At 35.4% G+C, this 57,671-nt stretch carries 48 protein-coding genes and 11 pseudogenes (2 of these 59 running past the window's edge); 43 read left to right on the top strand and 16 right to left on the bottom strand.

The window, feature by feature from the left end; translation table 11 throughout:
- From THEWI_RS12010 to THEWI_RS15310, 6 genes are all read left to right on the top strand, one after another.
- A protein-coding gene (locus THEWI_RS12010) for a CpaE/TadZ family protein (protein ID WP_014063562.1) crosses the window boundary here: on the top strand, positions 1-727 show its 3' portion. It extends 101 nt beyond the left edge of the window; only the last 727 of its 828 coding nucleotides appear in the window; its start codon lies off the left edge, out of view; it ends in the stop codon at positions 725-727.
- 23 nt (positions 728-750) lie between these two features.
- Entirely contained in the window at positions 751-1,338 is a 588-nt protein-coding gene (locus THEWI_RS12005; protein WP_014063561.1) for a hypothetical protein, read from the top strand.
- Between the two features lie 201 nt (positions 1,339-1,539).
- Positions 1,540-2,367 (top strand): hypothetical protein, encoded by an 828-nt coding sequence (locus THEWI_RS12000; RefSeq protein WP_014063560.1) that lies wholly within the window; start codon positions 1,540-1,542, stop codon positions 2,365-2,367.
- 55 nt (positions 2,368-2,422) lie between these two features.
- A complete protein-coding gene (locus THEWI_RS11995; RefSeq protein WP_014063559.1) occupies positions 2,423-3,709 on the top strand; it encodes a hypothetical protein in 1,287 nt (428 codons plus the stop codon).
- Positions 3,709-4,101 (top strand): prepilin peptidase, encoded by a 393-nt coding sequence (locus THEWI_RS11990; RefSeq protein ID WP_014063558.1) that lies wholly within the window; start codon positions 3,709-3,711, stop codon positions 4,099-4,101. Before THEWI_RS11995 ends, THEWI_RS11990 begins: the two co-directional genes overlap by 1 nt.
- A 27-nt stretch (positions 4,102-4,128) precedes the next feature.
- A complete protein-coding gene (locus THEWI_RS15310) occupies positions 4,129-4,254 on the top strand; it encodes a hypothetical protein (protein ID WP_014063557.1) in 126 nt (41 codons plus the stop codon).
- 753 nt (positions 4,255-5,007) lie between these two features.
- On the opposite strand, the pseudogene THEWI_RS11985 reads toward THEWI_RS15310, so the two are convergent.
- Positions 5,008-5,802 (bottom strand): annotated as a pseudogene (locus THEWI_RS11985) (ISL3 family transposase); the annotation flags it as partial.
- On the opposite strand from THEWI_RS11985, the pseudogene THEWI_RS14040 reads away from it, so the two are divergent.
- The 22 genes and pseudogenes from THEWI_RS14040 to THEWI_RS14295 all read left to right on the top strand — a co-directional run.
- Positions 5,777-6,244: pseudogene (locus THEWI_RS14040) on the top strand (UPF0236 family transposase-like protein); the annotation flags it as partial. The pseudogenes THEWI_RS11985 and THEWI_RS14040 sit on opposite strands and share 26 nt — an antisense overlap.
- Positions 6,245-6,387: 143 nt before the next feature.
- Positions 6,388-6,968 (top strand): annotated as a pseudogene (locus THEWI_RS11975) (DUF6431 domain-containing protein).
- 135 nt (positions 6,969-7,103) lie between these two features.
- Positions 7,104-8,416, top strand: a pseudogene (locus THEWI_RS11970) (DDE-type integrase/transposase/recombinase).
- Between the two features lie 17 nt (positions 8,417-8,433).
- Positions 8,434-9,234 carry an ExeA family protein gene (locus THEWI_RS11965; RefSeq protein ID WP_014062504.1) on the top strand — a complete coding sequence of 267 codons (801 nt, stop codon included), beginning with the start codon at positions 8,434-8,436 and terminating at the stop codon, positions 9,232-9,234.
- Between the two features lie 212 nt (positions 9,235-9,446).
- A pseudogene (locus THEWI_RS14035) lies at positions 9,447-10,352 on the top strand (ISLre2 family transposase); the annotation flags it as partial.
- 252 nt (positions 10,353-10,604) lie between these two features.
- The gene (locus tag THEWI_RS11950; protein WP_014063556.1) at positions 10,605-11,822 is read left to right on the top strand and encodes an IS256-like element ISTwi1 family transposase; all 1,218 of its coding nucleotides are present in this window, start codon (positions 10,605-10,607) and stop codon (positions 11,820-11,822) included.
- 730 nt (positions 11,823-12,552) lie between these two features.
- A complete protein-coding gene (locus tag THEWI_RS11945; protein WP_014063555.1) occupies positions 12,553-13,287 on the top strand; it encodes an STAS domain-containing protein in 735 nt (244 codons plus the stop codon).
- A complete protein-coding gene (locus THEWI_RS11940; RefSeq protein WP_041589257.1) occupies positions 13,277-13,636 on the top strand; it encodes an STAS domain-containing protein in 360 nt (119 codons plus the stop codon). Before THEWI_RS11945 ends, THEWI_RS11940 begins: the two co-directional genes overlap by 11 nt.
- Before the next feature lie 42 nt (positions 13,637-13,678).
- Positions 13,679-14,113, top strand: coding sequence for an anti-sigma regulatory factor (locus THEWI_RS11935; protein WP_014063553.1), 435 nt, complete (start codon positions 13,679-13,681; stop codon positions 14,111-14,113).
- Complete coding sequence (locus THEWI_RS11930; protein WP_014063552.1) at positions 14,110-15,078, top strand: PP2C family protein-serine/threonine phosphatase; 969 nt, start codon at positions 14,110-14,112, stop codon at positions 15,076-15,078. The genes THEWI_RS11935 and THEWI_RS11930 overlap by 4 nt, the downstream gene beginning before the upstream one ends.
- A complete protein-coding gene (locus tag THEWI_RS11925) occupies positions 15,078-15,884 on the top strand; it encodes a GGDEF domain-containing protein (RefSeq protein ID WP_014063551.1) in 807 nt (268 codons plus the stop codon). Before THEWI_RS11930 ends, THEWI_RS11925 begins: the two co-directional genes overlap by 1 nt.
- Before the next feature lie 14 nt (positions 15,885-15,898).
- The gene (locus tag THEWI_RS15105) at positions 15,899-16,546 is read left to right on the top strand and encodes a DUF294 nucleotidyltransferase-like/CBS domain-containing protein (RefSeq protein ID WP_014063550.1); all 648 of its coding nucleotides are present in this window, start codon (positions 15,899-15,901) and stop codon (positions 16,544-16,546) included.
- A 137-nt stretch (positions 16,547-16,683) separates the two neighbouring features.
- Positions 16,684-17,247, top strand: coding sequence for an HD domain-containing protein (locus tag THEWI_RS15100; RefSeq protein WP_244262239.1), 564 nt, complete (start codon positions 16,684-16,686; stop codon positions 17,245-17,247).
- Positions 17,248-17,774: 527 nt separating this feature from the next.
- Positions 17,775-19,277, top strand: a complete 1,503-nt coding sequence (locus tag THEWI_RS11915; protein WP_014063548.1) for a GGDEF domain-containing response regulator — start codon at positions 17,775-17,777, stop codon at positions 19,275-19,277.
- A gap of 10 nt (positions 19,278-19,287) precedes the next feature.
- Positions 19,288-20,427, top strand: a complete 1,140-nt coding sequence (locus THEWI_RS11910; RefSeq protein ID WP_014063547.1) for a HEAT repeat domain-containing protein — start codon at positions 19,288-19,290, stop codon at positions 20,425-20,427.
- A gap of 141 nt (positions 20,428-20,568) precedes the next feature.
- Positions 20,569-21,867, top strand: a complete 1,299-nt coding sequence (locus THEWI_RS11905) for a glycosyltransferase family 2 protein (RefSeq protein ID WP_244262238.1) — start codon at positions 20,569-20,571, stop codon at positions 21,865-21,867.
- Positions 21,868-21,968: 101 nt separating this feature from the next.
- Positions 21,969-22,718: an IS21-like element helper ATPase IstB gene (gene istB / locus THEWI_RS11900; protein ID WP_041589255.1), complete on the top strand. Its 750-nt coding sequence runs from the start codon at positions 21,969-21,971 to the stop codon at positions 22,716-22,718.
- A 328-nt stretch (positions 22,719-23,046) separates the two neighbouring features.
- On the top strand, positions 23,047-23,196 hold the full coding sequence (locus tag THEWI_RS15095) for a type II toxin-antitoxin system HicA family toxin (protein ID WP_425274185.1): 150 nt from the start codon (positions 23,047-23,049) through the stop codon (positions 23,194-23,196).
- Position 23,197: 1 nt separating this feature from the next.
- Positions 23,198-23,614, top strand: a complete 417-nt coding sequence (locus THEWI_RS11890) for a type II toxin-antitoxin system HicB family antitoxin (RefSeq protein WP_014063544.1) — start codon at positions 23,198-23,200, stop codon at positions 23,612-23,614.
- Between the two features lie 33 nt (positions 23,615-23,647).
- On the top strand, positions 23,648-23,866 hold the full coding sequence (locus THEWI_RS11885; protein ID WP_014063543.1) for a DUF4160 domain-containing protein: 219 nt from the start codon (positions 23,648-23,650) through the stop codon (positions 23,864-23,866).
- 18 nt (positions 23,867-23,884) lie between these two features.
- Positions 23,885-24,121, top strand: coding sequence for a DUF2442 domain-containing protein (locus tag THEWI_RS11880; protein ID WP_014063542.1), 237 nt, complete (start codon positions 23,885-23,887; stop codon positions 24,119-24,121).
- Between the two features lie 332 nt (positions 24,122-24,453).
- Entirely contained in the window at positions 24,454-24,591 is a 138-nt protein-coding gene (locus THEWI_RS14295) for a hypothetical protein (protein WP_244262236.1), read from the top strand.
- A gap of 181 nt (positions 24,592-24,772) precedes the next feature.
- On the opposite strand, the gene THEWI_RS11875 is transcribed toward THEWI_RS14295, so the two are convergent.
- A complete protein-coding gene (locus THEWI_RS11875; RefSeq protein WP_014063541.1) occupies positions 24,773-26,050 on the bottom strand; it encodes a transposase in 1,278 nt (425 codons plus the stop codon).
- Between the two features lie 152 nt (positions 26,051-26,202).
- On the opposite strand from THEWI_RS11875, the gene THEWI_RS11870 reads away from it, so the two are divergent.
- From THEWI_RS11870 to THEWI_RS15080, 5 genes and pseudogenes are all read left to right on the top strand, one after another.
- Complete coding sequence (locus THEWI_RS11870) at positions 26,203-26,445, top strand: nucleotidyltransferase domain-containing protein (protein WP_244262235.1); 243 nt, start codon at positions 26,203-26,205, stop codon at positions 26,443-26,445.
- Positions 26,420-26,533 (top strand): annotated as a pseudogene (locus THEWI_RS15470) (HEPN domain-containing protein); the annotation flags it as partial. The gene THEWI_RS11870 and the pseudogene THEWI_RS15470, both read left to right, overlap by 26 nt.
- A 77-nt stretch (positions 26,534-26,610) precedes the next feature.
- Positions 26,611-27,540, top strand: a pseudogene (locus THEWI_RS15305) (glycoside hydrolase family 66 protein); the annotation flags it as partial.
- Positions 27,520-28,731, top strand: a complete 1,212-nt coding sequence (locus THEWI_RS15300) for a CBM35 domain-containing protein (RefSeq protein ID WP_279625647.1) — start codon at positions 27,520-27,522, stop codon at positions 28,729-28,731. The pseudogene THEWI_RS15305 and the gene THEWI_RS15300, both read left to right, overlap by 21 nt.
- A 258-nt stretch (positions 28,732-28,989) precedes the next feature.
- The gene (locus THEWI_RS15080) at positions 28,990-30,006 is read left to right on the top strand and encodes a glycoside hydrolase family 15 protein (protein ID WP_244262234.1); all 1,017 of its coding nucleotides are present in this window, start codon (positions 28,990-28,992) and stop codon (positions 30,004-30,006) included.
- Between the two features lie 1,085 nt (positions 30,007-31,091).
- Here THEWI_RS15080 and THEWI_RS11850 read toward each other — a convergent pair.
- Positions 31,092-32,093, bottom strand: a pseudogene (locus THEWI_RS11850) (IS256 family transposase); the annotation flags it as partial.
- 147 nt (positions 32,094-32,240) lie between these two features.
- Here THEWI_RS11850 and THEWI_RS15075 point away from each other — a divergent pair.
- From THEWI_RS15075 to THEWI_RS11830, 4 genes and pseudogenes are all read left to right on the top strand, one after another.
- Positions 32,241-32,804, top strand: a pseudogene (locus THEWI_RS15075) (Rpn family recombination-promoting nuclease/putative transposase); the annotation flags it as partial.
- 156 nt (positions 32,805-32,960) lie between these two features.
- Positions 32,961-33,185, top strand: coding sequence for a DUF3006 domain-containing protein (locus tag THEWI_RS11840; RefSeq protein WP_014063538.1), 225 nt, complete (start codon positions 32,961-32,963; stop codon positions 33,183-33,185).
- An 86-nt stretch (positions 33,186-33,271) separates the two neighbouring features.
- The gene (locus tag THEWI_RS11835; RefSeq protein ID WP_014063537.1) at positions 33,272-33,934 is read left to right on the top strand and encodes an SdpI family protein; all 663 of its coding nucleotides are present in this window, start codon (positions 33,272-33,274) and stop codon (positions 33,932-33,934) included.
- A gap of 13 nt (positions 33,935-33,947) precedes the next feature.
- Complete coding sequence (locus THEWI_RS11830) at positions 33,948-34,139, top strand: hypothetical protein (RefSeq protein ID WP_004398746.1); 192 nt, start codon at positions 33,948-33,950, stop codon at positions 34,137-34,139.
- On the opposite strand, the gene THEWI_RS11825 is transcribed toward THEWI_RS11830, so the two are convergent.
- The 4 genes from THEWI_RS11825 to THEWI_RS11815 form a co-directional block, all read right to left on the bottom strand.
- Complete coding sequence (locus THEWI_RS11825; RefSeq protein WP_009052228.1) at positions 34,125-34,361, bottom strand: methyl-accepting chemotaxis protein; 237 nt, start codon at positions 34,359-34,361, stop codon at positions 34,125-34,127. The genes THEWI_RS11830 and THEWI_RS11825 overlap by 15 nt on opposite strands.
- 120 nt (positions 34,362-34,481) lie before the next feature.
- Entirely contained in the window at positions 34,482-34,628 is a 147-nt protein-coding gene (locus tag THEWI_RS14385; protein WP_003870412.1) for a hypothetical protein, read from the bottom strand.
- On the bottom strand, positions 34,625-35,908 hold the full coding sequence (locus THEWI_RS11820) for a putative bifunctional diguanylate cyclase/phosphodiesterase (protein WP_244262233.1): 1,284 nt from the start codon (positions 35,906-35,908) through the stop codon (positions 34,625-34,627). Before THEWI_RS11820 ends, THEWI_RS14385 begins: the two co-directional genes overlap by 4 nt.
- A 129-nt stretch (positions 35,909-36,037) precedes the next feature.
- Complete coding sequence (locus THEWI_RS11815; RefSeq protein WP_244262369.1) at positions 36,038-37,453, bottom strand: FapA family protein; 1,416 nt, start codon at positions 37,451-37,453, stop codon at positions 36,038-36,040.
- A 1,400-nt stretch (positions 37,454-38,853) separates the two neighbouring features.
- On the opposite strand from THEWI_RS11815, the pseudogene THEWI_RS11805 reads away from it, so the two are divergent.
- Both THEWI_RS11805 and THEWI_RS11800 read left to right on the top strand, forming a co-directional pair.
- Positions 38,854-40,886 (top strand): annotated as a pseudogene (locus tag THEWI_RS11805) (GGDEF domain-containing response regulator).
- 478 nt (positions 40,887-41,364) lie between these two features.
- The gene (locus tag THEWI_RS11800; protein ID WP_244262232.1) at positions 41,365-41,667 is read left to right on the top strand and encodes a DUF302 domain-containing protein; all 303 of its coding nucleotides are present in this window, start codon (positions 41,365-41,367) and stop codon (positions 41,665-41,667) included.
- A gap of 325 nt (positions 41,668-41,992) precedes the next feature.
- Here the strand turns inward: THEWI_RS11800 and THEWI_RS11795 are convergent, their stop codons facing one another.
- The 6 genes from THEWI_RS11795 to THEWI_RS11770 form a co-directional block, all read right to left on the bottom strand.
- On the bottom strand, positions 41,993-43,192 hold the full coding sequence (locus tag THEWI_RS11795; protein ID WP_014063532.1) for a dihydrolipoamide acetyltransferase family protein: 1,200 nt from the start codon (positions 43,190-43,192) through the stop codon (positions 41,993-41,995).
- 34 nt (positions 43,193-43,226) lie between these two features.
- Positions 43,227-44,246 carry an alpha-ketoacid dehydrogenase subunit beta gene (locus THEWI_RS11790; protein ID WP_014063531.1) on the bottom strand — a complete coding sequence of 340 codons (1,020 nt, stop codon included), beginning with the start codon at positions 44,244-44,246 and terminating at the stop codon, positions 43,227-43,229.
- Positions 44,247-44,293: 47 nt separating this feature from the next.
- Positions 44,294-45,283: a thiamine pyrophosphate-dependent dehydrogenase E1 component subunit alpha gene (locus THEWI_RS11785; RefSeq protein ID WP_014063530.1), complete on the bottom strand. Its 990-nt coding sequence runs from the start codon at positions 45,281-45,283 to the stop codon at positions 44,294-44,296.
- Positions 45,284-45,498: 215 nt separating this feature from the next.
- Positions 45,499-47,523, bottom strand: a complete 2,025-nt coding sequence (locus THEWI_RS11780; protein WP_014063529.1) for a sigma-54-dependent Fis family transcriptional regulator — start codon at positions 47,521-47,523, stop codon at positions 45,499-45,501.
- Between the two features lie 222 nt (positions 47,524-47,745).
- On the bottom strand, positions 47,746-48,135 hold the full coding sequence (locus tag THEWI_RS11775; protein ID WP_244262231.1) for a SecC motif-containing protein: 390 nt from the start codon (positions 48,133-48,135) through the stop codon (positions 47,746-47,748).
- 157 nt (positions 48,136-48,292) lie between these two features.
- Positions 48,293-48,646, bottom strand: coding sequence for a metal-sulfur cluster assembly factor (locus tag THEWI_RS11770; protein ID WP_004401004.1), 354 nt, complete (start codon positions 48,644-48,646; stop codon positions 48,293-48,295).
- Between the two features lie 839 nt (positions 48,647-49,485).
- Here THEWI_RS11770 and THEWI_RS11765 point away from each other — a divergent pair.
- The 3 genes and pseudogenes from THEWI_RS11765 to THEWI_RS11755 all read left to right on the top strand — a co-directional run bounded on the left by THEWI_RS11765 (position 49,486) and on the right by THEWI_RS11755 (position 52,652).
- A pseudogene (locus tag THEWI_RS11765) lies at positions 49,486-50,144 on the top strand (N-acetylmuramoyl-L-alanine amidase family protein).
- Positions 50,145-50,480 (top strand): phage holin, encoded by a 336-nt coding sequence (locus tag THEWI_RS11760; protein WP_003870991.1) that lies wholly within the window; start codon positions 50,145-50,147, stop codon positions 50,478-50,480. It abuts the pseudogene before it with no gap.
- Positions 50,481-50,750: 270 nt separating this feature from the next.
- Positions 50,751-52,652: a DUF4914 family protein gene (locus THEWI_RS11755; protein WP_014063527.1), complete on the top strand. Its 1,902-nt coding sequence runs from the start codon at positions 50,751-50,753 to the stop codon at positions 52,650-52,652.
- A 107-nt stretch (positions 52,653-52,759) separates the two neighbouring features.
- Here THEWI_RS11755 and THEWI_RS11750 read toward each other — a convergent pair whose 3' ends face one another.
- From THEWI_RS11750 to tdh, 3 genes are all read right to left on the bottom strand, one after another.
- Entirely contained in the window at positions 52,760-54,037 is a 1,278-nt protein-coding gene (locus THEWI_RS11750; protein ID WP_014063526.1) for a solute carrier family 23 protein, read from the bottom strand.
- Between the two features lie 239 nt (positions 54,038-54,276).
- Complete coding sequence (locus tag THEWI_RS11745; RefSeq protein ID WP_014063525.1) at positions 54,277-55,512, bottom strand: aminotransferase class I/II-fold pyridoxal phosphate-dependent enzyme; 1,236 nt, start codon at positions 55,510-55,512, stop codon at positions 54,277-54,279.
- 19 nt (positions 55,513-55,531) lie between these two features.
- Complete coding sequence (gene tdh / locus THEWI_RS11740; protein WP_004400992.1) at positions 55,532-56,575, bottom strand: L-threonine 3-dehydrogenase; 1,044 nt, start codon at positions 56,573-56,575, stop codon at positions 55,532-55,534.
- A 261-nt stretch (positions 56,576-56,836) separates the two neighbouring features.
- Here tdh and nifJ point away from each other — a divergent pair, with 261 nt between their 5' ends.
- Positions 56,837-57,671 carry the 5' portion of a pyruvate:ferredoxin (flavodoxin) oxidoreductase gene (gene nifJ, locus THEWI_RS11735; RefSeq protein ID WP_014063524.1) on the top strand. Its footprint extends 2,678 nt past the window's final position, so only the first 835 of its 3,513 coding nucleotides appear in the window; it begins with the start codon at positions 56,837-56,839; its stop codon lies off the right edge, out of view.

Raw genomic sequence — 57,671 nt, 5'->3', positions numbered from 1 at the left:
TATGCTGAGTAAGAAAAAGTACGATTTTATTGTTAGCGATTTAGTAAAAGACAGCTTAGGCGGATGTGCAGTAAAGAAGCTGGAAGAAGAACAAGTGAAAAAAGAAACACGGCCTTTAAAGCAGGAAGTTATCGCAGTATACTCCTTCAAGGGTGGTGTTGGGAAAACCACACTTGTTAAAGCTCTCTTTGAAAGTTTGGATAAAAATATAAAAGTGCTTGTGGTGGATTTAAACTTCCACGATGGAGGTTCAGATTTAAGCTTTATGCTGGACCTTCCTGTTCTTCCACACATTGGAATGTGGCTTAAGGAAAGAACAAGAGAAAACTTTTTTGAAAACTTAGTTGAGTACAGCTCAAATGTATCTATACTTCAGGCTCCTCCTAAAGCAAGCCTTGTGAGAGATATTAAAGAAAACGATGTTGATGCGGTTGTTAAGTTTGCAAGAAGTAAGTTTGATGTGATAATTTTTGACCTTCCAAATGAGTTTAATGAAGTTGTTAAAGCTGCGCTTGATAATGCCGCAAAAATATTAGTGCTGTCAAAAGGAACAGAGGGAGAATTTTCAAGAATGAAGGAGTTTCCCTATGAGTTTTTAACGGTATTTGTGAGGCCGGCAAGAGATTTTAAAAAATATGCAAAAGAACTGAACCTTCAGTACAAAGTGGTTGAGAGCATTAAAAATGAAATAGACAAAATATGTAACTTTGTTTTTGAAAGAAAATAAATTTTTGAGGAGGTAGATAAGATATGAAGAAGATTTTGATTTCTGTTTTAGTCCTGTTTCTTACCTTTTCCCTAGCGGCTGGCTGCAGTGATGTAAAAAAAGATACAGGCAAAGCCGAAAATACTGTAAAAGAAGCTGTTCAAAATGAAAAAGTAAATCCTCAAAAAGAGGTTACTGCAGGAACTGTGGTAAGTTATGAGAATAACGAAATAGTTTTAGAAAGCAGTGGAGAAAAAGTTAAGTATGATTTCACAGATGAAAAAAGTGTATTTGTAGAAGGTATGCCTAAAGATATTAAGGAAGGAGTGTTTGTGAAGATTGTAAGAAAAAATGGTGAAAATTATATTTATGTCGTTACACAGGGCAAAAAAGAAGCTCTTGAAGATAGAAGCACAAGCATACTGGGCATTTTGAAAGAAGCGAATGATAATTATGTTGTATTAGACATAAATGGAAAGGAAGAAAAGTACACTACCTCGGATAAGACCGTTATGCAGAAATTTTCTGACTCGGATAAAGCTGTGAGGTATAATAAAGATGAGCTTAAAAAAGGAAGTTGGGTAATGGTACTTGTCGATAAAAATAATGAGGTAGTAGATATCGTGTATTAATTTACCGCCCTCCGGCACAAAAAATTTTATAAATGCGTCGGGCTTCCGGTCAAGGTGCCTTCGAGCATATCCTCCCTCGCCTGCGCTCGGTCCGGTATCCCTCGACTCCACCTTGACCTCCAGCCTCCGCATTCCTATCCATTTTAACTGACCGGAGGGCGGCAGCAGGTTTTTGAAAAATTTAACTGGAGGTGAGCTTTCATGAAGAAAATAATAGCTTTAGTGATAATTACAGCACTTATTGCAGCAGGGTATCAGGTTTATAAAGACGACAGCAAAAGAATGGCTCTGGAGGAAAAGGTAAAAGGTGTGTTGTATAGTATTGGTGATTCAGGGACTACTATAATACACAAAGGTCCTAGTCCCTACTTCCAATATGAAAGAAAAGATTTAAGTCCTTTGTTGGAAGATTTTAAAAATAGATATTTTAAAGATGGAGTTCAGTTTGTATTACTTGATAATAGTTGTTTAAAAATTGTTCTTGAAAATCTAAAAGTATATGATTATAAAGAAAATGCACCTTATGGGAAACCTGGAGATTTAAGAGTATATGCTAATCCTAAAATACAGTTATTAAACTCTAATATAATTCCAAAAGAAGCAGAAAAATATATTTTAAAGACACGTACTTATTATCTAATCGATTTAAAGTTACTCAATGACAAACTTATAATTCCTCAAGAAGAAATGGAAAGGTACTTTATAATAGAAGGCAAATTAAATTATCCTTTAATAAATACTGTACTTTTTAACACTCTTCTCCTTGATGAAGCTTTAAAATATGCTTCGATTAATGATAATTCGATAAAATTTTTATATGCAAATGATATTAACTACGATAAAAGTAGTATTGAAAATGAACCAAATAATCGTGGAAAAATAACAGTGACTGTTTTTGTCAATAATAAGTTGCCTAATAAAGTAATCTATATTAAATCAGTTTTTCAATACAAAGACGGCAAATTTTACGAAATCAAGCGTGAAAGCAATGTAAAAGAATATGTTGAATGGGCTAAAAAGAATTTATAGGCAGGTCTAACCTGCTTTTTTATTTTGCCTAAATTCAAGGGAGGTGCTTTTAAAAATGAATAAGCTAAAGGCTCTTTTTTTATTTGCTTTAATTTTTATTTTCGCTGCCAGCAGTCCTGCTTACGCTGGAGACTGGGTAAAGCTCGACTCAAACGGCACAAAAGTATGGGTAGACACTTCACACTGGGAGACAAAGCAGAGGTGGGTTACAAGCGGGTACTGGACAGCACAGCAGGTCTGGGTGCCTGAACAGGGACACTGGGAAAAATATTGGGTAGACACTTCACGCTGGGAGACAAGGCAGGCATGGGTTACAAGCGGGTACTGGGATACCAAACAGGTGTGGGTAGACACCTCGCACTATGAAACGAAAAAAGTCTGGGTAGATACGTCACACTGGGAGACAAGAAAAGTATGGGTAGATACATCACACTGGGAATACAGAAAAGTATGGGTAGAGAGTGGCTACTGGAAAACTGAAAAAGTGTGGGTACCAGAAAAAGGGCATTGGGAACCTCCCGTTTCACCATATGGTTTTGTAGATTGGAAGACAAGACATTGGGTTGTAGATGTCCCTGCACACTGGGAATACAGGCGGGTATGGGTAGACACCTCGCACTGGGAAGTGCAAAAAATCTGGGTAAAAGATGGCTACTGGAAAACAGAAAAAGTTTGGGTTCAGAGCGGTTACTGGAAAGAAGAAAAAGTGTGGGTCACAAGCGGGTACTGGACAGCACAGAAAGTATGGGTAGACACGTCACACTGGGAGACGCAGAGAGTATGGGTGCAGGACGGATACTGGGCTCAGAAGTGGGTAGTTGATGTTCCCGGCCACTACGAAACAAGACAGGTATGGGTCGACACTTCTCACTGGGAGACATACAAAGAGTGGGTCAAAAGCGGATATTGGGATGAAGTGCACGGCACTATCTCTGTTTCTAAAACACCTCAGTTTGTATTTACAAACAAGCACACACTACCCGACGGCTCTGTCTGTGATATGACTTTGAATGTTTCGTATGCACTGAACAAAAAAGTTACTAACATTAGAGCAATACATGTTGTGAACAGGTATCAGAACAAAGGTGTGCTCTATGTGGAGCCTTACTCAGTCACGAAAAATGTCGGAGGCACTTCAGGAAGTGCTGTGCTGAAGTTCCAGTATGAAAAGCCGGGCGATGAAAGCTCAACCCTGTATGTTTACTTCGATTTAGAAGGCGGAGGCTCATTCGAAATCTATATGAACATACCCATAAACGGTATTTACGCAGATTCGAAATTTAACATTCCTGACCCTGTCTTCAAAAAATCAATTAAAGACTCAGAGGTGATAAAATTTTGATGATTAAGATTGTGATTTTGATTATTCTCTTTTTCGCTGCTGCAGAAGACATAAAAAAGATGGAGGTGGGATATATCTACCCTACCTCCATCTTAATTCTTTCTTTTGTTAACTTCTTTTTGAAACCTTATATGAGCCTAAAATTTTATTTATTCAACTCTCTTCTGGTGTTTGCAGTTCTCTTCCTTTTCTGGCTTCTAGGAGGAATAGGTGGTGGGGACGTGAAAGTTTTAACTACTTTGTCTTTTTACGCTGGTTTCAAAATATGGGTTATTCTCTTATTTTCATCTATAATTTTTCTAGTGTATTCTCTTATCCTACGCAAGTTCAAGACAAGGCTTCCTTTTATACCTGCTGTTGCCATAGGAACACTAGTTTCTTTATTTTTCTAAAAAAATAACTATGGAAGGAACATTTTTATGAAGGTCTACGAGCTGATTTCAACTTATAACCCGGAAGAAATTTTAAGAGAAATTTTAAAAGAATATGGGGGAGATTTTCCTTATTTTGTGTTTTACACCATCGATGAAAACTTCCATTTTTAAACTCAGTACGGATTTTTCATTTTTGCTCCGCTCAAATCAAAAATCCGATTAAAGTAATGCACCTCTTAAAGCAAACGTGCTTTTTTGTTTGCCCCCGCGAAAAAGATTATACGCCTGCGGGTCTTGCGGTCAAGGTGCCTTCGAGCATAAACGGCCTCCTCCCCAAAGGGTCCCCTCCATTTATCCCTCGACTCCACCTTGACCTCCTGCCTGCAGGCTGTTTTGTTTTAACTGCCTGGGGCAAACAAGAAGCAAATAAAAAATGAGGAGGTGTAGGCGCATGGCGTAAGAAAGTGAACTATAGTGCCAGGCTGTCAGATACGAGCGAGTAAAAAATTTTAGGGGTGGAAATTTGAAATGACTACAAAGCAAAAAGATGATTCCCAAATTACCTCTTCAGATTTTAAGAATTTTGTGATATAATTACCTTGCACTTATTCTGATGCCTCCTTTTTAGATTGTTTTTCCACTTCTATTATAGCAGGCATTCAGAATAAGTGCTCTGTTTTTTTAGATTCTTTTTTACTCACCCCAACATTTATTATAGAACCAATTTTGGCTCTTTGTCAATAGTTGGGGTGGGTATTTTTTCTGAATGCCCACCTATAAATTTTATTACAAGAAATATTTGTTAAATTATGTTAGTTATGATAAGAGATATAGCTAGAAGTATGGGTGGATATTTATTTATGTCTTTTCATCAAAGCTCTATAATATCATTGAATATCCTTTATCACTAAAAATAGCATTGCATCAAGCATTGCAATACAATATCCTTTTTCTGAATCGATAAAAATTTCTGTAACCATATGCTATCCTTTTTAGCACCTTAATTTTATTGTTATAACCTTCTATTACAGAATTAGTATAAGGGATATCAAAGGCATTTGTTATTTCTTCAAACCAACGGTTAAATACTTGCACACATCTTTTAAATTCATCAATTTTGCTTTCTTTAGCTAACTGTATCCATCTTTTTAATTCTATTTTTGCTTCCTTTGAATTCTTGCATTTTAATACTTTATCATTAAATTCTTCTTTTAAAAGGTATGCTATCCTTAAGTCGCCACTGTACCAGAACATTACTTCCAATTCTTCTTTTTGTTCTGTTGTTAAAGTATCATATTTTGCAAGAAGTAGCTTACGGCTTCTTTTGAAATATTTTCTTTTATTGTCTGGCAGTTCTTTTTGTATTCTTTTTCTTACATTTTCTATTGCCCAATATATGTACCTTGTAAAATGAAATTTGTCTATTGCTATTTTAGCTCCTTTGAAATATGTTTTTACTGTATCTGAAAAAGGCCTCCACATGTATATAATAACCCACTTTACTTTATTCCTGTCTTTAAATCTTTTGAAATATTCACTTAAATTCTCCTGTTTTCTGTCTTTTAAAATATCTAATATTTTTCTCTCTTTTGGGTCTACAACAATGCAATGATATTTCCTGCCTCCAGAGTTACCTTTGAATTCGTCTATACTGATAACTTCCGGTAATGTTTTATAATCAGGCTCTACTCCTATTGTGTCTAAAAGTCTCATCATAGTGATAGAAATTTTTAGTGATTTATTAAACGAAGGAATGGATATTACAAGACTTGTAGCAAGAATAAAGGAAATCACGGACAAACTAGGTAGTGAAGTAATAGAAGCAATTATTGAAGAGTTAGATAGGATAATAAAAGAAGACAAGAGAAGGAAAGAAAAATGGATAGTAGAAAGAAAAGATAAAAAGAGGTTAACGACAATTCTTGGAGATATTGAATATGAGAGGACATATTACAAATCTAGGCAGGATGGGAGATATACATATTTGGTGGATGATGCATTAGAGATAGGGCGGCACGATAGGATAGAAAAGGGAGTAAAGATAAAGTTAGTAGAAAACGCGATAGAAGAATCATATGAAAGAAGTAGTAAAAAAGCATGTCCAGAGGAGCTAAGTAAACAGACGGTATTAAACGCAATAAGGGAAATAGGAGAAGTAGAATGTCATTTCTCAAATTAATTCAGCCCAAAACCGATAAAATTTTTCAGATTAAATAATCTTGTGATAAAATTAATGCTAAAGGAATGTGAAAAAAATTCATCACATTCTTTTAGCATTAATTTTTTAATTGGAGATGTTGTTTTATGCAAATAATTTTTCATGTTGATAACATTGAAGAATATTTGCAAAGAAGTAAAGATTACAATTTTCCTGACCCACCAGACAGATGCCCTCATTCTGACTGCAAGTGCAGAGTAAAACTAAAAAGCACGGTTTTTACTACCGTTACTATTTAGATGGACCTAACTGTGTAAAAATAGCCATAAGAAGGTATATATGCCCTGTGTGCAAAAGGACTCTTTCCTACCTCCCTGATTTCTGTATTCCTCATTTTCAGTATTCTTTCAATATGATTGTAAAGTCTTTAAAAGAGACACTTACAAGAGAAAAAACTCTCAGTTCTTTCATAAATGACTTAAAAAGAAACTTCCCTACCATACTATTTTCAAGACAGCATATATATTTTTACACCAAAAGGATAATGAATAATTTAAGTTTTATCATATATGGATTAAGGCAAATAGACCCTTACATAAAGTTATTCGAGGTTAGTTCTCAAAGAGAGAGGGCCAGAGAGATTTTGGACATAATAAACATTGTACCACTCTTTTCCCAACGGTTTTATGCCCATTGCCAAAAATCATTTCTGGCCCCTCTCACATAATTTTAGCATTAAACATGAAAGATTTAAATAAAAATTTTGATTTTTTCTTAGCAACATAGCTTTTTCCTTTAATGTCCCCCAGATATGAGCTAAAATTACGATTAGAAATCAAAAAAGTGAAGGGGGAACATATAAATGCTTGATGAAAAAGCGAGAGAAGCTATAGCATTAAAGAGATTTTCACTGATAAGTCCGGTGTTAAACGGACAGGTAAAAAATCAGAAAGAATATTTTGATGCTCTTTCCGATAAACCTATTGAGATACCTTATCTTGGAATGAGAAGATATACTCCTAAGACACTTAGAGGGTGGCTGTATCAGTATTTAAGAGGTGGTATAGAAGCGTTAAAGCCGGGTTATCGAAGTGACAGAGGCAAATACAGAAAGATAGACTTTGAACTTTCAGAGAGAATAAAGCAAAAGAAGCTTGAACATCCTGAAATGCCCAACAAACTTCTTTATGAGACATTGATAGGAGAAGGAATAATATCACCGGATAAAGTATTCCTTTCGACATTCTATAGGTTTTTGAAAAACATTCCTGTAAAATCTCTAGATAAAGAAAAAGAGGGTAAAACAAAGAGGTTTTCCCATGAATACATCAATGAACTGTGGCAAACTGATGTCATGTATGGGCCATATATTAAAGAAGGTAAAACAAAAAGACAAACGTACCTTATTGCATATATAGATGATGCTTCAAGGCTTTGTACCTATGCTCGCTTTTACTATACCCAGAATTTTTTAGCTTTAAGAGACTCATTTAAAGAGGCGGTGCAAAGAAGGGGGATACCCAAAATGCTTTACACTGACAACGGAAAGATATATAGAAGCAGTCAATTGGAATATATCTGTGCTTCACTAGGCACATCTCTTATTCACGCTGAGCCTTTTTCACCTCATTCAAAAGGAAAAATAGAAAGATTCTTTCATACGGTGAGAATGAGATTCTTAAGCACAATAGATCCTACCTCCGTAAAGAGTATAGATGAACTCAACATGATGTTTTTAAATGGCTGGAGGAAGATTACAACAGAAAAGAACACAGCAGTATTGGCATGAGTCCTTTAGATTTTTTCATGTCACAAATATCAAGAATAAATATGTGTAACATAGATATGTTGAATGAATGTTTTCTCATAAGAGTAAATCGTAAGGTAAATAAGGATGCTACACTTAAAGTGGAAAATATACTTTATGAAACAGAAGAAAAGTTTAAAAATATGCACTTAGAAGTCAGATATGACCCTGAGTGGCTTTAGGATAATACACCGCTTCTACTTTATTATGAGGGCAAAAAAGTGGGGGAAGCGTATAAAGTGAACTTTCATGAGAATGCTAAAATTCCTGCTGCGTATATAAAAGGCAAAAATGACGTAAACGAAAATGAAGAAATAAGTGATTTTACCAAGCATAAAGTAATCTCTTTTAACGATATCATTGATTGAAAGAGAGGTGCCTTAAAGTGTTTACCCAATATTTTGGAATGAAATTTAATCCATTTTCTAAAGAGATAAGTGTAAACGACCTTTACATAAGTGAAGACATTGCTGAATTAAATGCCAGGTTAAAATATTTACAAGAAACAAGGGGTATAGGACTTATCGTTGGGGAGGCCGGTTCAGGTAAATCTACTGCATTAAGAAGATATGCTGAAAGCCTCAACCGTTCTACATTTAAACCATGTTATTTCGCTTTATCTACACTTACAGTGAGAGAATTCTATCAAGCATTGGCTATGATTTTAGGCGAAACACCCTCATACAAAAAAGTAACGCTCTTTTACCAGATACAAAGAGCGATAACAGAACTTTACTATAGCCAGAAAATAACTCCTGTCATAATATTAGATGAAATACAACTGGTTTCTAATGATGTTCTTGAAGATTTGAGAATAATATTTAACTTTAATATGGATTCTCAAAACCCGTATATATTGATACTTTCAGGACAACCACACATAAGAAACAAACTAGCTCTCAATGTAAACAGTGCACTAAGGCAAAGAATTTCTATAAAGTATGTGATGCAAGGGCTAAAAAAAGAAGAAATTCAAGATTATATAAAAACAAGAATGAAAATAGCCGGAATGATGGATGATATATTTACACCATCAGCATATGAAGCAATATATTCCCTAACAAAAGGGCTCCCAAGGATAATAAATAACCTGGTAACAGCTTCTTTACTCTATGCGTATTCTAAAAGGCTAAGAGAAATAGACGAAGAAGTAATATACCAGGCACAAAATGAAATCAGTTTATGAGAGTAGCACTTTTTGTGTTACTCTCAATTTTATTATATATTAATTAAATAAAATTTCAATAACAGATATTAACATATTTTGGCGGTAATGCTCTTGGAAAGTGAAAAAAATTTTTAATCAGGCTGTAATAATTTGAGAAAAAATACTTTTATGCACTTAAAAAATGCCATTATAATTTGAAAATCTTTGGAGATTTAATTTGAGAATTGACAGTAGAAGTAAAGAGAGAAATAAAAGAGAAGAAAGAAGTAAAGGTATTATACATAGAGGCAGATGAAGACCATGTACCTTTACAAGAGGGTGGAGATGAAACACCTCGATTGGTGTACATACATGAAGGGAGGGAAGAGAGAAACGGAAGAAACGTACTGAAAAATGTGTATTACAAGGCATACGTAGGAGAGAAAGCTGAAGACATATGGATAGATGTAGCAAATTACATAGAAGAAAATTACAAGGAAGAGAAGATAGAGAAGATATACATAGCAGGAGATGGAGCGCCGTGGATAAAAGAGGGATTAGAGTGGATAGTAAAATCAAGGTTTGTGTTAGACAGATATCATTTAAACAAATACGTATTAAAAGCTACATCGAAAGAGCCAAAATACAGGGGATAAGATATGGAGAGCAATAAATGAAGGAGATAAAGAAGAACTAAAGAAGGTATTTAATGAACTAATAAAGGTAACAAAGGAAGAGAGAGAAAAGAGAAGGTAAAAGAGGCGAAGAGGTACATACTAAATAATTGGGAAGGAGTAGAGATATACAGTAAAGACAAAGATGTAATAGGGTGCAGTGCAGAAGGGCATATAAGTCATGTATTTTCTTCTAGATTAAGTAGGAATCCATTAGGATGGAGTAGAGAAGGATTAAAGTTAATGGCGAAATTAAGAGTATTCAGCAAGAATGGAGGAGATTTGAGAGAAATAGAATGGGGTAAGAAAGAGAATATAAATGAAGGGAGCTACAAATTAACGAAGAAGCAAATAAAAGAGGCGGTAAGGAGAGTTAAAACGTCTACAAATGAAAAAATAAATAATATTACGGTTTTGAATATAGGGAAAGTAACACCAATATATAAGGTTTTAAGAGCAATAAAATATGCGCAAGTTATATAAAATGCATGATAAGTTGAAGGCGGAAATTAACTAAGTTTCAGGGGTTGTCTTAAAAAAATCCTACAGTATCTTGACACTATCCATAGCTACTTAAGTGTTTAAAAGAACGCTTTTTTGTGGTACAATTATTATGAACCATAGTGAAAATCCTCCTTGTATGAGAGACTGTAAAAAATTTTGTGTAAACTGATTAAAAACCTCTTTCTTGGTAAGAATTAGAATATATACAAAACCAAGAAGGAGGTTTTAAAAATGTCACTATTGACAAAAGAGCAATTAAGAAATTTCATTAGTGAAAACAATATTCAATCTGTTCCAGACCTTTATACATCATTAAAAAATCTCTTTAAAAATACTATTCAAGAAATGCTTGAAGCAGAACTTTCAGCAGAACTTGGCTATGAAAGATATGACAAGAAAGACAAAGATACTCAAAATTCAAGAAATGGCTATACTCAAAAGACAGTAAAAACGCAATTTGGTGAGATGGGAATTGATATTCCAAGAGACAGACAAGGAGAATTTGAACCCAAAATAGTTCCAAAATACAAAAGAGACATATCAGGAATTGAAGAAAAAGTAATAGCTCTATATGCAAGAGGAATGTCAACAAGAGATATTCATGACCAGATAAAAGACCTGTATGGAATAGAACTATTTGCAGAAATGGTAAGTAAAATAACCGAAAGAATAGTACCAGAAATAAAAGAATGGCAATCAAGACCATTAGAAAAGATATACACTTTCATATTTATGGATGCCATCCATTACAAAGTAAGAACAGATGGCCATATTATCAATAGAGCAGCTTATGTAGTATTAGGGGTAACGATAGAGGGCATAAAAGATATATTAGGGATTTGGATTGGAGAAAATGAGAGTTCAAGATTCTGGCTTGGAGTATTAAATGAGCTAAAGAACAGAGGAGTAGAAGATGTTTTAGTATTTTCTGTAGATGGATTAACAGGGATAAAAGAAGCAATACAAGCAGCATTTCCAAAATCAGAGATACAAAGATGTATAATACATCAATTAAGGAACTGTTTCAAATATGTGTCATATAAACACCTTAAAGAATTCAGTAAAGACTTTAAAGCAGTATATCAAGCAGCTAATGAAGAAATAGCAAGAGATGAATTTGAGAAATTAAAAAACAAATGGCAGAATCTATATCCTTATGCCATAAAGAGTTGGGAGAATAACTGGGATGTATTAAGTCCATTTTACAAATTCCCTGAAGAAGTAAGGAAAATAATGTATACAACAAACATAATTGAAGGATTCCATAGGCAGTTAAGAAAAGTTACAAAATCAAAAATAATATTTCCATCTGATGAAGCATTAGAAAAAATGCTATACTTAGTAACAATGAATGTATTAAAGAAATGGACAGTGAGGTATAAAAACTGGGATATAGTATTAAACCAATTAATCATAATGTATCCTGGAAGACTTGAAAAATACTTATAGGGGGCGAAGCCCGAAAAAATTTTTTCTCTAGAACCTTTGAATCCCTAGGTCTTCAAAGGTTCTAGAGAAAAGCTTACAGTATCCCTAATTAAATATTTTAACCAAAATTATTCACTTTCATGCATAAGATGTAGAAAAAAGGTCATACTAAAGATAGAACAGATAAAAATGTTAACTGATTCTTACTGAGAAAGAGGATATAATTAATCTAAATACACAAAATATTTTTCACTCCCTTTTAAGAGCAATAAAATATGCACAAGTTATATAAAATGCATGATAAGTTGAAGGCGGAAATTAACTAAGTTTCAGGGGTTGTCTTAAAAAAATCCTACAGCATCTTGACACTATCCTTATTTTGAAACCCCCTTTTCTTTTTTAAGACTATGTGTTAAACTCATATTACAGAGATTTTACTTTCTGATAAGTTTTTTAACACTTAAATTTTAACAGAAAAATATATATTTTGTAAAAAATTTTTCGCTCAATTTAGCTATCAATTAGCACTATTTAGACATTTTGATATTTTACTTGCCGAATCTAAGTTTACATAAGTTTATATTGTTTGTTATAAAAAGTCAATAATGAAGAATTCAAATAAAGGGAACATTGACGGAGTGTTAAGAAAAACCATAGAGATTGGTTCTGTTAGAATAAACATAATAAAAAAGATTGTTTAAGAGGTATTAATTGGAATAAATAGAAGTAAAATAACAAAGGAGTGGGCACTATGAAAGAAACTATTATTTATAATTTAAAAACGCTTGTAGAAGAAATAACAGAATCAGATAATACTAAAAAAGAATGGGAGGATTTTTTGGTTAGCCTTGCAGATGCCTTAGGTAGTGAGGATATGAAAGGAAGGATAAAAGAGCCTCTCAAAAATTTGCTGAATTTTATTGATGTAGGTGCCCTGGTAAAAGGGATGGAGCTTTTGAATGCCAGAATTGAAGGGTTTCCCCTTGCAGAAATGTTAAAGGTTGTAATCGAAGTATTAGACGAGATAAAAAATGATAAGGAGATGCGCATAAAAGAACTGGGGAACATACTTGCCGAACTCGCAACCCCTATAATAAGGATATGGCGTGATGTACTTCTTGTACCTCTTATTGGTACGCTTGATAGTCACAGAGCACAGAGTATGGCCGAAAAGCTTCTTGAAAGAACAGCAAGTACTAGGGCAAAGATAGTTATTGTGGATGTGACAGGAGTGCCGATGATCGATACGATTGTTGGAGGATTTTTAATAGAAATGTTTAACGCAATAAAATTGCTTGGCAGTGACGTAATTCTGACGGGTATAAAGCCGGAGATAGCTCATACTCTTGTAAAGCTGGGCGTTGATTTCAACATGGTAATTATAAAGAGAGACTTGGAAAGTGCCCTTAAGCATGCAATTGATATGACATCTGATAACAGAGAGGAAAGACATGGACAAAAAAGAGGGAGCAACTATGAAGAATAAAGTAGTGCCAACCATCAAGCTTTATGATTATTTACTTGTTCCAATACAAATTGAACTTGATGACAATACAGTTGAGAGACTGCAGATGCAGATACTCCATGAGATACATGAGAATAATGTTCGGGGAATAATAATCGATGTTAGTATGGTTGATGTAATTGATAGCTATATATCTTTTGTTCTTTCGGAAACGGCTGGTATGGCTAAGGCTATGGGATGCTATGTTGTTATATGTGGAATTCAGCCTCAGGTAGCACTTACACTGTCTCAGATGGGTATCAAACTGAAAGACATAATCACTGCCCAGAGCCTTGAGGATGCTATAAATATTCTTGATGAATTAGATTAAGGTATACTTTTTAATGCTTTTGCTTTGAAGGAGTGATACCGGGTGATAGAAGTGAATCCCCAGGATTGCGATATAGCACTGAAGATAAAAGATGAAAGCGATATTGCGGTATCAAGGCAGATGGCGAAAAATTTTGCCCAGAAAATGGATTTCTCTCTAGCGGATGTTACCAAAATAGCTACAGCGGTGTCGGAACTGGCAAGAAATATATACAGATACGCAAAAGAAGGATATATTTACATCAGGAAAAAGGAAGCGGGTTCAGAAAAAGCGCCTGCCATAGAGATTTTGGCGTGCGACAGGGGACCTGGGATAGAAAATGTGGAACTAGCCATAAGCGGAGGATATACTACTTCGGAAAGAAGCCTGGGGTTGGGCCTTGCTGGAATTAGAAGACTTATGGACAGCTTTCATATTCAATCTGAAGTTGGAAAGGGAACGGTTGTTATCGTTGAAAAAAGGAGGCGCGCGTTTTGACAGAAAAGCTGGAGGTTGATATTGCTGTTGAAGCTGATCTTTTTATTCTCGAATACCGTCTCAAGAAATTTATGGAAAAATCCAATATAGATATTCCTTCCGCTTTGCTCGTGGCCAGAGAACTGGCCACTAATATTTTGAAATACGGTAAAAAAGGTTTTATAGAGGTAAAGTTAAAGGAAGATGGTTTATGTCTCGTGGCTGAAGACATAGGAAAAGCTGACGGGGATAACGGCGAAAAAAGGCCAGCCGGAGGACTTGGAATAGGACTTGAAGTGGTAAAAAAAAGTAGCAATGAGTTTGAAATCGAGCGAAAACCTGGCGGGGGAAGAAGAGTGAAAGCTACTCTTAAGGCATCTAACCAAAAGGGGAAGAATTTTGTTTTGCAAGTCGGGACGGCATCAAAACCGCATTATCTTGAGGAAGAGAGCGGAGATGTATGTGTGTGGAAGAAGATGGGCGAAAAATATATGTTATTTGTAGCGGATGTCTTGGGCCACGGAAGAAAGGCGTACGAAGTTGCAAAAGTTATCGAACTTTACGTAAAGAATTCAACCGAAGGAAATATAGATAAGATATATGCGGATCTTGAAGGGCTTGTAAGAGGTACGCGGGGCTGCGTTGCTTTTGTTGCTCTGGTTTCTGAATCTATGATAGAATATATAAACGTGGGCAATATAAAGGCTTGGATTGTCGATACTGAGACTGTAAGGAGAACAATGGGAGTGAACGGTGTTATTGGTAGGATGCCGATCAGCCTAAAAATATTTAAAGAGCCGATATCATTGCTTCATTCTATATTAGTGGTCTGTACCGATGGAATAAAGAATCAGTTTATTCCATCGCCTGATATGGATTGGATAAGAACTTTAAGTCCTAGAGACGTTGCTTTAAAAATAATAAAGGAGTTCAGCATAAAAGAAGATGATGCTACCGTATTAGTAGCAAGGGGGGAAATGGGGTAATGACAAATCTCAAAGGTTTTATGGTGGAATATAAAAATTACCTTTCAGAATACATTTTAAAAGGCGGACAGGATGAGATACTGTTTGAGGCATACCAGCACCTTATAAAATTATTGGATGATTCTTCAGCTCAAGCCGCAAATATTTTAGATATTCATAATCAAGTTCTAAAAGACGTTCTTAATATAAAGCAGGATAACGATATGGTACAGTGGATTTACATTGAAAGAGCTACAGAATTTCTTGCTCAGATACTTATAGCAACAGACGCTTTACTCCTTTCTCTGAAAGAGAGTGTAGAAAGAGATCCATTGACAGGGCTTTACAATAGACTGGCTATTGATAGAATTCTCTCGAAAGTTTGGCTGAATACAAATATGACCAAAACACCTCTTACAGTAGCCATGCTTGATTTGGACGATTTTAAACATGTTAATGATAAATACGGACATCTGATCGGCGACGAGTTGTTGAAGGAAGTGAGCACTGTTATAAAAGCTTGCCTCAGGGATAAGGATGTGGTTATGAGGTATGGAGGCGAAGAATTTCTCATATTACTGCCGGAGACAGAAACTAACGGTGCCAAAAAACCCCTTGAAAGGGTAAGAAAAAAAATAGAGGAAGGGATTTTTACAGAAGCCAAAATTAAAGCTACTGCCAGCATAGGTGCGGCGGTATATCCGGATGATCGTCCTTTAAGTATGGAGGAGATCGTAAAATTTGCAGATGCAGCGATGTATGCGGCTAAAACAAAAGGCAAGAACAGGCTTGTTTTCTATAGCCATCTGAACAAACAAAAAGATTAGGAGGGTATAATTTAATGGAAAATATATCTACAAATCGATATATTAATCTACCCGTAGTTTCACAGGATGCCGATCTAAGAGAAGTTGCAAGAGTAATGCTTGAAAGTAAAGAAGGTGTGGTTATCGTAGAAAAAGAAGACGGCGCAAAGGGCTACATTGACTATAACGTAGTACTAAAATGGTTTCTCATGGGAGATGAAGCTTCGAAGGTTAAGGCTAAAGATGTTGCTATCTTGATAAAAGACGAAGATAAAGTGGAAGCGACGCTGAATATAGAGGATCTTGTCAAAAGTGTAATTACACACAAAGACTGTCGGTTATTTACCAGCACAAATGGAGGAGTAATAGCTAGACTTTCTCTTGAAAATTTAATTGAGGGACTTGCAAAGTCGCGTAGTGATGAAAAGGAAAAAAGGGAAGGGCTGGAACGCTTAATAGGAATGATAATAGACCTCTTTCCCTTTGGAGTAGCACTGGTTTCAGAGGGTGGTGAAATCATACGGGCGAATAAGCTTGCGATGGAAATAATATCCGAAAATCCAATAGAAGTTGAAGAAATAAGAAAAATGATTAACGATAATCGAGAAAAAATATTAACATCTAAGGCAGGAACCTATTATAGGATGAGTACGAGTATTTTAGGGGAGACAAATAAATTTTAGTTACATTTACTGATATAACAGCGGAATACAATATGATGCAAAAATTGAGAAGTAGTCAAAATGAAGTGGAAACGGCATTTTCGATCATGCTTCCTGACCAGCGTATAGAGGCACGGCTGAAATCTGTTCCAGAGTATATGGATGAGTACGACGAAACTACAGGCATGGTGAAGATAACCGGTATAATCAGAAATGGTGGTTTCAGGCACGTGGTAAACATGCTTAAATTAATTGCAGATGCTTTTAGACAAGGTCTGATGGAATTGCCTGGGATGGATAAGAATGCACTTGTACAGGCAGCTGTCCTGCATGATATTGGGAAAGTACAGCCGGACTTGAAGATAGGAGATATAGTAAATCCGAAAGAAGTGTTTGAAAAGGGTTATTTTCATGCATTTCGAAGCGCTGATTTAAGCAAGGCGTTATATAATATAGACGATAAGGTGTATTATGTGATAAAGTATCATCATCATCTTGAAAACGAACTGCCGTCCGACTTCCCTGAGGTTCTATTGCCAATGTACAGATTTTTCAGATTAATTGATGGTCTTTCAGCTGGAATTACTCGCAGAGGTTCTAAAGTATTGATGAAGATAAACGGCACCAGAATTTATGTGAAGGAAGAAAGCAGTTTTCCCTCTTACAATCAGGAAATTGAAATGGACATTTACACTGGATTTTTCAATAGCAGGAAGTTGTAAAGAACAATTCTCATTTTTCAATCTCTGGGAAGCCAATATTTTCTTTTCTGCTCAGTATTGTTTTTGTGTCTACTATATTGACATAAATCCAAAATATTATTGTTAAAAAAGGTGAAATACTTTCACAAGAAATATTAAAGAAAATAGTTGCTGATGGACTTTATAGAAAATTTATCAGTTATATGGGAACACAAATTATATTGAAGGAAAAGCAGGTAAAAACAGTTAACCCCATATGGAATTTTTTGAGTTGGTATATTTTTGTTTATCCGCTTGCTATGAGTATAATTATAAACAAGTGCAGGATTTTATTTTTGATGGCGACGAGAAAGAAAAGCTAAATCTAACAAAACAGATTATTTTAAAGGTTATCCACCCGTGACAATTTTAGTTCCATGCACGCGTGTAAAATTGGTGGAGGAATGAGCTTTTGTGAAGGGATTTGGATGAATTTGAATTAGCGTATATAAAGGAGAGATCTAAAAAATCATATAAGGGTATGTTTAGTGGGATAGGAGAGGAGCAAGATGATTCCTATGAATGGGGTTATAGAGGATATTTTAAACACCATAAAAGACCTTCAAGAGATAAAAAACAAAGATAAAAGCTATATAAACGTTGTTGAAAGTACTTTAAAGAATGTGTATGTTATTGCAAAGGAGAACAATATTGAGGATGTGTATTTAGAGTTAAAGGAAATAGAAGATGTGCTGGTTAAAGAACGAGCTGAAATAGATGATAAGGTTATATTAGAAAAACTTGACCGTGTTAAAAAAGCATTAGAGGAAAAGGTAGTCGAAAGAAGAAGGGTTATCATATTTTCTGATGACAGCGGAAGGCTTAGGCAGCTTATTAAAGAGCTAAATGAAATGGATATAAATACAATAATAGGCAAAAGTGATATAATAGATTCTATTATGACATATTATCCTAATATTGTTATTATACAAAACAATAGATATATAAATGCATTGACAATCCTCAAGGCAATAATGGAAGAAAAAATTTTAAACCAGATACCCATCATTATAATTGGAGAAAATAATCGTGATGCTAAGATAGAAAGCTTAAAACTAGGTGCAGTTGATTATATTAGTTGTCCATTTGATATAGACGAAATAATCTTAAAGATAAATAATCTATCTAATATGAGCTTGAAGTGTTTAAAGAATAGTATTTATGATGTTGCAACGGGCCTGTATACAAGAAAACATGGAGAACTTTTTGGAGATAAGCTTTTATCAAGCTTGAAAAATGAAAATAAAAATGGGTCACTTCTTTTGATTGACTTTGATTACATGTCAGAAATAAACGAGAAAATGGGTGTAAGCTTTGGAAATAGCGTTATAAACGAGATAGTATCCGAGTTTAAAAAATATACGACAAAAATGGATGTAGCATACAGAATATCAGGGGATGAGTTTGCAATTTTGTTCTATGACAGGGATGTAAAATGGGTTAAAAATGCTACAGAAAAGATATTGGAATATGCCGAGAAATATGGCAAAAATTTTGGTATTGAAGTGAGTTTTTCTGGAGGAATAGTTTCAATAGGTAAGGAGACTAGGGAATTGAAAGATGCATATCTTAAGGCTAAAGAAGCTTTAAGCAGGGCAAAAGCAGAAGGAAGAAGGAAGATATTGATAGATATTGGGTCGCTAAAGGAAAATGCTATAAAAAATATATTGTTTGTGGACGATGATAAGATAATTTTATCTATATTAACAGCCAGATATAAAAGCAAAGGGTATAATATATATTCTGTTTCAGATGGTACAGATGCCCTTGAGATTATAAAGAAAAACAAAATTGATTTAGTTGTTACAGATTACTACATGAAGCTTATGAATGGTGATGAACTTATAAAAAGAATAAGAGAGCAGAACAAAAATATAAAGATAATAGTTTTATCTTCACAAAAAAATGAGGACTATATAAAGAGGACTCTTGAGCTTGGGGCAGATGATTATGTTATAAAGCCTTTCTCACCTGTGGAATTAGACAGTAGAATTAAAAAGCTCTTAGATTAATGGTGATTTTATGGAATTACTGGTTTTATATTCAATAATAGCTTTTTCTATAATAATATTTTTCTTGTATGGATACCTTGTATTTGAAAAAATATATGCTGAGATAAAAGAGAAAATAAAGCAAAGGTATTTAAACGAGGTATCTTTCTATTTAGATAGTTTGGTATCCCGCTTTGATGAGGAGGAGCTTGACGAAACTCATATAGAACAATTAAGAATGTTTATGAAACATAAGATTAAAAGAGAAATAGTAGAGGAGAGAATAATATACTATTTTGAAAATTTTAAAGGTGAATTGGCACAAAAATTGACCACGCTTTGTGATGATATAGGGCTTATAGAATATGAAATAGAAAAGCTAAAACATAAGGATTTACATGAAGTCGCATTAGCCTGTAGAAATCTTGGGGAGTTCAGGAGCAGAAAAGCAGTAAAACCACTTTTAAATTTGATTGGAAACGAATCAACTGATGTAAAATATAATGTCCTTTTGGCACTTTCTAAAATTGGAGATGAAGAAGCTTTTATAGAAGCGTTTAAAAAACTTTCTAAAACTATCCCTTTAAGCGAACGAAGCCTTATTGAAATTGCAGACAGTTTTGAGGGTGATAAACTCTATGTATACAAATCTTTAATGCATCTAGATGATGACTTTATATCGTCGGTGTTTATAAAGTCAGCAGGCAACTATAGAGATACGTCTTTAGCAAACGATATAGCATTGTTTTTAAACAGCGATAGCAAGGAAAAGAAAATAGCAGCTCTGAAGGCATTAGGGAACATGGGAGATAATAGATATGTTGACGCTATAACGGAGCTTTTAAATGACAAGGATTGGGAAGTTAGGGCAGTTGCAGCAAAGGTGTTAGGACAAATGCAAGATGATAGAGCTCTTTTACCATTGGTTAAAGCATTATCCGATAGGCAGTGGTATGTAAGATATAACGCAGCACATTCATTGATTAACATTGAAGGTGGCTTGGATATGATTAGTTTAGTTCTTCAAGGGGAGGACAAATTTGCAAAGGATATTATTATCTCTGTTTTAGAGACGATCTACGGATGGGATAAGCTTTTGGAGGGTGAGGCTAATCTTGATCAAGGTACAAAGCTTTCTAACATGGTGAAACAGTATATTGAAAATAGATAGGTGATGATGTTTTATATGAGTGCATCTTTAATAAAGTCTATTATAATAAATTTTAATTATATTATTATATACTATGTACTGGTAATAAATTTTATTTACTTTGTTCAGCTTATTCTGGCTGCCTTTAATCTGAATGATTATATGAAAAGAATAAGGTATTCAGATTATAAAAAATATATAGTTTCATCTAATATGATACCTATTTCTATACTGGTCCCTGCATACAATGAAGAGGAAACAATAGTTGAAAATATTAAATCTCTTCTCGCATTAAACTACCCTCTGTTTGAGGTCATAGTAATAAATGATGGTTCAAAGGATGACACATTAAAGAAGGTTATTGAAGCCTTTGAGCTAAAAAAGGTAGATCAACCTGTTAGATATCTTATTAAGACAAACAAGATAAAGGCTATATATAGGAATATAGATATACCAAACCTGATTTTAGTTGATAAAGAAAACGGTGGCAAGGCAGATGCCTTAAATGCAGGCATAAATGTATCTAATTATCCTGTAATAGCCTCTATTGATGCTGATTCAATATTAGAAAGTGATTCCCTTGTAAGAGTAGTAATGCCCTTTATTGAAGACAAAAAGACAATTGCAGTAGGTGGAATTGTAAGAATTGCAAACGGGTCTACAATAACAAGGGGTAGAGTAATAAAAATAGATCTTCCCAAAAGTAGAATTGCGATGTTTCAGATAGTAGAATATCTAAGGGCCTTTCTAACAGGGAGAGTAGGATGGGACTCAATAAATAGCCTGCTTATAGTGTCTGGCGCTTTTGGTGCTTTTAGAAAGGATGCAGTAGTGGAAGTTGGCGGATATGCTAAAAATACCATAGGAGAGGATATGGAACTTATTGTAAAGTTGCATGAACATTTCTTGAGGAATAAAAGGGACTATAGGATAAAATTTGTTCCGGATCCTGTATGCTGGAGCCAGGCACCTGAGAGGATAAGGGATTTAAGAGGGCAGAGAAGAAGGTGGCAGATAGGTCTTATGGACAGCCTATTTAAGCATAAAAGAATGTTTTTTAATCCAAAATATAAAAAAATTGGACTTATAGCAGTGCCTTATTTTTGGATATTTGAGATGTTTGGACCTATTATAGAAATTTTAGGATATATATTAATTCCGTTGGCATATATGCTTGGTGTTTTAAATCTTAAGTATTTTATACTGTTTTTAGCAGCATCTATACTTTATGGGATACTTTTATCACTGGGAGCTATCCTCTTAGAGGAGTATACATTTAATAAATATCCTTCTTTAAAACAGCTTTTAAGGCTAAGCTTATATGGTGTATTAGAGAATTTTGGTTACAGACAGATGACAACACTATTTAGAGTGGAAGGCATAATAAAATTCAGAAAAATGAAGCACAACTGGGGAAAAATAAAAAGGCATAGCTTTGAAGCTAAAAGCCTCAAGCTATAACCTTATTTCTTCCCGCTTTTTTGCCTTATATAGGTTTTTTAATAACATCAATATAGCTTTCATTTTCATATTTTGCTGTATATACCCCAAAGCTCGATGTTATTTTATTTGCTGGCATAGAAGAGCTTGGATTAAATAACATAAAAAATAATATAGATATGTATTTAAACCTGATTAAATCAGGAGAAAAAAGTGTTATAGATGCTCTATATGAATTAAGCAATTTAGAAATAAAATCAAAACAAGAAAAAGCAATACTTGCATGTGTTAAAGTAGCAAACTTCCCTTTTTTAAAAGAACTTGATGATTTTGATTTTGAGTTTCAACCAAGCATAAACAAACAAGAAATTCTTGATTTAAAAAGCTTAAGATTTGTAGAAAATAACGAAAATATATTGTTTGTAGGAACCCCCGGGGTAGGCAAGACACATCTTGCCACCGCCATAGGGATAGAATGTGCTAAGCACAGATATTCTACATATTTTATTCATTTTCAAGAATTAATGTCTCAATTAAAAAAGGCATTAGCAGAAAACCGTTTAGAGATCCGATTAAAACATTTTTCAAAGTATAAAGTGTTAATAATAGACGAAGTAGGGTATTTACCAATAGACACAGATGCTTCAAATATATTTTTTCAGCTAATATCTAAAAGGTATGAAAAGCATAGTACTATTATTACAACTAATATGCCCTTTTCTAATTGGGCAGAAGTATTTGGATCAGCAACATTAGCCAATGCAATATTGGATAGATTACTTCATCATTCGCATGTTATATCAATAAAAGGGCCTTCATATAGATTAAAGTCAAAAGTTGAATATTTTAACAGTTCTTCGAATGCATCTTAGTACATTTTTTATACAAAATTATATTCCACTTTTTGTACAAAAATATATTGACTTTTACATTTTGTTCTAACTGCCGGGGGCAAACAAGAAGCAAACAAAAAATGAGGAGGTGTGGACACATGGCGTAAGAAAGTAAGCTGTAGCGCCGGGCTGTCAAATACGAGCAAGTAAAAAGCTTTAGGGGAGGAAATTTAAAATGACTACAAAGTAAAAAGATTAAATCTACATAAAATTATTGACACGTATATATTACACGTATTATAATATAGTATGAGGAAGAAAAATGAAGCCAAAAGAATAGATAAAAATGCTTCAAAAAGAGGGATGAATAATAAAAAATCAGAGAGGTTCTCATGTACATATGATACATCCTTCAAAGCCAGGTAAAATTCAAATCCCATATCACAATAAAGATTTAAAGCCAAAAACATTGAATCCTCAGGCAAGCAAGATTAAAAAAGTAGGAAAGGAGGTTTGACATGGATAAATATATTTTTCCAGCAGTGTTTGAATCTGATGGAAAAGGTGGCTATACTGTAACCTTTCCTGACTTACCCGGATGTATAACTGAAGGTGGTACATTAGAAGAAGCATTATATATGGCTAAAGAAGCTTTAGAGCTTTTTATATACAATTTAGAAGAAGATAATGAACCAATCCCAGTCCCAACACCACCAGAAAAAATAAAAGTTCCAGAAGGAGCTTTCGTTACTCCCATTGAAGCTTATATGCCTCCTGTTAGAGATGAAATGGCAAACAAAAGCGTAAAAAAGACAATTACACTCCCACGGTGGCTAAATGAAGCAGCAGAGAAGGCTAATATAAATTTTTCGCAAGTACTTCAATATGCATTAAAAGAGAAGTTAAATATAAAAGAAAGAAATAAGCCATTTTAAACTGCAAACATTTTGCTAACGTAGAAATCAAAAGTGTATTTAGTAAGAAAATATGGAAAATACAAACCTCATTTTCATGCTATATATGGAGAATATGTAGGCGTGTTTGACATCAATACTCTTCAAATGATTGAAGGAGATCTACCTAAAAGAGCAAGAGAATTAGTCGTTGAGTGGGCTAGTAAATATCAACGTGAACTGTTAGAGATGTGGGAAACTCAAGTATTTCGAAAATTACCTGGATTGGAGTGATGAAGTACGCATAAAGTTGTGAGCGTAAAAGCAACAGATGATTATAAGCTGATAGTTACTTTTGATAATGGAACTGTAAAAGAATATGATATGAAGCCAAAACTTAATGAATGGCCATTTGAGTTATTGAAAAACAAAGTCTTTTTTAAAGCAGTAAAAGTTGATGCTGGTGGTTATGGTGTAAGCTGGAATAACGAGATAGATCTGAGCGAATATGAACTCTGGAAAAATGGTAAAGAAATTAAACTAGTTTAAATTTGTTTAAAGGAAAGAGAAGAATAAAAATATTGACAGTATTTTTGACATCACATCTCTAGTTGTAGAATTGTATATTGTAGTTAATGCACCCAAATCCATAACAATTAAAATAGAAATAAACACAAAAAAAGAATAGGTAGATAGAACTACCTATCCCCAAACCCCACATATTTGTAGCACCCGAAGTGTCCCTTTGTCTATTATATCACATCTTTTAGAAATTAAACCAATGAAATAAAAAATTAAAAAGATGAAAGTGAAGCCTTACGAAATAGTCACGATTTGGTATAATAGAATAAAAGATAAAACTTAAAATTGAGGTGTTTTTTATGAGCAGAATAAAACAGTTAAATCGTGAGCTTGCAAGAATTGTAGATGTATTAATAAGAGAATATCAGCCTGAAAAAATAATATTGTTTGGTTCATTAGCAACAAAAAAAATAATAGGGATGTGCAAAATTAATTAAAATAGTTACGACCAAAAGCCAGAATATGTATAACATACAATATATAGTAATCAAGACTGACAATCAAACATAAAGTAAGGGATAAGGGAAAAGAAAAGACAAAAAGAGGAGCTAAAAAAGGGCATAAATATCCTGTAGAAGTCAAATGTTAAAAAGTGGCATGAACTAAATTCAGCAAAAGTTAAGCCGATTGCATCAGAGCAACAAGAGACTTAAACTCATCAAATTTACCCAGTTTAATAGCTACAATAGCGACAGTAAGCAAAGTAATATGGCCAAAAGTATTAAGGTTGCTGACAGAATTAATATTTCTAACATAAGCCTTTTCAAAATCTAGAGCTTTAAATCGAGAATTATATCTTTCTGATTCTACTCTTAGTCTATAGACAGCCTTAAAATATAGGGAGTCTCTATTAATAGAAGACCTATAATCAGAAGATATAATAGCATACTTAGTACAGCCTCTATGCTTTTTGCCATTAAAATATTTAGGATGCTTTATAGGGCAGGCAGAGTCATCTTTAGAATTACAGAACTTGCAAACAAATTTTTGCTTAATAAAACCATCAAAATACTGCTTGCCGTCTTTGAGCATTTTAATACCTGCTTCACAAACCATATAACCATCATCAGTCAGTGGGGGACTTTTAGAATTACGCTTGTTAAGAGGAATAAAACAATGACCATGGAGAGTATCTCTAACAAAATTATAAACTCTCTTAACATCATACCCCTTATCGGCAATAAAATTAACATACTTAAGGTTAAACCACTTATTAGTCTTTTCAAGTAAAGACAAAGCAACTTCAAAATCAGGGACATCAGCGGGAGTAGTAGTTTCAGCGATAGGCAATCCAGAGATAGCATCAACAATAATATGATTTTTATAGCCCCAATAAAACTTATAACGTTTATTAGAAGAATCATTAGAAGCAGAATAAACGCCTAATTTACAATCCTTATCAGACTTAGGCTGATTATCTTTAGAGAATTTATTTTTAGAAAAAGACTTAGGGTTATTTAACTTAGTGTTAGCTTTAATAGGGGTAGAGTCCATGGAAATAAACTCACCAGAGATAATGCCCATATTTTTTAGGATATTGACTTGATTTTGAAAGATAGAGGTCAAATAATCATGAGAGAAGTCATTAATAAAACGGCGGAAAGTCCAATAAGAAGGAAGAGGTTTAAGGATGTTAAAGCCACAAAGATGAGCAATGATAAGATTATTGCGGAGATAATCTAAAAGGTCAGAAATTGTACCGAATCTTTCAGCTTTCATAACAATAAAAGCTCTAAACATTGCATGATGAGAATAACCCTTACGGCCAGGACTAGAGGAAGGGAATTCAGGTATTGAAGACAAGTCTAGATTTTTAAACATAGAAGAATAGAAATCAATTTTAGACAGAGAAGTAAAGAGTTCAGGTATATTTAAAAGTAATTGAAGCTGGTACATGTAGGATTTCCTCCTCCTTAAAAAATATTTTCATGCGGTATATATAATAATTCGACAAATGGGAGGGGAAATCCTACATAAAAGATAAAAAATTCAAGAGTGATAGAAAAAAAGCATGTCTGTGGAATGGCTTAAATGAAGGCTTTTGAATTTTGCACAAGTCTAAAAAAATAAATGAATGGAGTGATATTGATTTAATAGTCATAAAGGATACTAATAAACCTTTCTATGAAAGATTAGAAGAAGTTGTTAAAATTGCTAAGCCTACTGTTGGCACGGATATTATAGTGTATACCCCAAAGGAAGTAGAAGAAATGAAAGAAAGTATGTTCTACGGTGAGGAAATATTAAAGAAGGGAAAGGTTATTTATGAAAGAAGCAAAACAATGGCTTGACTTTGCTATGGATGACCTTGATTCAGCAGAAATTATGTTTAAAGCAGGCAAATACAATATGGTCTGCTTCTTTTCACATCAAGCTGCGGAAAAAGCTTTAAAAGCATTTTTGGTAAGTCAGAAACATAATCCTCCTCGAATTCATACGGCCCAAAATACGAAGCTGAATCCGCCATTCTGTCAGGCGCTAGCGTCAATACAGACCATCCTGGTTATACGGGTACAGGTTTTGTTGATGGATTTGAAACGGTGGGTGATTCTATCACGTGGACAATCGACTTCCCTGAGACTGGTGATTATTCGTTTGTTTTCCGTTATGCAAATGCCACTGGTGCTCTTGCTACTCGTAACGTTTATGTGGACGGACGATTTCTGGGGCAAGTTTCATTTGCCAATCAGTTGAATTGGGACACTTGGGTGACAGACGCCTGGATTCAAATAGAGGGTCTTAGTGCCGGCACTCATAGCGTGACGTTAAAGTATGACAGCGACAATATAGGTGCTATAAACGTCGATCATTTAACTCTTGGAGAGTTTGAGGAACATTCAGTTCGATTGGCAGATGCAATGATGTTTGCAAGCGGTGCTACACATATTGAGCTTGGCGACACTAACCAGATGTTAGCGCATGAATACTATCCGAACCGTTCTAAGTCAATGCGTAATTCTCTCAAGACAGCCATGAGAGACTACTATAGTTTTGCTACTGCCTACGAAAACTTGCTATTTGATGCTGATGTGGTACCGGCTGACCAAGGTAACCAATGGATTGTACTGACCACTGGACAGCCTTTAAGCGGTAACGGAACCGCTGGTACTATCTGGCAAATGGTTAAACGTAAGTCCGATTATGATATCATACACTTGATTAACCTAATGGGTAATGATGACCAGTGGCGTAACCCGGCAGTTCATCCTACTTTCCAAAGCGACATTAGTATTAAATACTATCCAGGACCTAACGCTACTATCAGTGGTGTGTATCTTGCCAGTCTGGACCTCGATCACGGCATGACCATTCCACTCACTTATACGACGGGTAATGATAGCCGGGGCGACTATATCCAGTTTACTGTGCCAAGCCTAAAGTACTGGGATATTATTTATGTAAAGCGTACAATAACTATACCGGCAAATGGACAATATGAAGCAGAATATGCTATCAAGAGCGGTACTAGCACTAACACCAGTCATACGGGGTACACTGGCAGCGGGTTTGTGGACAGCTTTGATGCTAGCGGTAAAGGTGTATCATTCATCATAAACGTCCCAACTAGTGATACCTACACGCTTCGATTCCGGTATGGCAACGGCAGTACTACTTTTGCTACGCGGAACTTGTTTGTTGATGGACAGTACGCAGGCACTCTCCAATTCCGGAATCTCTATAACTGGGACATATGGGATACAGTGGAAACAACTATGCGGCTTTCAGCGGGTGTCCATCAGGTGGTACTTTGGTACAGTCCTGGAAATGAGGGCGCTATCAATCTTGATAACCTGATTGTTCTACAACAAACTACTCCGGCAAAAACTTCGGCTCGTTCCTTCTGGATGAATAACTGGTCCAATTTGATAGGTATTCATATGGCTAGTAAGTTAAGCCCGGTTGATAATGGAAATTACGGTCCTCGTCTGGCTGAACTCCATTTCAGCGGCGACTGGCCTACGAATCAAATCGTGGATGCGACTGCCTTTTTCCGAGATGAAACGGATCTTACTACCCTAAAGTATACCAATGCTCACAACTTTGATTCTGAGGCATGGTTTGAAAACGACGGAACCCTTACAGTGAAATACTTGAACTATAACGGCTCAGCCTTACCAGTACAGATCACCAAACAATATGCTATGGTGCCTAACCAAAATTTTCTTGTGATCAAATATACTTTTCTGAACCAGACAGGTAACGCACGTACTTTGAACTTTCTGGAGCAAGTTCATTTGAACAACAAGACCAGCGGTAACTCTACCCCAGGGTGGCAGCATGGCTGGTGGGACGTGAGCCGAAATGCGCTTGGCACTGACATGAGTCAAACTGGCCAGTTCTACATTGAATTGGGCGCTTTTCAGACTATGGATAGTTACCAGGTGGGTAATGATGCCGATTCCAATCCCAACAGTCAGACGTCATCACCATGGTATCAGTTCGACGCCAACGGCGTTCTGAATAAGTGCGGTGACCTTTGGTCACAGAATCTTAGCATGGGCTTTCAGAAACTTATTACTGTGCCTGCGGGAGGCAGCGTGACATTAGCTTTCTACTATGCTATTGGTTCGACCTAGGCCGAAGCTGAGGCAGCAGCAGATTTAGCTCGATCGCAGACGGCTGACTACTGGTTTACCCAAACTGCTGTCGCGTATACTAACTGGTTGAACAGCGGCCAGCGGGTTAATACGTCTGATGTTGGTATCGATACTGCCTTTGTCCGAAGCCTCATCATAAACAAACAGGCGCAACATCCGGAGTTTGGTTCTTGGCCCGCGGCTACAAACCCCTCTTATCAATACAAGGTGTGGGTTCGTGACTCCGCAGTAACGGCTATGGGAATGGATGCTACTAATCATCTCTCTGAAGCAGAAAAGTATTGGTATTGGATGGCCTCTGTTCAAAATACAGATGGGACATGGCATACCAATTACAATGTTTGGAAGGCAAACGAGTGGATCCCGTTTGTAGAGCCTGAACACGACGCCATTGGACTTTTCCTCATTGGGGTCTATCAGCATTACAGCTTACTCAAATCCAGCGATCCTTTGGCGGCGAAAACTTTTCTGAATAACATTTGGACGCAGGTGGTCCGGGCCGGTGATTTCATCTACAACAACATCGGCACTTCTGGGTTTGGTCCGGCTGATGCTTCTATCTGGGAGGAGCAGGTCGAGTATAATATTTTTACTCAAGTTACTTATTCCGCAGGATTGAATGCTGGACGATTGTTAGCAGAAGAAAAGGGTGATAATACTCGTGCAAATAACTATTTTATGGGTGCACAAATCATCAAAGACGCGATTCTACGATCGTTTTTGTCTTCTCCACGAGGGCTCTGGAATGAATCTAACCGCTATTTTAACCGAGCGATCAATACAGACGGTACAGTACGAACGACGGTTGATGCTTCATCAGACTTGATTTGGGTCTTTGGCCTTCTTTCGCCGACTGATACTAGGATTCGAGATCACCGCATTAAGGTACTATCGCGGCTGACCCATGATGGGTACGGCATTGCTCGGTATGAAAACGATGAGTTTTATTATTCCAGCCCGTACAGCCCTGGTGGGCAGTATGAGGCTGGTGCAGCCGAACCAGTTTGGCCACAAATGGCCATGTACGCAGCTATGGTTGAGCACTGGAGGGGTGATGATACTACTGCTTTGGCTCGGCTTAAGTGGTATGTTAGCCGGACTGCTCGTGGCTATGTCACCCCTGGTGAAGCTGTGGACTGGACCAATGGTCAACCGCTCATTAGTACGGCGGTTGAACCGGTGACGGGTTCCTGGTTTCAGATGGCGGTGCTTACTTACCTGAACCGGTTTGATCCAAGATTACCTGATTTTTAAAATTCATTGCTAAGGATGACGAGTTTAACTTTCGCAGCCTCAAATGGATTTCTAGCTCTTATGCACAGAATATTGAAGGGTAAAATGTAGATTGTATGAGTAAAACTTTCGTAGGTAAATAGCATAGAACGTAAAAATTGTGCAAAAGAGGGTATGTAAAAAGGCTTCTCTTCCTCATAGTGTGTTAAGTAAGCGTTCAACACGAGGAAGAGAAGCCGTATATTTGAGTTCAACACCAAGTGAGCCACATTGAAAAAGATTAAGACGTAATTATTTGTCAGTTGCAGAAAATTTATACTAAACTTTGAAGGTAGTCCTCGAGTTGCTTGATGAGTTGCTTGATGTTACCATATTATTAAAGACACTTTAATTAGAGCAGGTTAAAAATATGAAAAAAGAGTATATGTCTGCAAGATACTAAAAAGACAAAGAATATGCAATTTAAATAGAGTTATATAATGATGGTAAAAGTCTATTACAATGGAGAAACGGATAGAAAAATAAAATGTTGAATATTATGGAATATTACATAAATATTACAAATGTATGTACAATTTAAGTGTTGAATGTGCTATATCGATCAAGCTGAAAAAAATAAACAATAAGTGTAGATTGGTGACAGAACTCAGACCATCAGAAAGGTGGTTAGTTAAAGCAAATAAATTTTTAAAATGACCTTCTCAAAAAGATAAAATGTAAAATTGGTGAGAGAACTTTGAACTAAAGGATTGTAAAGTTTTTAGTAGTGTATATTAATTAAAAAGAATAGTTTCATACAAACTTGTAATTAGTCGGTTGAAAATTCAAGTTATCTTTCTAATTTTGCTTTTGGGCTTTAAAAAATCTAGCCGGGAGTGAAAAACATTTTGTGTATTTAGACTAATTTCATACTCTTTCTTGGCAAGAATTAATCAACATTTTATCTAATCCATTTCTTAGTGTAACCTTTTTTCTAAATTTCATGCATGAAATTGAATTAATTTGGTTAAAATATTCAATTAGGGGTTGTTTGAGCTTTTCTTTAGAACCCTTGAAGACCTAGGGATTCAAGGGTTCTAAAGAAAAAATTTTTTCGGCTTTTCCACTTATAGATATTTTTCAAGTCTGCCGGGATACATTATAATCAATTGATTTAATACTATATCCCAATTTTTATATCTTACAGTCCATTTCTTTAATACATTCATGCTTACCAAATATAGCATTTTTTCTAATGCTTCATCAGATGGAAATATTGTTTTTGATTTTGTAACTTCCCTTAACTGCCTGTGAAATCCTTCAATTATGTTTGTCGTACACATTATTTTCCTTACTTCATTGGGAAATTTGTAAAATGGACTTAATACATCCCAGTTGTTTTCCCAACTCTTTATTGCATAAGGATAAGTATTCTGCCATTTGCTTTTTAGTTTTTCAAATTCATCTCTTGCAATTTCTTCATTTGCAGCCTGGTATACTGGTTTAAAATCTTTGCTAAACTCTTTAAGATGTTTATATGAAACATATTTAAAGCAATTTCTTAATTGATGTATTATGCATCTTTGTATTTCCGAATTTGGAAAAGCTGCCTGTATTGCTTCTTTTATTCCTGTTAAACCATCTACAGAGAATATCAAAACATCTTCTACACCCCTGTTCTTAAGTTCATTTAAAACGCCAAGCCAGAATCTTGCACTTTCATTTTCTCCTATCCAAATGCCTAATATGTCTTTATTGCCTTCTATCGTTACCCCTAATACTACATAAGCTGCTCTATTGATAATATGGCCGTCAGTTCTAACTTTGTAGTGAATAGCATCCATAAATACAAATGGATAGATTTTTTCTAATGGCCATAACTACCATTCTTTTATTTCCGATACTATTCTTTCTGTTATTTTGCTGACCATTTCAGCAGAAAGTTCTACACCATATAGGTCTTTAATTTGTTCGTGAATGTCTCTTGTAGACATGCCTCTTGCATAAAGAGCTATGACTTTCTCTTCAATACCTGAAATATCTCTTTTGTACTTTGGGACTATTTTAGGTTCAAATTCTCCTTCTCTATCACGTGGAATATCAATTTCCATTTCGCCAAAATATTTTTTACTGTTTCAACGAATACAACAGGAAAACCTTGATCTTACATATTCCATGGGTTGTCACTAAAAATTATCCTACAGTATCTTGACACTATCTAGGGAGTGTAATGGATTTATTATCTGTGAAGTGTGTTATAATTACAATAGAAGGTAATTAAGGAGAAACGGGAGGAAGAAGATGAACTCAACATTGAATTTACGAAAGTTGAAAACAGAGAAAGTGACATGGTCTTTAAAAGCAGTACCGAGAAAGGAGATATTGCTGTACATATATAATTTCAACCCAGCAATGATGATAAGATGCCTTACAGGATGCTAAGATATTCCCTTGAAATAATGGAAAAACACAATCTAATACCTTATCAAATAGTAATTTACATGGGAAAAAATGAGTTAAATATGGAAGACAAATTAAATTACAACTTAGGAGAACAAAATATTTTAGACTACAGGTATAGAATAATTGATGTAGAGGAAATAAAATTTACAGACATTACAAAAACAGATTATTATGACTTATATGCACTTTTGCCTTTAATGGACAAAAGAAAAAAGAAAGAGAGAAAGAGAAAATTATCTTAAAGAGTGTGTGGAAGCAATTCAATAAAGAATATGCCTGTAGATACGGCCAAGAAAAAAGACATAGCTTTTAAGGCAGAAATATTATCGGGTATAGTTTACAGCAGGGAAGTCATAGAGAGAATTTTTTCGGATATGCACGCTCTTCAAACTAAAAAGCGGGATATATTAATGTGATAGATATATGAATATAGATATTATAAAATTCATGGGAAAAATATGAAGTTGTAGGGATATTACTTAAATAAAGCATTAAAATCAAATATAACAGAATTTAATGGAGAGGTGCAAATAATGTCTAAAAAAACATCCAGACTCTGCATTATAGACAGATTTGAAGGTGATTGGGCAGTAATAGAATATGGAAATAAAACATTCAATTTTCCGAAAGAACTTCTTCCTCAAAACGCAAAAGAAGGAGATGTGCTTATATTTAACGTCCTAATAGACGAAAAAGAAACAGAAAACCGCAAAAAGATAATGGAAGACCTTGCAAAAGAATTGTTTAAAGAGGAATAATGTATGTTAAATATGTTTGCCAAAATTATTAAACAAGTAAGATGTACAACGAGTTTATCATAAACATGGAAAGGAGTATGAATATTATGTATGAGAACTACGATGTGAAATACGAAATCAAAAAAGATTGGTGGTTAATTGCGATCATCATATTGATATGGATTTTTACGTTTACTGTTTTTGGACGTTTGCCGGATAAAATTCCAATGCACTGGAATATTTCGGGCCAAGTGGATAGTTTTGGTTCAAAACATGATATATTTATTTTGCCGTCAATTATTACTGGAATATATTTCGCAATGTTGCATATACCCCTTATTGACCCTAAAAGAGCCAATTATGGTAAATTTGCTGGAGCTTATAGAGTGATAAGGGCAGTTTTAGTAATTATTTTATCAGAAGTATATTTTGTTTCTACATATTCTGCATTAGGTTATAAGATTGATATAAATAGAATGGGCAATCTTATTATTCCTTTTATGCTGATTGGATTTGGAAGTGCTATGGGTAAACTTCGCCATAATTATTTTGTAGGGATAAGAACTCCATGGACGTTGGCGGATGAAGAGGTATGGAATAAGACACACCAGCTAGGCGGAAAACTATGGCTTATTGCAGGTATTATCGGTTTATTTGCTTCCTTTTTCACCGGTACATGGGTGGCTGTTTTGATATTTGTGCTGTTAATTACTGCTGTTATAGTACCGGTTGTATATTCTTATATAGTTTTCAAAAACAAAGAAAAGTAAAGGAGACAATACTATGGGAAATAATAAATTAGGCTTATTTGTAGTTTTATTAGGAATATTTGTAATATCTACTACAACATATCTAAGCAGACATATTTATATTACTGATTTTTTGCGAGGGATATTTAACGGGGTAGGCATCGGATTAGAAATTATAGGGATTATTATCATGCAGCAAAAGAAGCTACATTTAAAATTTATGTAAAATTTCCCAAAGTGCCCTGTGACAGGGGAATGCTCTTCTTTCGCATATCGATATTTTAAATGAACTATTCATTTCAGCAAATTCGTTCTTACCTTCATTATCAATTTCCACTGTAAAGTCATAATTTGATAGTTTTTCAACAAGAACATTAATCTGCTTCATTGAGATTCCTAATAATTTTGTTATAGCAAATCCTACAATTATTGATATTACCGTCAACAAGATAAATACTCCTATAAAGATACCTCTTGATTTTGAAAAGCTAAATTTGCCTTATTTACAACTTCCATTAAATTTTTAGCATTTAATTCAACTGATTATGCCATTTTAGAATTATACAAATTATTCATAGCTTCTTAAAATCTTCATGTTATTTATAACAAAAAATGAAATTATTCCAAAAGAAATGGCAACTATTCCTATTAGAATAAAAAGTAAAGTTGTTATTTTTACATTTTTCAGTATGTTTTTACTTCCTTTTACGTTCACGTTCTGAACATCAGTTCTATCTCCTCTGAAGTTTTAGGTCTCGATATATAATAACCTTGTATTTTGTCACAACCCCATTCCTTTAGCATACTAAGCTGTTCCCCTGTTTCTACCCCTTCCGCTACGACTTCATAGTTCATTTCCTTTGAGATATACAAAATTCCCTTAATTAATGTTTTTACTTTGTTTTCGTCAATCCTGTCAATAAGGCTTTTGTCCATCTTAATAGTGCTTATAGGAAACTCTATCATGTTTATTAAGGAAGAATATCCAACTCCAAAATCATCTAGCGAAATCTTTATTCCCCTTCTTAAAAATTCGTCTATTTTATTTACCTTTTGCTCTTTAATGTCTAATATTTGAGTTTCAGTAAATTCTATGCCGATGAGATTTGATGGTATATTGTATTTACTAATAAGCTCATCAAATTTAAAGAAAAACTCATCGTCCCTAAGCTGAAGGGGAGAAACATTGATGTTAACCTTAAGCTCGATACCCTTATTCCGCCAATCTTTTATTTGTTTAAAAACATCTTCAATAATAAAAATACCAAATTCTTTGATAAGACCAGTCTCCTCAAGCACTGGAACGAATCGAGAAGGAGAGATGTCGCCATATTTGTCGTTCCTCCACCTTGCAAGGGCTTCAACTTCCCTTATCCTATTCTCTCTCAAATCATAAATAGGCTGAAATAAAAGGTAAAACTCGTTGTTTAACATCGCTTTCTTGATATCTACCATCATTTCAGCTTTTTCGATTATCTTGTCCTCTATAGTTTTGTCAAAAATGACATATTTTGATTTGCCCAATTTTTTAGCTTCAAACATTGCAGCATCTGCTTTTCTTATAATATCATCCATATGTTCGCCTACTTTTGATACATAAATGCCTGCGCTCACTGTTGTTAAGATATCTCTTTCCTCAACTTTGAAAACATAATTAAACTTTTCTATAACATTTTCTATAACGCTTATTGCTTCATCCAAATTACAGTGAAAAAGAACAACGAACTCATCACCCCCAAGCCTGAAAATCTTTCCCTTTTCTTTTACTATTTCAATCAGCATCTTGCTTATTTCAACTAACACTTTATCCCCAAAATGATGCCCATAGGAATCGTTAATGTATGTGAAATTATTAAAATCAAGGAGAGCAACAACAAATTGGCAATTGCTAGAGCTATAATACTCATATAAAAAATATCTGTTTGGAAGGTGGGTCAAATAATCATAATAATACTTCTTATCTCTAAGTTCCTTTTTCTTCAACACATAAATCATCCTTTCATATTCGGTCGGCGGTATCGAAGATATGCCGGACAGAAATGATATATTCTTCAAAATCAAACAGATTCATGGGAAAGGCTCCCATTCCCCACGGTGAATTTTTCAAAAGCCAACTGAAACAAATTAAATAATGTCTTCAACGACTTTTTCATCTTTGTCTAAATATAATTTTATTTTTTTACCATTTTTTAATTTGTAGCCTATTTTATCAAAGTATAATTCGACTCCTTCATAGCCGTAAAGGATTTTTACTATTGAATTTTTACTTCCCTTTAATAATACGTAACTACCGACGCCGTGCGATCCGGCTTCTTTTACAAAGATATTTTTGTCAAATTCGATCGTGCTCATTTTAACCTTACCATTAATGGAAACTGAACCATTTGTAGAAATTTTTGTGTTATAACAACCTGCTTCTGAGGTTATAATTACGTCCTTCATAGCATAAATTTTGCTGTCATGAACCCATTTTGCAAGTATACGCCCCTTGTTTTCATGTTCCTCGGCTAAAATCCTTGATATGAAGAGGATTTTTTCATAAATTTCTTTTAATGAATTCAAATGTTTTATAAGACCAATAATATCGTAATCCAAAATGTTGTTGAGCGTTTTAACGAGACTTTTTAAATGCTCCAGAAGGTTTTGAAGTACATTTGAACTGCGTATCATACTTATTTCTCTTGATGATGTTTTTAACTCTTCTTTTAAGGTTTCGATTAATTTGATTTTCTCGCTTAAATGTCTGGAATTATTCATAACCGTTGGTAGTTCTTTAATATGGACAAAAATTGCCGATAATTTCTCAACAATAAGATTTACGGCGTGAAGTTCTATTTTATCAAAAATGTTTCCTGGTAAAAAACCGGCATGTAACTGGCTATCAACAATTCCGCCATGGATAATAATATTTTGCCCTCCCTGAACTACTGATTCGTAAACTGAACCAAGTATCTGAACATTTCCTGAAACAATTATTTGATTACCTTTTTCGACATTTCCGTTTATTATAACATCACCATCGAATGTTACAGGCCTTGAATTCTTCGTGATACTTCCTTCGTAAATTAACATGGGAATAGAATTAAATAAATATACAACTTTATCATTTTCGTCTTTTTTATGTATAACCGGCCTTATGTCAGCTATCGCAACTATCTTATCTTCATCTTCTTTAAAAACTATGGAATCGCTGAGAATTTTTACTTCAACATCTCTTACAGGCGGTGCATGTATAATTCTACCTCTTACGCTAATTCCATTTTCACCTTTTATGGGTTTATGTAGTTTTCCGATAACATCACCTTTTCTTGCAAAGGGTATACTTGCCATCTTAAATATATCTTCTTCAGAGAATGTTTCGGTATAAAGAATTCTCGGTTTATTGATATTTATAATAAATTCCAGATAACCATCCCTGCCACTTTTATATGGTATTCCTCTTGCTATTACTGCTTCTTTTTTATTTTGGGTATATACGTTAATTAACGCACTTTTATCTACACTTACTATAATTCCGTTCTTACGAAGTTCGCCTTCCAGTGTATTTAAAAATTCATGAATATCTACATCACCCCAAGGAGAAAAAAGGGTTTTTTTAAGGTTACAATCATTTCATCATCCGAAATTTCTACAATAACCCCCATTTTCTTCAAAATATCACTTAATTCTATTTTCATAAAAACACCCCCGCATGTTAGGCGCCCCAATGGATATTAATGGATATTCTATATTCAAATATATATTCTGCCTCATTGTAAGCTCAAAGCGACTATATCTATTAACTTCAAAACTATTATTCTAAAATTGCTATCTTCCGTTGTCCTTATTGTGGTAAAACTCTTGAAAAATCAAAGCTCGTAGGGAATGTGATATCCATAAATGCAAGAACTCTTCTCGCCCTTATTATCTTGATAAATATTTAAAAAACAAATTGCATGGGGTACAGGCAATATTGGACTTTGTTTTGTTTGACAAACTCGTCTGCTTTAAGTCAGCCTTATATGCAGTTCTTGGTCATCGGGCCGGGATTTATCATCTAATGTAATTTGGATGATTATTTTCGTTTTTTTTTTGAGAAAAAGACAATATAAATTTTTTTAGTTGTTTTCAAGTTATAACTTACTTACAAAAGCAAAGATATACAATATAAATAGTTAACTGTTTTGTTTTTTACATTATTATCTGTTAAAGTACTATATTCGACAAAAAAAGCATAATTCCTTCTTAAAAATTTTAAAAAAAAAAAAAAAAAAAAAAAAATTCAGAAAAATTATTTATCCTCTTTCACTAATTGTATATTTAATCCTTTCCCAAAAAATAAATAATTTTTGTAGAAAGATTTGGTAATATTTATCACTATTTACTAAACTAGGATTTATTTCTTTAAAGCCTTTCATATCTCTATGCTCAAGACTTTTCGTTTTAAATTCTATATTATGCCACATCCAATTGTTGTTTTTATATACTTTGATTTTTACTGTATTATCTTCCTGTGCGCTCAAACATGCTGCCTTTATAAAATACGGGAAATAAATATCTAACTATACTCAATACAGGTGTTTTGTCTTTCAATACTTTTCCCTTCGTCATATTGTGCTTTCCTTCTCCAAGTAGGATATTGTCAAAAGTTTTTACTCTAAAATTCGTTCAAATGCTTTATTTATTGAAAGATTTATCTACTATTTTGATTTTAAACTTTACAACTTTAATGCATTTCACATCAATAGCAACTTTACAAATTTTTTTAATGGGAATACACAATTATAAATGAGGAAAATTTTACGCAAAATTTGCACTTGAACGGAAAATTTTTATTGTGTTTTTTGAGGGAAAAAAGTATAATAATATTTCGGAAAATAAAACTCTTGAGTAATTTTTCGAAAATACATAAAGGGTTTTATAATCTCCATCTACTTCGCATTAATTGGGGGTACTAACTGATGAACGCTGCTTTTCCAAAGAAAATCCTTATTGTAGAGGACAGCAAACTTAATGCACAAATAGCAGCAGACATTCTAAATAAATACGGATACAAAACAGAGATAATCACATCAGGAGAAGAGACTGTTAAAAAAGTAGTAAATAGTGTTCAAAGTCCAGATTTAATTCTTATGGACATAGAACTTAGAGGAACAATCGACGGAATAGATACAGCAAGAATAATTCAACACCATAAAGATATACCAATTTTATTTCTAACTGCTAATGCCAGTAAAGAAATAATGGAAAAAATAAAGTCAGTTTCAGCTTATGGGTATGTTCTTAAGGGTGTAGATGAGTATGTACTCATATCTCAAATAGAAATGGCTTTTAAGCTTTATGAGGCTAAAATACAGATAAAAAAGAGAGAAGAGTTGTTCCACAGTATGTTTGAAAGCCATGATGTAGTGATGCTACTTATCGAACCAGAATCAGGACGCATTATTGATGCTAACAAAGCTGCCTGTCATTTCTACGGTTATTCCAAAGAAACTATGCTGCAGATGGACATAGAAGCTGTTGTTGGCGTTTCTACCATAGATGGTGGTCAAAAGTGTTCGGAAGCTTTAAAGAAGGGTTGTAATCCCTGCATTTGCTTCCAACGGTTAGCTAACGGTGAAGAGAGATTAGTAGAAGTATATTCATCCCCTGTAGATTATCAAGGAAAAACACTGATGCATCTGATTATCTTTGACATTACTGAACAATGGAAAGCAAAGAGAGAGCTTGAATTTTATAAAAATCTTTTTGAAGACTCACTCAATGAAATTTACATATTCCATCCACAGACACTAAAATTCATTGCAGTAAACGGGGGTGCGAAGAAAAATTTAGGATATACTGAAGAAGAGTTCAAAGAAATGACTCCTGTTGACTTAAAACCGGAGTTTACATTGCAAAGCTTTAAAGAACTTCTTGCCCCTCTTTCTAAAGGAGAACAGAAGCAAATTATCTTTAACACAGTACACCGCCGGAAAGATGGTTCTCTTTATCCAGTAGAAGTTCACTTGGAACTTATAGAATTTGGGAAAGAAAAAGTATATGCAGCACTTGTGATTGATATAACGGAGCGTAGAACAATGGAAAAAGAACTGAAGGAAAGGAATGAGATTTTAAGCACTATAATGGAGTCTGCAGGAGATGCCATTATTATGATTGACGACAAAGGGAACGTAACTTTTTGGAACCCTGCAGCGGAGCGTATACTTGGATATTCAAGAGAAGAAATAATAGGAAAAGAATTACACGCACTTATGATTCAAGATGAACGACTGTACGAAGTATATAGAAAAGCATTTAAAAGATTCCGCTTGACCGGCAAGGGGAATACTGTAGGGAAAACAATCGAGCTAAAAGCAAGACATAAAAACGGCTATGAAATTGATGTAGAACTTTCACTTTCTGCTGTAAAAATTAAAGATGCATGGCATGCAATAGGCATAATTCGCGACATAAGCGAGCGCAAAAGATTGGAGGAATTACTTTATCACCAATCTATTACCGATCCCCTTACAAATATATATAACAGGCGTTTTTTCATGCAGATGCTGGAGCAGGAAATAGAGCGAGTAAAACGAAATAAAAAGCTCTTTTCCCTTATATTATGTTTGACTTAGATCATTTCAAAAAGGTAAATGACCGTTTTGGGCATGCTGCAGGAGATATGGTTCTTAAAAGTGTTGCCGATACAGTAAAAGAAAGGATACGCAAGACAGATTGTTTTGCGCGCTGGGGAGGAGAAGAATTTATAATCCTCCTGCCTGAAACTTCTTTGAATAATGCAGTTGATCTGGCTGAAGAGCTTAGAAAACAGATAAGTAGGATAGAACTGCAAGGAATAGGGGATGTAACAGCAAGCTTTGGAGTAACTGAATATAGGGACACTGATACCATTGACACAGTTCTTATTCGAGTAGACAACATGTTGTATGAAGCAAAAGGCGCAGGAAGAAATTGCGTAAAAAGCTGTAAATTTGACATAGAAGGAGGATAAGGAAGAGGCTATAAGTAGCCTCAATAAAAGAGCTATGGGAGAAAGAAAAGACAGAAAGAGCATTCTAATATTGAAAGTAAAAAGTAGAAAAGAATTGTTTGATTTAGTAATTGTGGAACAATCAAAAAAATGAATTTCCACATGCCGCTAAAAATTGAATCCAATAACCCTATAATACCCACAAATATCCAAAGCCGACCGCCTGTTAGATGGGATTTATTTCACGCTTTTTTATCCGCAAGTATCTAAGGAGTTCTAATGTCTATAAAATAATCTCTTAGTAAATTTTCCTTCACATTTTCTTCAAATTTTTAATTTAAAATAATCTTATACTAAGAGTACACACAAATTTTTCATCAAAGAAAAAAAGATAAATGAGAGGAGAAAAAACTATGTTTGACTTCACGTTAACTACCTATAAAAAACAAAAGAGTTGATTGAGGACTTAAAAAAAGAACTTAAAGAGGAAAACTTTGGTGTGTTATGGGAATTTGAATTGCACAAAAAACTCGCTGAAAAAGGGCTGCCTTATAATCACAGTGTAACAATTTTAGAAGTTTGTAATCCTAATGCCGCTGCAAAAATTATCGCAATTGACTCAATGGCAAGCTACTTTCTACCATGTAAAATTGTAATTATAGAAGATACAAAAGAAACAAAAGTAGGTGTTTTAAAATTAGCTCAATTATTCTCACATATGGATAGCGATAATGTAGAAATTAAAGACATTGCTAAAGAAATTGAGGAGCGTTTAATAAAAATAATCAATAAGGTTGTTTAATGAAAAAGGTCAAATGACTCCCTAAATTATCGTATAAGAGCCCCAGCTTTTTATTTTTACAAAAGGCTGGGGCTCTTGCACAGAGACAATATTTATAAATTCTCTTTAATTTAAATAAATGAATTTATAAATTGCCCTGATGGCAGCAACATTGACCAGAAATATGAAGATATAATTAAAAACTTAGTATAAAAATTTCGAGTTTTTGTGTCTGCTATATTGACATAAATCCAGGTACCACTTAATGCACCTTATTGAAACCACTCCTCTTTTCTTTTTTTCGTGTATTCTAAAAGGGCAGCGCACATGCATTGCCCTTTTGCTATTACGACTCCAAGAGCGCTTCAGGTTGAGAAAGAAGTTCCGCCAGCCGAGTTAAGAATCTCGCAGCAGGTGCGCCGTTTATTACCTGGTGATCTACAGTAAGACTAAGAGTCATAAATTGTGCGGAGCGGACGTTTCCATTCTCAAGAACTGGTCGTTCCACTATTCTTCCAATACCGAGAATTGCAGATTGCTTTGGATATAGCACAGGGGTAAAGAAATCAATACCATAAGTACCCAGATTTGTAATCGTAAAGGTACCTCCTTGTAGCTCTTCTGGCTTTATAATACCTTGCAGAACTGCATCAGTAAGCCGGCGTCTCTCAACAGCCATTTCATTAAGATTGAGTCTATGAGCATTTTTGATTACGGGCACTAAAAGTTCATCGCCACGGGCAACAGCAAATCCCAAGTGAACTTCTGCAGGCAGTATCATATCGTCTCCATCAATAATAGCCTGCATTTCAGGATTTTCTAAAATCGCCCGAACCACTGCTTTATGTATAAGATCCGTCATGTTGGCAGGTGAACCTTTTTGTCTAAGCTCCATGCGGACTTTGATTAACGCGCTTACATCTATCTCCCGCCCTAATGTAAACTGTGCAGTTTCTCGCAGGCTTTGTAACATCCTCGCACCAACTAAACGTTGAGTAGGAGTGAGGGGTACCCTTTTTGCTTTTAAATCTGTCTTTTCCGAACGTTGAGCAAATTTCTTAACATCCTCCTCAGTAATACGACCGCTCGGGCCGGTTCCCGGTACTGCCTCCAGAGAAATTCCCAATTCACGGGCAAGCTTACGGGCTGCAGGGGTAGCTCTTACATCTCCTGTCCTGTTACCGGGATCCTGGGTATCCACTGGAGTACTCTGGGATCTCTGCTCTGTCTCGCCGTGGATGTGGGTCGTTTCCTCTGGCGCATAGACTGGAGGCGTCGCAGATTCACTACCTCCAGCCACCTCCGTGGCCTCTTCTTCGATCAAGCAGAGCGGCTGCCCAACCTTAACTACATGGCCTTGGGGGCATAGGATTTTTGTAAGTATGCCGCTTACTGGAGCCTGGATTTCAACAACTACTTTTTCAAATTGTACTTCCAGCAGCAATTCGTCTGCTTGTACTGGCTGTCCTTCATCCTTGAACCAATTCACCACAAACCCTTCTATTCCATTTGATGCTACGTTAGGCATGCGAAATTCGTATGGCATAAGATATCAGTCCTCCTGCTTTGAAATTTCATTATTATGACCTGAGCAATTCCTTAACTGCATTCACAATTTTAGAACTTAAAGGTAATACAAACTGTTCCAAAGGACGAGAATATGGGATAGGCACGTCTGGAACTGCTAACCGTTTGACAGGCGCTTCTAAGTAGTCAAAAGCATGCTCAACTACAGTTGCAGCAACTTCTCCGCTCATACCATAGCTCAAGTAGTCTTCATCCACTACCAATACTCTACGGGTCTTTTTTACAGTATTTATTATGGCTTCGCGGTCTAATGGCACCAATGTCCTGAGGTCCAGAACCTCAACACTTATACCTTCTTTTTCCAGTTCTTTAGCTGCCTCTAATGCTTGATAGACGCCCATAGCCACGCTGATTATCGAAACATCTTTTCCTTCACGTTTTACCTCTGCTTTACCAAACGGGATCGTATAAGGCTCCTCAGGGACAGGGCCAGTGCTGTCCTTAATAAGGGTCATCCAACCCAGACCAAGTAACCCCTTGTGGAACATGTATAGAACAGGATTGTCATCCCGTATGGCTGAAATCATCAGACCTTTGGCGTCATAGGGAGTAGAAGGTACAACTACTTTGAGACCAGGCAGATGAGCGAAAGTCCCCCAAAGACACTGTGAATGCTGCCCTGCATCGTTGTAACCACCACCAACCGCAGTCATGAGCACCAAAGGTATCCGAATATTTCCCCCTGAAAAGTAAGTGTTTTTGGCAATGTGATTATAAATTTGATCCATACACACGCCAAAGAAGTCTACAAACATTAATTCTACTATAGGACGCATACCTTCCATAGCAGCTGCTAAAGCAGCACCTATAAAACCTGTTTCGGAAATGGGTGTATCGATAACTCTTTCTGGCCCAAATTTTTCATATAGCCCAGCTGTGGCACTGAATATACCTCCATATACACCTACGTCCTCACCCATGACAAAAACTCTCGGATCCCTTTCCATCTCCAAACTAATGGCCTCAGCAATTGCTTTTGCCATAGTAAGCTTTCGCGTGGTTTTCGCAGACATAATTTTCTCCTCCTTTACATACTATTCACCACTAAACGCGTAACTCACTATTCTACAAACACGTGAAGTAGAGCTTCTTCCGGTGCTGGGTAGGGTGACTCCCGAGCAAACAAGAAAGCATCCTCAACATGCTTCCGTGCTTCATCGTCTAATTGTTTAATTTCAGCTTCTTTGGCTATACCATTTTCAATAAGGTATTTCCTGAACCGCTTAATTGGATCATTTTGCTTTAGACGTGGAACTTCGTCCTTGGGTCTATAGACTTCTGGGTCACCCTGGAAATGCCCAAAGAAACGATCTGTTTTAACTTCAATAAGAGTTGGACCCTCTCCCTGGCGTGCTCGCTCTACTGCCTTGCCAGCAGCCTCGTAGACAGCTAAGACATCGTTTTCTCCCACGTATATTCCGGGTATACCATATGCAACTGCACGGTCAGCATTTCGACTAATAGCTGTGGACTTTTGTTTTGGTACAGAAATTGCCCAACTATTGTCCTCGCATACAAACACCACAGGTAGCTTCCAAATTGCAGCTAAGTTAAGCCCTTCATGAAAAGCACCCTGATTTGCAGCACCGTCACCAAAAAAGGCCACAGCTACACGTTTTTCCTTGCGCATTTTGAAAGTTAGGGCTGCTCCTACTGCTTGGGGAATGCTAGCACCGACGATGCCGCTACAGCTGAAGTGTACATCAGGGTCAAAGAGGTGCATGTGACCACCTTTGCCGCGGCCTAAACCGGTAACTTTGCCAAATATTTCTGCTGTCATGCGTTTGAGATCTACTCCTTTTGCAATAGCAAAGTGGTGAGGCCGGTGAGTACCGACTACAGCATCCTCCTTATTAAGGTGCATGCATACCCCTACAGCTACAGGCTCCTGTCCTGCAGCTAAATGCATCTCACCAGGGACTGGGCCTGATGCAATGTTGAATACTGGGTATTTCCCTTCCTGATAGGCTTCAGCCATGGTTTCCTCATATAATCGAATTGTAACCATCTCAAGGTACATACGCATAAGAGTTTCTTTGGGAATGTTCATACCTTTTCACTCCTATCTATTTACAATTTTTCAATTTTTTACAATATACTACCCTGCTTTATAATTTCAAAGAAGGTGAATATATTTTAATTTCTTTTGTTACATCCCCCCCTTTTAGATTTTGCATTAAATATATTCTTGCAAAAAATATGCCAGCACCCATTATTGAGTGCTGGTTTACTCATCTCTTGATTTTTACAAGAAATTATGAAATCTTAATCTGCTTCTTTGTAACTTATGTCTCTTTTTGTAACGTTAGATTTTGGAACACCATAACGAGTCTTTAGTCCATATTTATAAAGCTTCCTATACAAAGTGTTCCGTGCTATGCCTAAGGCTTCAGCAACTTTGGTTATATTACCACCATAATGTTCGAGAAGTCGACTAATCTCCTGTTTTTCCAGTTCAATAAGAGAGGTAGAAGAAAAAGTACTGCTGTTCTCGCGGATAGTTTGAGAGCCAGACAAGTAAGGTGGCAAATGATTAACAGAAATTGTACTACCCTCTGCTATATTCACTGCCCATTCTGCCACATTTCGTAATTCCCTAATGTTTCCTGGCCAGTCGTAATTACTTAATAAAGGCCAAATTGATGGATCAATATTGGTAATATTTTTGCCTAATTTTTGCGAAAATTTATTGACAAAATGTTGAAAAAGAAGAGGTATATCACTTTTGCGTTCTCGTAACGGGCATAAATGAATAGTGAGAACTCTCAGGCGATAATACAAATCCTCTCGAAATTTTTTCTCTCTTACTAACTTTGTTAAATCCGAATTGGTCGCAGCAATAATTCGAACATCTAACGGTATCTCCTTATGTCCGCCTATTCGAACTACCTTTTTTTCTTCTAACACTCGTAAAAGGTAAACCTGTATATCCATAGGCATATCGCCTATCTCGTCTAAAAATAAAGTACCTCCTTGTGCTTGTTCAAATTTACCTGGCTTGCCCTCTGGTCGTGCACCGGTAAAAGCTCCGCCTACATAGCCGAAAAGCTCACTTCCAATTAATTCTCGCGGCAAAGCACCACCATTTATCGCCACAAAAGGTCCTTTCCTACCGCTAGCCTCATGAATGGCTCTTGCAAAAAGGTCTTTCCCTGTCCCTGTCTCTCCTAAAATAAGGACTGGTGCATCGCTATTTGCTGCAATTTGGGCTAATCGTATACTTTCACGCAAACAGGGATGATTTCCCAATATTACTTCGAATCCTTTTAAGGCTGGAGGAGAGCTTATATAAAATTGACTACCTTCATGCATTTTTAGAGCTATTAGAGCCGCTACATTTTCATTGTAATAACCACTTATAGGTGAAACATCTGCGCTACACCGCAAGATACCTTTTCTACTTTGCACTAATATTTCCTTGTTTTTTATACTCTGCCGCGCTTTTATGAGGAATAGGATTTCCTGCGAATTGTCAAATATTTCATCAGCTCTTCGTCCTATTAAATCTTCTTTTTTCCATCCCAAAACTTTCTCAGATGCATAATTAACCTTGATTAATCTTCCTGTATTATCCATCACTAATAAGGGATCACTGTTGTTTTCTAAGAAGTATTCTGAGAGTTGTCTGTAAGGTAAAGTTTCTTTAAAGGCTTTACTCTGCTTCAAATTGTTTTCAATCGCAATTGCAGAAGATACTATAGTAGCTAATGCCAGTTTATTTTCTCGGTACCAAGGTCCCGAAAGATCAATAACTCCAATAGGTTTTCCTTCCGGACTAAAAATTGGAGAACCAGTACATGTCCAAGAGTGAAGTCCACGAGAGAAGTGTTCAGCCCCAGTTACATCAAGGGCTTGCCCTATAACCATTGCAGTTCCTATACCGTTAGTGCCAACTTTATCTTCTCGCCAGCATGCGCCGGGAATGAAATTGGTTCTTCGAGCTAGGTCTATAGTTTCCTGGTGGTTCCCTAATGTCTCTAATATATAACCGTCCTCTCCTACTAAAACTGCAAGGAAACCATAGTCACCAGACAGCGATAAAAGCTTTTCCATAATCGGCCTAGCAGCTTGAATTAGTTCTTCTTGTTTTTCTCTGACTTCTTTTAAAGCGGCACCCTCGATAATTTCTTGTCCTTGTTCCTGGTACGGATCGACGCCTGCAATTTTGCTCCTTTCCCAAGATTTAAGTATTTCCGACCTAACGATTTGTTTTGAGATAGTCATGGTGTTTTGAAAGTCGTTCCATTGATGCCACACTTCTTCATAAACTCCATAAAAATTTTCTTTCATTCACCTCTCCCCCCGTACCAAGTTATATCAGATGAACCCCTAATTTAGGGGGTTATCAAACCTTATAATACTTGATACAAAAAGATTTGAGAAAAAGAAGGCTTCCCTCCCTTTAGTGTCGAAGGTAGGAATTACCGAAACCCAAAACCCACAAAGGAAGAAACTCTATGTTATATTTCGACAACCACTACGCAATCTCCTTCTTCGTTCTTTATTAAATTTTTACTTGAAAATTTTTCTTATAGCTGCAAAACACTTTACTACAATAACTCTTAAGAGAGATTTGTATTCATCTGATATAGCTAATCCTATCAAATGAAATAGATTTTTTATTTCCCTCTCAGTAAATTCGTAATTTTGTAACGCATAAGAAATTTCCAAAAGATAATTTTCTATTAAAATTTGGTCATCAATCATAGATGATATTAATTTATCAATTTTTTTCTCCACTTCTGCATCATCTTCAAAATTTATCCCTATAAGTATATCACCAGGTATTTTCAGATCTTTTAATCTTTCATCTTTAAATATAAATAGTGCGATTTCTTCTAACTTTCTAATTATATCGGCTTGTGAAAAATTTTCTTCCTTTGTCCATGTATTCTTAATCAATTTTGATAATTTTTCTACATCGAGATAATCCTTCGTTTCAGATAGGTCAATACCATATAAAATACTTATAACTCGAATTGATAGTATTCAATTCTTTTTTAAATTTTTAATTATTGTTTTTTTGAGCTATATAAAAAGACGGTTTTAAACCGCCTTTTTATAATCCGAGTTCCATTCTAGCAAATGAAGATAGACGATCATGATCCCATGGAGGTGAATATACAATTTTTACTTCTACCTCACTATAATCTCCAATTGAAAGTACTTCGTTTTTTACCTCATTTGACAACACATCAGCAAGTGGGCAACCTAATGCTGTTAGTGTCATTATAATGTATAATTTATTATCTTCTTTGTGAATTTCATAAACAAGCCCAAGGTTTATAATATCTATACCGATTTCTGGATCAACAACGGACATGAGAACATCTATTATACGATTTTGCTCTTCTTTGTCATCAATGCCAACAAATTTAATTGGTGCAAAGTCAAGAAATTCTTCACTTTCCATAATATATTGTGCCTCCTTTATATCCAATTATATTGTATTACTTTTTTCCTTTTTCTTCGGTTTTAAAGTTAAAAACTATACGTAGTTTTTCCAAAATTATTTGCGTAAAAAAGGCATATAGAGGAACTTAAATAATTTGAGTAATAATTCGAGGAGGTAATGTAACTTTCACGGACAAATGGAAAAGCAATTGGATAAAATAAGGTACAAGTATTACAGAAGATATAAGCTAGCCTATTCCAATGACTATGACTAATTGCCAGAATGAAGGCAACGTCCCATCCTCCGGCACTTCACGCGAGACACCTACTCTGCCAAGAGCTATTTTATATTATATCATATTTTACCGTTTTTTTATATAGACGATAATTTTTGTGAAATGGGTCATTTTTATTAAAAGAAAATAAAAAAGCTATTTGTAAAAGAGATTTCAGACTGTAGACAAACTTTCGTAAAGGAGATATTTTGCATAAGGAGCGACTTGTTACAAAGCGGTAACAAAACTTAGCAAGACCGAGGGTGGAGGCAGGGCCGAAGCCATGGATGGCGAAGGCGGGCACCTTAAGGCATGGATGCCACCTGACGTAGGTACCCTGCCGGAGCCCGAAGGTCGAGCTTTAGTTTTGTCGCTTTGGAACATCGGAGCGACGATGTAAAATTTCTCCTTTAAATATTTTTTAACTTTGTCAACAAACTGAAATCTATTTGTAAAAGAGATTTAAAAGTTATTTTTGATTTAGAAAGAGATAGAAGATAATTTTTATAAACTTGTTATTTTTTTCTGCATATTATATGATAAAAGAAAAGTTGGAAAAATTATTTTGATGGTGGTGATTAATATGCTAATAGCTGTTGATCCCGGCCATGGAGGAAAGGATCCTGGTGCTGTTGTGGGTGATTATAAAGAAAAAAAGATATAAATCTAAATATAGCTTTAAAACTAAGGGATATTTTAGTGAAGGAAAATATCAGTGTAATAATGACAAGAGATAAAGATGAAACAGTAGACTTACAGCAAAGGTGTGATATTGCCAATAAGAGCAAAGCAGATTATTTTATTTCTATTCATTGCAATAGCTTTACAGATCCTTCTGCAAATGGTACGGAAACTTACGCGTATCCCAGAAGTTTAGCAGGACGAAATTTAGCCCAATATGTACAAAATGAAATAGTAGAAATGTTAAAAACAACAAATAGAGGAGTAAAATATGAAAATTTTTATGTACTGAAGCATACTGTAATGCCTGCGATACTAGTTGAAACAGCTTTTATGTCAAATCCACAAAATTTAGATTTGCTTTTACAAAAGCCGGTTGCTTTCGCACAAGGGATTGCAAATGGCACAATTAAATTCTTAAAAAGTGTAAATTATAAGCAAACAGATGATATTGAAAAATTACAGATGAAAGGAATTATAGATAAACATTATGACCCTAAAAGTTATGTCACTTGGGGAGAATTTGCTTCTGCAATATTAAAAATATTGGGAGGGAGATAAATGAGGGATTTGGTCATGACAATTTTGACAGCTGGTGTTCAACTCGTTATAATGGTTGCGCTTGGGTATTTGATTGATTATTTAAATACCAAAATTGGTATGGAAAAAATGAAGAGATACTATGAAATAGCAAAAACTTTTGTGCAAGCAATAGAACAGCAAATAGGGCCAGGTAAAGGACCTGATAAAAAAGCGGAAGTTTTTAACTTATTAAAAAAAGTGGTTGGCAATAAGTTAACAGACGAAGAAATCGATAAACTAATAGAAGCAGCAGTTTTTGAAATGAATTATATATTGAAATTAAAAGGTTTGGAGAGACAAGGTTTGGACAAATAATGAAAAAACTTTATTACAAAAAAGCACTCTATATGGGTGCTTTTATTTTTAGCACCTATTACTAATAAAAATTGCAAGAAGGCAATTTAAAAATTTCATCAATGTAAAAGATTACAAAAGGCATACCTACAAAACAACGATATTATAAATGAAAAGTTTGGAATAGAGGAACATGCTAAAATTTATTTTGCAAATTTTATTATTCAAATTGCAAAGCTAAAAATTTTTTTGTATAATATTCTTATACTTATTATTGTGAGGTGGTATAAGTTGGACTTTTCTCTCATTATTGATAAGGAAACAAAGGAAATTATAAATAAAATGAGACTACCAGAAGAAGTAGAGGAAATATTAAAAAGATGTCCTAAAATAACTATTCCGGAAAGTAGACAACATCTTCTTGAAATTTCTGTTGGAGGGAATAATGACTTTTTTGAAATTTTTTATGATGTTCCAGAAAAAGGGAAAGTATTAGAAGCGACTGTGGCAAGGTGTAAAAATGGGTTAGCAGTTAATTACCCTGAGCCTTATATGAGAAGGAGAGAGCCAGATTGTCTTGTAGTTGCTGATAATGGGGAGACAGATAAACCTAGGTTTGTGGATAGGTATGGATATGATTTTGACGAATTAAGGCAGAAAACTTTTGAATGGCTGAAAAAGCAAAATTTAATTGTCATGCCTTTTATGTCTGGTGGAGATGAGTACGGTTATCCATCGCTTCTCTTGGCACCTGAAAATGCTGGTTTTTTCGCTACGGCTCTTGCAGATATTCAAGGATTTATATCTAAAAAGGAAATACCGGAAGGTTTTACTCCGAAAGCAATAGTATATTTAGCCCCTCCCTTTAGGCATACTCATTTTAATGGAAAGCAAGTAGTTGTGCACAACCGATTAGAAAATCTCCATGAACTTTTTTCGTATAACTTGTATCCTGGGCCAAGTGCAAAAAAAGGAATATATGGGATACTCTTAACAATGGGAGAAAAAGAAGGGTGGATTACTGCTCATGCTTCTGCAGTGAGAATAATTACTCCTTATGACAATATATTGACTATTATGCATGAGGGTGCCAGCGGTGGCGGAAAGAGTGAAATGCTGGAGCAAATTCACAGGGAGCCTGATGGGCGCATAAAAGTAGGGCGCAATTTAGTGACAGGTGACGAAATATACGTAGACCTTAAAGAAGCTTGTGAATTACAACCTGTAACTGATGATATGGCATTATGCCATCCGGATTTGCAACAAGGTAAAAAATTAGTGATAAAAGATGCAGAAAAAGGTTGGTTTATACGTGTAGATCATATGAATGAATATGGAACAGACCCTCATTTTGAAAAGTTATGTATCTATCCTAAAGAGCCTTTAATCTTTTTAAACATAGACGGAGTGCCTAAATCCACTTGTCTTATATGGGAACATATTATGGATGCACCTGGCAAACCTTGTCCCAATCCTCGTGTAATTATGCCAAGAAGGTTTATGCCAAATGTAGTTGATGAAGCTGTAGAAGTGGATGTGAGGAGTTTTGGTGTGAGGACTCCTCCTTCTTCAAAAGAAAAGCCTTCCTACGGTATAATAGGCATGCTACACTTGTTGCCTCCTGCTCTTGCTTGGCTGTGGAGATTAGTTGCACCGAGAGGCCACGCTAATCCAAGTATAGTAGGAACAAGTGGACTCGAAAGCGAAGGTGTAGGTTCTTATTGGCCTTTTGCAACGGGTAAAAGAGTAATTCACGCTAATCTTTTATTGCAGCAGATTATAAATACACCGGGTACTCGTTACATTCTCGTTCCAAATCAATATATAGGAGTGTGGAAAGTAGGATTTATGCCCGAATGGATAGCTCGTGAATATCTTGCAAGAAGAGGAAGTGTAAGATTTAGACCAGATCAAGTTACACCAGCGAGAAGCAGTCTCCTCGGTTATGCTTTAAATACATTAAAAATAAACGGAAGTTTTATTCCTCGCGAATTGCTGCAAGTCAACAAGCAGCCCGAAGTAGGGGATGATGGATATGACAAAGGTGCTGAGATGTTAAATGAATTCTTCAAAAGAGAATTAAAGCAATTCTTAGTACCTGAACTTGACCCTCTTGGTAGGAAGATTATTGAAACATGTTTAGAGGATGGAAGTTTAGAGGACTATATAAGACTTTTGGGAGATTATAGATAATTAAAAAAAGAGCCTGTACATAAGTGTATGGGCTCTTTTTTGTATTTCTTGTAAGAGCTGTGGCAAAACAAAAAAGCATAAAAAAGAGGGGGGAAGTCCCATCTTTTTTATGCTTCGTGAACGGCTTCTTTTGAGGTTGAAGTTTTTTCTGTCTTTTTTGCTTTTGCTAAGTTGATTTTGGGCAAGACAAGGTTTAGAAGTATTCCTGCTAAGGTGGCAGGACCTATGCCTTCAAAGACGAAGTTTCCGAAGGCTATTTTTATACCGCCTACACCCAAAGTCAGTATTACAGAAGCTATTATGAGATTTCTGCTGTCAGAAAAATCTACTTTATTTTCAACAAGTGTTCTCATACCTGCTGCCGCAATCATTCCAAAGAGTATTATTGTCACTCCGCCCATAACAGGTTGCGGAATTACTTCTATCAAAGCGCCTATTTTTTGTATAAAGCTTAAAAGTATTGCTATTATAGCTGCACCTTGAATAACTTTTGAGCTATAGACTCTTGTTATTGCAAGGACTCCAATGTTTTCACCATAAGTTGTGCTGGGTGGTCCGCCAAAAAGTGCCGCAATTGATGTTGCAAGACCATTACCTAGCATTACTCTATGAAATCCAGGGTCTTTTATTAAATCTTTTTCAACGATATTTCCTATTACGAGGACGTGCCCTAAGTCTTCAATTATAGCGACTAAGGCCAGCGGCGCAACCAAAGAGACAGCACCCCATGCCAGTTCCGGAGTATGTCCTGTTAAGAAGGAGAATTTGGGAATTGCAATCCATGAGGCTTTTGTAACAGGTCCGAAGTCTACAAGGCCTCTTGTTATCGCGAATATATATCCGCCAATTGTTCCTAAAAGTATGGGTATGACTTTTATAAATCCTTTGCCAAACATGCTGAATATGATTATTAATGCCGCTGTAAACAGAGCTGTAGCTAAATCTTTTTGCGCTTGAGCTATTGCTACAGGAGCAAGGCTTAGGCCTATTATCATAACTACAGGGCCTACTACAACGGGGGGAAGCAATTTCTCTAACCAATCGATGCCTGTCAAGCTTATGATTATGAATACCACTATATATACAAGGCCTGCTGCTATCATACCAGTAAAAGCACCTCTTACACCAAATTGCTTAGTTGCAGCTATTATAGGTGCTATAAAGGCGAAGGAAGAACCTAGATACGCAGGTACTTTTCCTTTTGTCATCAAGTGGAATATTAAAGTTCCAAGCCCTGATGTGAAGAGGGTAACAGCTGGGTCAAGACCTGTTAAAAGAGGTACTAAAATTGTTGCACCAAACATGGCAAATACGTGCTGAAAAGATAGTGGAATTGCTTGTTTTATAGGGGGAGTTTCTTCGATTCCGTATATTTTGTTTGACATAAAAAAACCTCCTTTGAGTTTTTTGTTTACAAAAAAACCCTCTAAAGGAGGATGCAAATATAGATATTTTATTTTCCTCCTTTTTAGCCTCGCTGGGCTAAATTAAAGGGTTTTTTCACTTTTTCTCTACAATTATAGCATACAAAATATTATTTGTCTACAAAATATTATTTGTTTACAACAAAAAGACCCTTTAAGAGACCTTTTAAAAAGCAAAGAGAAGATAAAATTTAACTATTTTAGCTCCACCTTTCTTTTCTGTAACGTTCCAATACATTCAGTACATAATTTATATCAAAAGTTGTGTGGTCAGCGTTAATTTGAAACCGGATACTTTCACTACCTCTTGGTACCACTGGATAGTTTATGGCTGTTGCAAGAATACCGTTATCTATGAGGTAATTTACTAAATCTATTGTTTTTGTTGCATCTCTAACTAAAAGTGGTACTATTGGATGCTCGCTTACTACAGTTTCATATCCTAATTTTATAATTCCTTCTCTAAAAAGTTTTGCTAATTCTTTGAGGTGTGAAAGTCTTTTTTGACCTTCTTTGCAATCGAGTATTTCAAGTACTTTTAAAACACAAGCAGCTTCTGATGGTGTTACTGGATTTGAGTAAATATAAGTTATAGTTTTTTCTCGCAAGTAAGTTGTTATAACCTCGTTTGATACTACATAACCTCCATTTACACCATATGCCTTTCCCATAGTACCGATGAGAAGGTCAGCTTTTCCACCTGTTATTTCTTCTGTGCCTCTTCCAGTTGGGCCAAAAGCGCCAACACCGTGAGAATCGTCAACTATAGTTATTATGTTTTCTTCAAAATCTTTGTCATATCTGTCTGCAATCTCCTGAATTTTCTTTAAATCTGCGTAATCTCCTCTCATACTGAATACACCGTCAGTGACTACAATGGCGCGTTTAGCTTTACCAATAAAACTCTTTATTCCATTTTCTAAATCTTTATAGTCTAGGTGTTTATAAATATATCTTTCTTTGGGTCTTGAAAGTCTTATAGCGTTTATAATACAGTTGTGATTTAGTTCATCACTTATTATTACTGTTTCAGGAGTCACTAAAGAGGAGATGATACCTACTACAGTCATATAGGCGGAGCTAAAAATCATTGCATCTTCTCTGCCGTGGAATTGAGCAAGCTTTTTCTCAAGGTCTCTATGTGTTATATAGGTTCCGCTTATAAACCTCACTGCTCCAGGTCCAATGCCAAACTTTCTTGCAGTCTCCTCTTCTACTTTTATTACTTCCTCATTAAATTGCATTCCGAGGTAAGAGTTAGAGTTCATCCTTATAAATTCTTTGTCTCCAAAGCCTTTTAAAAAGAAACGTGGACCTTTTTCACCCTCTGGTTTTTTTACATCGACTATGATAAGTTCTTTTCCTTTAGCACGACCTTCAGTCTTTAACTCATCGAGTTCTTTTTGTAAAATTTCATTTAATCTTGTAAGTGGCATCTTTTTTACCTCCTTTTGTTTATGGATATAACACAACTTTGCCACATTGGCCTTTTATCATTAGTTCCATGCCCTTTTCATATTCAGAAAGAGGGAAGGTATGAGTAATTATTGGTTTTAATGCTTCTTTAAGGCCAGAGCGCAATAAACCCTTTACTTTGTACCAGGTATCGTACATTCGCCTTCCTGTGATGCCGTTTATTGTTATGCCTTTAAAAACGACGTCATTTGTTATGTCTATAGGAACTTCGTTGTCAGGAAGACCCAAAATAGACATTCTTCCGCCTTTTGCTATATATTTAAGTCCTTGTCGTATTGCAGTGGGACTTCCAGAGAAATCCAATACTACATCTGCACCGTAGCCTTCTGTTTCACTTTTTATTATATTGACAACGTCTTCTTCAAGTGGGTTTATAACTCGTGTTGCACCTAATTTATGAGCAAGTTCCATTCTGTATTCGACAGGTTCTATTGCAAATATAGCTGAAGCACCTGTTGTCTTAAGAAGTGGTATTGCCATCATGCCTATAGGGCCGCACCCTACTACAGCGACAGTTTTTCCTACTACCTCTCCAGAAAATACTGTGTGAACGGCGTTTCCAAGGGGTTCTTGTATGGAGAGAAGTTCTAAAGGTATGTCTTTATCGTTTAGCCATACATTGCTTTCAGGGACTTTAATGTATTCTGCAAAAGCACCGTCTGTGTCAACACCAAGTATAAGCGTATTTTCACATATGTGAGCATTTCCAGTTCTGCAAGCTTTGCATTTTCCGCATACTATGTGAGTCTCCGCACTTACTAAATCTCCAACTTTTACAGATGTTACATTTTCTCCTATTTCTACAACTTCTCCTACAAATTCATGTCCCATTATCTTAGGCGGTTTTATCCGGCTTTTTGCCCATTCATTCCAAACGTAAATGTGAACGTCTGTGCCGCAAATAGATGTGGCTTTGACTTTTATTAGTACCTCATCAGGTCCTATTTTTGGTATTTCTTTTTTTATTATATCTGCACCTTCTTTGGGATGTTGTTTAACAACAGCGGTCATATATCCTTCCATAATGGACATCTCCTTTACTTGTACACTCATCTTACTACATAATATATTCTATATATTTGTACAAATTCCTTCTTGCATTACAAAAAAATTTTAATGGACTCTATTTTTTTATAAAGGCAAAAAGAAACCTGTTCTATCATTAAAACTCTGAAGACAAATATTTAAAATTGTCTTCAATGCCTAAATGTATGATTATTCTTTTTTAATGAAATAATATATCTGGATAGAAAAACCATGTTAAGGGTTAAGGAGGATTATTTTATGCGAAAAATGGCTACAATGGACGGAAATACAGCTGCTGCTTATGCCTCTTATGCTTTTACGGAGGTTGCAGCAATTTACCCTATTACGCCTTCTTCTCCAATGGCTGAAAATGTTGATGAATGGGCTGCCCATGGCAAGAAGAATATATTTGGTCAACCCGTGAAGGTTGTTGAAATGCAGTCAGAAGCAGGTGCTGCAGGTGCTGTCCATGGTTCTTTAACTGCAGGCGCTTTGACAACCACATATACCGCATCACAGGGGCTTCTTTTAATGATACCAAACATGTATAAAATTGCAGGAGAGCTTTTGCCAGGGGTGTTTCATGTAAGTGCCCGCGCAATTTCTGCCCATGCACTTTCTATATTTGGCGACCATCAGGATGTAATGGCAGTAAGACAAACAGGTTTTGCACTTCTTTGTTCTGCCAATGTACAGGAAGCCATGGATATGGCATTTATAGCCCATCTTTCTGCTATAAAATCTAGGGTACCATTTTTGCATTTTTTTGATGGCTTTAGGACTTCTCACGAGATGCAAAAAATAGAAGTGGTGGAATATGAGGAAATTGCGAAACTTTTAGATTTAAGGGCAGCAAAAGAGTTTAGGGACAGAGCGTTAAATCCTGAACATCCTGTTGTAAGAGGTACTGCACAAAATCCTGATATTTATTTTCAAGGAAGAGAAGCTGCTAATAAATTTTATGAAAAGGTTCCTGACATAGTAGAAGATTACATGAAGAGGTACAAAGAGCTGACTGGAAGAGAATATCACCTTTTTGACTATTACGGTTCAAAGGACGCAGAGTATATAATTGTAGCTATGGGTTCTGTTT

Source organism: Thermoanaerobacter wiegelii Rt8.B1 (genome assembly GCF_000147695.2).
In the GTDB taxonomy this organism is placed as follows: Bacteria; Bacillota; Thermoanaerobacteria; order Thermoanaerobacterales; family Thermoanaerobacteraceae; genus Thermoanaerobacter; species Thermoanaerobacter ethanolicus.
This window is presented reverse-complemented; position numbering and strand designations above follow the sequence as displayed.

What these genes read in the sequence shown, in the direction of transcription:
- THEWI_RS12005 (WP_014063561.1), top strand. Translation starts at nt 751, where the DNA reads ATGAAGAAGATTTTGATTTCTGTTTTAGTCCTGTTTCTTACCTTTTCC.
- THEWI_RS11950 (WP_014063556.1), top strand. Translation starts at nt 10,605, where the DNA reads ATGTCACTATTGACAAAAGAGCAATTAAGAAATTTCATTAGTGAAAAC.
- THEWI_RS11840 (WP_014063538.1), top strand. Translation starts at nt 32,961, where the DNA reads ATGTCTAAAAAAACATCCAGACTCTGCATTATAGACAGATTTGAAGGT.
- THEWI_RS11785 (WP_014063530.1), bottom strand. Translation starts at nt 45,283, where the DNA reads ATGAACATTCCCAAAGAAACTCTTATGCGTATGTACCTTGAGATGGTT.
- THEWI_RS15105 (WP_014063550.1), top strand. Translation starts at nt 15,899, where the DNA reads ATGGAAAATATATCTACAAATCGATATATTAATCTACCCGTAGTTTCA.
- THEWI_RS12000 (WP_014063560.1), top strand. Translation starts at nt 1,540, where the DNA reads ATGAAGAAAATAATAGCTTTAGTGATAATTACAGCACTTATTGCAGCA.
- THEWI_RS11835 (WP_014063537.1), top strand. Translation starts at nt 33,272, where the DNA reads ATGTATGAGAACTACGATGTGAAATACGAAATCAAAAAAGATTGGTGG.
- THEWI_RS11790 (WP_014063531.1), bottom strand. Translation starts at nt 44,246, where the DNA reads ATGTCTGCGAAAACCACGCGAAAGCTTACTATGGCAAAAGCAATTGCT.
- THEWI_RS11925 (WP_014063551.1), top strand. Translation starts at nt 15,078, where the DNA reads ATGACAAATCTCAAAGGTTTTATGGTGGAATATAAAAATTACCTTTCA.
- tdh (WP_004400992.1), bottom strand. Translation starts at nt 56,575, where the DNA reads ATGGAAGGATATATGACCGCTGTTGTTAAACAACATCCCAAAGAAGGT.
- THEWI_RS11745 (WP_014063525.1), bottom strand. Translation starts at nt 55,512, where the DNA reads ATGCCACTTACAAGATTAAATGAAATTTTACAAAAAGAACTCGATGAG.
- THEWI_RS11995 (WP_014063559.1), top strand. Translation starts at nt 2,423, where the DNA reads ATGAATAAGCTAAAGGCTCTTTTTTTATTTGCTTTAATTTTTATTTTC.
- THEWI_RS11770 (WP_004401004.1), bottom strand. Translation starts at nt 48,646, where the DNA reads ATGGAAAGTGAAGAATTTCTTGACTTTGCACCAATTAAATTTGTTGGC.
- THEWI_RS11915 (WP_014063548.1), top strand. Translation starts at nt 17,775, where the DNA reads ATGATTCCTATGAATGGGGTTATAGAGGATATTTTAAACACCATAAAA.
- THEWI_RS11905 (WP_244262238.1), top strand. Translation starts at nt 20,569, where the DNA reads ATGAAAAGAATAAGGTATTCAGATTATAAAAAATATATAGTTTCATCT.
- THEWI_RS14295 (WP_244262236.1), top strand. Translation starts at nt 24,454, where the DNA reads ATGAGCAGAATAAAACAGTTAAATCGTGAGCTTGCAAGAATTGTAGAT.
- THEWI_RS15100 (WP_244262239.1), top strand. Translation starts at nt 16,684, where the DNA reads ATGGATGAGTACGACGAAACTACAGGCATGGTGAAGATAACCGGTATA.
- THEWI_RS11795 (WP_014063532.1), bottom strand. Translation starts at nt 43,192, where the DNA reads ATGCCATACGAATTTCGCATGCCTAACGTAGCATCAAATGGAATAGAA.
- THEWI_RS11750 (WP_014063526.1), bottom strand. Translation starts at nt 54,037, where the DNA reads ATGTCAAACAAAATATACGGAATCGAAGAAACTCCCCCTATAAAACAA.
- THEWI_RS11760 (WP_003870991.1), top strand. Translation starts at nt 50,145, where the DNA reads ATGAGGGATTTGGTCATGACAATTTTGACAGCTGGTGTTCAACTCGTT.
- THEWI_RS11945 (WP_014063555.1), top strand. Translation starts at nt 12,553, where the DNA reads ATGAAAGAAACTATTATTTATAATTTAAAAACGCTTGTAGAAGAAATA.
- THEWI_RS11890 (WP_014063544.1), top strand. Translation starts at nt 23,198, where the DNA reads ATGGATAAATATATTTTTCCAGCAGTGTTTGAATCTGATGGAAAAGGT.
- THEWI_RS15080 (WP_244262234.1), top strand. Translation starts at nt 28,990, where the DNA reads ATGGGAATGGATGCTACTAATCATCTCTCTGAAGCAGAAAAGTATTGG.
- THEWI_RS11820 (WP_244262233.1), bottom strand. Translation starts at nt 35,908, where the DNA reads ATGATTTATGTGTTGAAGAAAAAGGAACTTAGAGATAAGAAGTATTAT.
- THEWI_RS11990 (WP_014063558.1), top strand. Translation starts at nt 3,709, where the DNA reads ATGATTAAGATTGTGATTTTGATTATTCTCTTTTTCGCTGCTGCAGAA.
- THEWI_RS11830 (WP_004398746.1), top strand. Translation starts at nt 33,948, where the DNA reads ATGGGAAATAATAAATTAGGCTTATTTGTAGTTTTATTAGGAATATTT.
- THEWI_RS11780 (WP_014063529.1), bottom strand. Translation starts at nt 47,523, where the DNA reads ATGAAAGAAAATTTTTATGGAGTTTATGAAGAAGTGTGGCATCAATGG.
- THEWI_RS15310 (WP_014063557.1), top strand. Translation starts at nt 4,129, where the DNA reads ATGAAGGTCTACGAGCTGATTTCAACTTATAACCCGGAAGAAATTTTA.
- THEWI_RS11910 (WP_014063547.1), top strand. Translation starts at nt 19,288, where the DNA reads ATGGAATTACTGGTTTTATATTCAATAATAGCTTTTTCTATAATAATA.
- THEWI_RS11875 (WP_014063541.1), bottom strand. Translation starts at nt 26,050, where the DNA reads ATGTACCAGCTTCAATTACTTTTAAATATACCTGAACTCTTTACTTCT.
- THEWI_RS11940 (WP_041589257.1), top strand. Translation starts at nt 13,277, where the DNA reads ATGAAGAATAAAGTAGTGCCAACCATCAAGCTTTATGATTATTTACTT.